Origin of the sequence: Paenibacillus faecalis (assembly GCF_900289175.1) — a bacterium.
GTDB lineage: Bacteria > Bacillota > Bacilli > Paenibacillales > Paenibacillaceae > Paenibacillus_AQ > Paenibacillus_AQ faecalis.
In genome coordinates this window covers 4,256,276-4,313,946 of sequence record NZ_LT985747.1, presented here as the reverse complement: position 1 = coordinate 4,313,946, position 57,671 = coordinate 4,256,276, and the positions used below count along the sequence as shown (strand labels likewise).

Annotated in this window: 46 protein-coding genes and 2 pseudogenes (2 of these 48 running past the window's edge); 34 read left to right on the top strand and 14 right to left on the bottom strand. The window is 43.5% G+C overall.

The window, feature by feature from the left end; translation table 11 throughout:
* A protein-coding gene (locus C8268_RS20135) for an MFS transporter (RefSeq protein ID WP_234032917.1) crosses the window boundary here: on the bottom strand, positions 1 to 295 show its start. 893 nt of this gene lie to the left of the window's left edge; 295 of the gene's 1,188 nt are visible here — the first part of the coding sequence; its start codon is at positions 293 to 295; the stop codon falls past the left edge of the window.
* Positions 296 to 801: 506 nt separating this feature from the next.
* Positions 802 to 1,128: an SPASM domain-containing protein gene (locus C8268_RS23580; RefSeq protein ID WP_420094255.1), complete on the bottom strand. Its 327-nt coding sequence runs from the start codon at positions 1,126 to 1,128 to the stop codon at positions 802 to 804.
* Between the two features lie 50 nt (positions 1,129 to 1,178).
* Here C8268_RS23580 and C8268_RS20130 point away from each other — a divergent pair, with 50 nt between their 5' ends.
* The 9 genes from C8268_RS20130 to C8268_RS20090 all read left to right on the top strand — a co-directional run bounded on the left by C8268_RS20130 (position 1,179) and on the right by C8268_RS20090 (position 8,665).
* Positions 1,179 to 2,495 (top strand): BaiN/RdsA family NAD(P)/FAD-dependent oxidoreductase, encoded by a 1,317-nt coding sequence (locus C8268_RS20130; protein ID WP_106769320.1) that lies wholly within the window; start codon positions 1,179 to 1,181, stop codon positions 2,493 to 2,495.
* Between the two features lie 419 nt (positions 2,496 to 2,914).
* Positions 2,915 to 3,358, top strand: coding sequence for a GNAT family N-acetyltransferase (locus C8268_RS20125; protein WP_106769319.1), 444 nt, complete (start codon positions 2,915 to 2,917; stop codon positions 3,356 to 3,358).
* A gap of 5 nt (positions 3,359 to 3,363) precedes the next feature.
* Positions 3,364 to 4,284 (top strand): ribonucleoside hydrolase RihC, encoded by a 921-nt coding sequence (gene rihC / locus C8268_RS20120; protein WP_106769318.1) that lies wholly within the window; start codon positions 3,364 to 3,366, stop codon positions 4,282 to 4,284.
* Between the two features lie 31 nt (positions 4,285 to 4,315).
* The gene (gene dcuC, locus C8268_RS20115) at positions 4,316 to 5,731 is read left to right on the top strand and encodes a C4-dicarboxylate transporter DcuC (RefSeq protein WP_106769317.1); all 1,416 of its coding nucleotides are present in this window, start codon (positions 4,316 to 4,318) and stop codon (positions 5,729 to 5,731) included.
* A 338-nt stretch (positions 5,732 to 6,069) separates the two neighbouring features.
* Complete coding sequence (locus C8268_RS20110; protein WP_106769316.1) at positions 6,070 to 6,378, top strand: hypothetical protein; 309 nt, start codon at positions 6,070 to 6,072, stop codon at positions 6,376 to 6,378.
* A 201-nt stretch (positions 6,379 to 6,579) separates the two neighbouring features.
* Positions 6,580 to 6,855, top strand: coding sequence for an ATP-binding cassette domain-containing protein (locus C8268_RS20105; protein WP_106769315.1), 276 nt, complete (start codon positions 6,580 to 6,582; stop codon positions 6,853 to 6,855).
* Between the two features lie 260 nt (positions 6,856 to 7,115).
* A complete protein-coding gene (locus tag C8268_RS20100) occupies positions 7,116 to 7,757 on the top strand; it encodes a 2OG-Fe(II) oxygenase (protein WP_106769314.1) in 642 nt (213 codons plus the stop codon).
* Positions 7,758 to 7,959: 202 nt separating this feature from the next.
* Entirely contained in the window at positions 7,960 to 8,250 is a 291-nt protein-coding gene (locus C8268_RS20095; RefSeq protein WP_106769313.1) for an AbrB/MazE/SpoVT family DNA-binding domain-containing protein, read from the top strand.
* A 4-nt stretch (positions 8,251 to 8,254) separates the two neighbouring features.
* Positions 8,255 to 8,665 carry a type II toxin-antitoxin system death-on-curing family toxin gene (locus C8268_RS20090; protein ID WP_106769312.1) on the top strand — a complete coding sequence of 137 codons (411 nt, stop codon included), beginning with the start codon at positions 8,255 to 8,257 and terminating at the stop codon, positions 8,663 to 8,665.
* 92 nt (positions 8,666 to 8,757) lie between these two features.
* On the opposite strand, the gene C8268_RS23015 is transcribed toward C8268_RS20090, so the two are convergent.
* Entirely contained in the window at positions 8,758 to 8,934 is a 177-nt protein-coding gene (locus C8268_RS23015; RefSeq protein ID WP_199794876.1) for a hypothetical protein, read from the bottom strand.
* A 345-nt stretch (positions 8,935 to 9,279) separates the two neighbouring features.
* Between C8268_RS23015 and C8268_RS20085 the strand changes: the two genes are divergently transcribed.
* On the top strand, positions 9,280 to 9,768 hold the full coding sequence (locus C8268_RS20085) for a YcxB family protein (protein WP_106769311.1): 489 nt from the start codon (positions 9,280 to 9,282) through the stop codon (positions 9,766 to 9,768).
* A 61-nt stretch (positions 9,769 to 9,829) separates the two neighbouring features.
* Positions 9,830 to 10,942, top strand: coding sequence for a class A beta-lactamase (gene bla / locus C8268_RS20080; RefSeq protein WP_234032916.1), 1,113 nt, complete (start codon positions 9,830 to 9,832; stop codon positions 10,940 to 10,942).
* Positions 10,943 to 11,190: 248 nt separating this feature from the next.
* On the opposite strand, the gene C8268_RS20075 is transcribed toward bla, so the two are convergent.
* Complete coding sequence (locus C8268_RS20075) at positions 11,191 to 11,373, bottom strand: Spo0E family sporulation regulatory protein-aspartic acid phosphatase (protein WP_106769310.1); 183 nt, start codon at positions 11,371 to 11,373, stop codon at positions 11,191 to 11,193.
* Positions 11,374 to 11,791: 418 nt separating this feature from the next.
* Positions 11,792 to 13,159 (bottom strand): helix-turn-helix domain-containing protein, encoded by a 1,368-nt coding sequence (locus C8268_RS20070; protein WP_158702792.1) that lies wholly within the window; start codon positions 13,157 to 13,159, stop codon positions 11,792 to 11,794.
* A gap of 320 nt (positions 13,160 to 13,479) precedes the next feature.
* Between C8268_RS20070 and C8268_RS20065 the strand changes: the two genes are divergently transcribed.
* The 3 genes from C8268_RS20065 to C8268_RS20055 all read left to right on the top strand — a co-directional run bounded on the left by C8268_RS20065 (position 13,480) and on the right by C8268_RS20055 (position 17,111).
* Complete coding sequence (locus C8268_RS20065; RefSeq protein ID WP_106769308.1) at positions 13,480 to 13,689, top strand: helix-turn-helix transcriptional regulator; 210 nt, start codon at positions 13,480 to 13,482, stop codon at positions 13,687 to 13,689.
* A 200-nt stretch (positions 13,690 to 13,889) separates the two neighbouring features.
* Complete coding sequence (locus C8268_RS20060) at positions 13,890 to 14,108, top strand: hypothetical protein (protein ID WP_234032914.1); 219 nt, start codon at positions 13,890 to 13,892, stop codon at positions 14,106 to 14,108.
* Between the two features lie 216 nt (positions 14,109 to 14,324).
* Positions 14,325 to 17,111, top strand: coding sequence for a glycoside hydrolase family 3 C-terminal domain-containing protein (locus tag C8268_RS20055; RefSeq protein ID WP_106769306.1), 2,787 nt, complete (start codon positions 14,325 to 14,327; stop codon positions 17,109 to 17,111).
* A gap of 202 nt (positions 17,112 to 17,313) precedes the next feature.
* Here the strand turns inward: C8268_RS20055 and C8268_RS20050 are convergent.
* Positions 17,314 to 18,107: pseudogene (locus tag C8268_RS20050) on the bottom strand (IS3 family transposase); the annotation flags it as partial.
* Between the two features lie 21 nt (positions 18,108 to 18,128).
* Here C8268_RS20050 and C8268_RS20045 point away from each other — a divergent pair.
* From C8268_RS20045 to C8268_RS20035, 3 genes are all read left to right on the top strand, one after another.
* The gene (locus C8268_RS20045; protein WP_106769305.1) at positions 18,129 to 18,398 is read left to right on the top strand and encodes a hypothetical protein; all 270 of its coding nucleotides are present in this window, start codon (positions 18,129 to 18,131) and stop codon (positions 18,396 to 18,398) included.
* Between the two features lie 720 nt (positions 18,399 to 19,118).
* Positions 19,119 to 20,507, top strand: a complete 1,389-nt coding sequence (locus C8268_RS20040) for an N-acetylmuramoyl-L-alanine amidase family protein (RefSeq protein WP_199794875.1) — start codon at positions 19,119 to 19,121, stop codon at positions 20,505 to 20,507.
* 31 nt (positions 20,508 to 20,538) lie between these two features.
* Complete coding sequence (locus tag C8268_RS20035) at positions 20,539 to 21,075, top strand: GerMN domain-containing protein (RefSeq protein WP_106769304.1); 537 nt, start codon at positions 20,539 to 20,541, stop codon at positions 21,073 to 21,075.
* Between the two features lie 53 nt (positions 21,076 to 21,128).
* On the opposite strand, the gene C8268_RS23575 is transcribed toward C8268_RS20035, so the two are convergent.
* The 3 genes and pseudogenes from C8268_RS23575 to C8268_RS20020 all read right to left on the bottom strand — a co-directional run bounded on the left by C8268_RS23575 (position 21,129) and on the right by C8268_RS20020 (position 23,603).
* Positions 21,129 to 21,266 (bottom strand): IS3 family transposase, encoded by a 138-nt coding sequence (locus C8268_RS23575; RefSeq protein WP_106769303.1) that lies wholly within the window; start codon positions 21,264 to 21,266, stop codon positions 21,129 to 21,131.
* Between the two features lie 122 nt (positions 21,267 to 21,388).
* A pseudogene (locus C8268_RS20025) lies at positions 21,389 to 21,824 on the bottom strand (DUF4261 domain-containing protein); the annotation flags it as partial.
* 147 nt (positions 21,825 to 21,971) lie between these two features.
* The gene (locus C8268_RS20020; protein WP_106769302.1) at positions 21,972 to 23,603 is read right to left on the bottom strand and encodes an amidase family protein; all 1,632 of its coding nucleotides are present in this window, start codon (positions 23,601 to 23,603) and stop codon (positions 21,972 to 21,974) included.
* Between the two features lie 222 nt (positions 23,604 to 23,825).
* Here C8268_RS20020 and C8268_RS20015 point away from each other — a divergent pair, with 222 nt between their 5' ends.
* From C8268_RS20015 to C8268_RS19965, 11 genes are all read left to right on the top strand, one after another.
* Positions 23,826 to 25,913 (top strand): methyl-accepting chemotaxis protein, encoded by a 2,088-nt coding sequence (locus C8268_RS20015; protein ID WP_106769301.1) that lies wholly within the window; start codon positions 23,826 to 23,828, stop codon positions 25,911 to 25,913.
* 226 nt (positions 25,914 to 26,139) lie between these two features.
* Positions 26,140 to 26,334: a hypothetical protein gene (locus tag C8268_RS20010; RefSeq protein WP_106769300.1), complete on the top strand. Its 195-nt coding sequence runs from the start codon at positions 26,140 to 26,142 to the stop codon at positions 26,332 to 26,334.
* 168 nt (positions 26,335 to 26,502) lie between these two features.
* Positions 26,503 to 27,186, top strand: coding sequence for a PspA/IM30 family protein (locus tag C8268_RS20005; RefSeq protein WP_106769299.1), 684 nt, complete (start codon positions 26,503 to 26,505; stop codon positions 27,184 to 27,186).
* Positions 27,187 to 27,216: 30 nt separating this feature from the next.
* Complete coding sequence (locus C8268_RS20000; protein ID WP_106769298.1) at positions 27,217 to 28,251, top strand: TFIIB-type zinc ribbon-containing protein; 1,035 nt, start codon at positions 27,217 to 27,219, stop codon at positions 28,249 to 28,251.
* A complete protein-coding gene (locus C8268_RS19995; RefSeq protein WP_106769297.1) occupies positions 28,248 to 29,054 on the top strand; it encodes a TPM domain-containing protein in 807 nt (268 codons plus the stop codon). The genes C8268_RS20000 and C8268_RS19995 overlap by 4 nt, the downstream gene beginning before the upstream one ends.
* 69 nt (positions 29,055 to 29,123) lie before the next feature.
* Positions 29,124 to 30,110, top strand: coding sequence for an SPFH domain-containing protein (locus C8268_RS19990; RefSeq protein ID WP_106769296.1), 987 nt, complete (start codon positions 29,124 to 29,126; stop codon positions 30,108 to 30,110).
* A 308-nt stretch (positions 30,111 to 30,418) separates the two neighbouring features.
* Positions 30,419 to 31,528: a BMP family lipoprotein gene (locus tag C8268_RS19985; RefSeq protein WP_106769295.1), complete on the top strand. Its 1,110-nt coding sequence runs from the start codon at positions 30,419 to 30,421 to the stop codon at positions 31,526 to 31,528.
* Between the two features lie 164 nt (positions 31,529 to 31,692).
* Entirely contained in the window at positions 31,693 to 33,222 is a 1,530-nt protein-coding gene (locus C8268_RS19980) for an ABC transporter ATP-binding protein (protein WP_106769294.1), read from the top strand.
* Entirely contained in the window at positions 33,219 to 34,295 is a 1,077-nt protein-coding gene (locus C8268_RS19975; protein ID WP_106769293.1) for an ABC transporter permease, read from the top strand. Before C8268_RS19980 ends, C8268_RS19975 begins: the two co-directional genes overlap by 4 nt.
* Positions 34,279 to 35,232: an ABC transporter permease gene (locus C8268_RS19970; RefSeq protein WP_106769292.1), complete on the top strand. Its 954-nt coding sequence runs from the start codon at positions 34,279 to 34,281 to the stop codon at positions 35,230 to 35,232. The genes C8268_RS19975 and C8268_RS19970 overlap by 17 nt, the downstream gene beginning before the upstream one ends.
* 199 nt (positions 35,233 to 35,431) lie before the next feature.
* Positions 35,432 to 40,414 carry a 5'-nucleotidase C-terminal domain-containing protein gene (locus C8268_RS19965; RefSeq protein ID WP_106769291.1) on the top strand — a complete coding sequence of 1,661 codons (4,983 nt, stop codon included), beginning with the start codon at positions 35,432 to 35,434 and terminating at the stop codon, positions 40,412 to 40,414.
* Between the two features lie 69 nt (positions 40,415 to 40,483).
* On the opposite strand, the gene C8268_RS19960 is transcribed toward C8268_RS19965, so the two are convergent.
* Positions 40,484 to 42,400 (bottom strand): beta-N-acetylhexosaminidase, encoded by a 1,917-nt coding sequence (locus C8268_RS19960; protein ID WP_106769290.1) that lies wholly within the window; start codon positions 42,398 to 42,400, stop codon positions 40,484 to 40,486.
* A gap of 552 nt (positions 42,401 to 42,952) precedes the next feature.
* On the opposite strand from C8268_RS19960, the gene C8268_RS23570 reads away from it, so the two are divergent.
* The 4 genes from C8268_RS23570 to C8268_RS19940 all read left to right on the top strand — a co-directional run bounded on the left by C8268_RS23570 (position 42,953) and on the right by C8268_RS19940 (position 48,942).
* Positions 42,953 to 43,186, top strand: a complete 234-nt coding sequence (locus C8268_RS23570; protein ID WP_106769289.1) for a heterocycloanthracin/sonorensin family bacteriocin — start codon at positions 42,953 to 42,955, stop codon at positions 43,184 to 43,186.
* 231 nt (positions 43,187 to 43,417) lie between these two features.
* Positions 43,418 to 45,385, top strand: a complete 1,968-nt coding sequence (locus C8268_RS19950) for a putative thiazole-containing bacteriocin maturation protein (RefSeq protein WP_106769288.1) — start codon at positions 43,418 to 43,420, stop codon at positions 45,383 to 45,385.
* Positions 45,382 to 47,325 (top strand): TOMM precursor leader peptide-binding protein, encoded by a 1,944-nt coding sequence (locus C8268_RS19945; RefSeq protein ID WP_106769287.1) that lies wholly within the window; start codon positions 45,382 to 45,384, stop codon positions 47,323 to 47,325. The genes C8268_RS19950 and C8268_RS19945 overlap by 4 nt, the downstream gene beginning before the upstream one ends.
* Before the next feature lie 27 nt (positions 47,326 to 47,352).
* Complete coding sequence (locus tag C8268_RS19940; protein ID WP_106769286.1) at positions 47,353 to 48,942, top strand: SagB family peptide dehydrogenase; 1,590 nt, start codon at positions 47,353 to 47,355, stop codon at positions 48,940 to 48,942.
* 125 nt (positions 48,943 to 49,067) lie between these two features.
* On the opposite strand, the gene C8268_RS19930 is transcribed toward C8268_RS19940, so the two are convergent.
* The 4 genes from C8268_RS19930 to C8268_RS19915 form a co-directional block, all read right to left on the bottom strand.
* Entirely contained in the window at positions 49,068 to 50,672 is a 1,605-nt protein-coding gene (locus C8268_RS19930) for a helix-turn-helix domain-containing protein (RefSeq protein ID WP_106769285.1), read from the bottom strand.
* Between the two features lies 1 nt (position 50,673).
* Positions 50,674 to 52,449, bottom strand: coding sequence for a sensor histidine kinase (locus C8268_RS19925; protein WP_106769284.1), 1,776 nt, complete (start codon positions 52,447 to 52,449; stop codon positions 50,674 to 50,676).
* Positions 52,450 to 52,582: 133 nt separating this feature from the next.
* A complete protein-coding gene (locus C8268_RS19920) occupies positions 52,583 to 53,941 on the bottom strand; it encodes an ABC transporter substrate-binding protein (protein ID WP_158702790.1) in 1,359 nt (452 codons plus the stop codon).
* A 229-nt stretch (positions 53,942 to 54,170) separates the two neighbouring features.
* Positions 54,171 to 56,147 (bottom strand): beta-galactosidase trimerization domain-containing protein, encoded by a 1,977-nt coding sequence (locus tag C8268_RS19915; RefSeq protein ID WP_106769282.1) that lies wholly within the window; start codon positions 56,145 to 56,147, stop codon positions 54,171 to 54,173.
* A gap of 118 nt (positions 56,148 to 56,265) precedes the next feature.
* Here C8268_RS19915 and C8268_RS19910 point away from each other — a divergent pair, with 118 nt between their 5' ends.
* Both C8268_RS19910 and C8268_RS19905 read left to right on the top strand, forming a co-directional pair.
* The gene (locus tag C8268_RS19910) at positions 56,266 to 57,159 is read left to right on the top strand and encodes a helix-turn-helix transcriptional regulator (RefSeq protein ID WP_158702789.1); all 894 of its coding nucleotides are present in this window, start codon (positions 56,266 to 56,268) and stop codon (positions 57,157 to 57,159) included.
* Between the two features lie 282 nt (positions 57,160 to 57,441).
* Positions 57,442 to 57,671 carry the start of a carbohydrate ABC transporter permease gene (locus tag C8268_RS19905; protein WP_106769280.1) on the top strand. The gene runs 706 nt beyond the window's last position, so 230 of the gene's 936 nt are visible here — the first part of the coding sequence; the start codon lies at positions 57,442 to 57,444; its stop codon lies beyond the right edge, outside the window.

The following is a 57,671-nucleotide window of genomic DNA, read 5'->3' as shown; positions in this document are numbered from 1 at the left end:
GGGCAATTATCAATAAAGATAGGTCTTTAGTCAGTACGAATAATAATAAATAGATAAAATAGCATATATACCCTAATATAACAGAGAGTTTTCTTCCAAAACGATCAGCAATAACTCCAGTTGGAATTTCTAATAATAAAATACTTATAAACAAAACAATCAAGAGGTTGTTTGCTGATTGAAGTGAATATCCTTTACTCAAAATATAAAGAATTAATGTTGTTCCTGTTATTTCTAACATAAAAAATTGAATAAAGGTTATCAAATAAAATAGTTTATGAGCTTTCATGTTCATTTGATAAACCCCCATTGTTAAATTTAAACTGTCTATCACAGCTACATTGGGTTAAAGCGCATGAAAGCCCGGATGTTGGTAGACCTAACTCCGATCATCTTCTAACTTAGTAGATTCAGCATCATTTCTTCTCGTAGATTGGTGAATAATTGGTGTATGTATTGTCCCATAATAGTGAGGATGCAATATATTGACGGTCATTCATATGCACATAGTGTAGTTTTAATGGCAAAATAGTTGGTAGCAAGGCACTCTGTTGATCAGAAAGTTACTTGCTGTCAGCAGGTAGGCCCCTGATATATCAGTTGAAACGTACTGGTGGACATTTTTTGAATCTGTACGCTATGTGCTGAAAAACCAACGGTATTTTAAAGCTCTTGAAACGAAAAAGTCGGCTGTATCTTTACATAGGAGAAACAAAATTCTAAAATAAATAGTCGTAATTGTCAAAACTAAAACAGTTACGACTAAATACGATAGGTTAAGAATGTGCATTTTTCATACCATCATTCATTGTTTAGCGAGGTTAATTCTGCAAAATTCTCTCGTGTTTCTCTTGAAAAAAGTGGTGAAATATGTTTTTCGAATAAAGGTAAAACTTCGCAATTTAATGGATCCTTTCTATAAATGTCACCAAACGATTCAAATGCGTTAGCTCTACAACCAGTCCCACATATTTTTAGGTATTTACAATTCGCACACAGAATGTTTTTTTGATCCAAGTCATTCAGAAAGATAAAAGAAAGTTGAAGGGGACAAGTTGGCCTAGCGGTAGGTATTTTTATTTTGTAAGCTATTAGGTAAATGTTAGGTAAGTGGGCTTTATTACGCACTTAGTGCTATAATTATAATTCTATAATGCGAATTAGGGTGAACTATCATCATGAAGAAATTTCAAACGAGCACCCACCACAAGCTGTTTATTATTGGTGCAGGCGCTGCGGGTTTAATGGCTGCTATTACTGCGAGTGATTTTGGTATTGATGCAGCCATTTTAGAGGGCAACGACCGGATTGGAAAGAAAATATTGACGACAGGCAACGGTCGATGCAACATAACGAACAAATCTACTACGACGGGGTTAGACAAGTCGGCTGATTTATTGTGCAAGTATCACAGTAATCAGCCTGACTTTCCATTGCCTGCTTTGAAGCAATTTGGTATCCAACAAACGATTGACTTTTTCAGCATGCTCGGGCTTCCGCTGACAAGCTTGGAGGATGGACGGATGTATCCGATGTCGCTGCAAGCTGGCTCCGTGCTGGATATTTTCCGGCTTGCCTTGGAGGAACGGAATGTTCCGGTGTATTTTAATCATAAGGTGCTGGATGTTACCGTTTCTGATGATCATCCGCGTTTTAGAATTCTTTGCAAGACGGAAACGGAGGAAGAGGTCACCGTAACCAGCGATTACCTTCTTTTATGTACGGGTGGACTTACCGCACCGAAAACGGGAACGGACGGTTCTGGCTATACCCTTGCTCAGCATTTAGGGCACACCCTTATTGAACCCTTGCCGGCCATTGTACAGTTGAAGCTGGAATATCCTTATCTAAAAGCCTTGTCGGGTGTCAAGTTCGAAGGAATGGCTCATATCATTGCAGATGGTGAAACGATCCGTAGCGAATATGGCGAAATTCTTTTCACCGATTATGGCATCTCCGGCCCACCCATTCTCCAGCTTAGTCGGGCAGCCTCTTATAATTTAGCTCAAGGAAAGTCTGTTGTCATATCGGTTGATTTAATGCCGGATCGGAGTAGGGAAGAGGTCGTTGATTTTCTGGAAATGCACTGGGGTACATTTGGACACCGCACCGTTACGGAATCTTTCATCGGTGTTATCAACAAGAAGTTGATACCCGTACTGATGAAAGAAGCAGGCATCAATCAACAGCCTAATCTGCTCTGTCAGGACTTAACGTGGAAAACGAAAAAGATCTTTCATCGAATCATGAAACGTTGGGAATTTAAAGTGACAGGCACTAACAGTTTTACGTATGCACAAACGACAGCCGGAGGTATCGACACGACGAAAATCAACAAAGGAACATTGGAATCCAACCTTGTTCCGGGACTATATTTTGCCGGTGAGGTTATCGATGTAGATGGAGATTGCGGTGGATATAACCTGCAGTGGGCCTGGAGTTCCGGCTTTGCCGCAGCGAAGGCGCTAGCTGACCATATTGCCCGCAACAATTAAAGATTATTTCGGTTTTTAAAGAACTTGCTTCTTTTCGAAAAGGAGCGAGTTCTTTTTTTATTTGTTCCGACGGATGGGGATTTACGAAGGTTTGATTACGTTTGTGATCTAAGGCTTGTCTAATGTCGTTAATATTTAACGGGATGAATTAGGGATGCTGTTAATAATAGCGATGTAACTCACTACAAAAGGTAAGAAAGGTATTGTTTATCGCAAGAATGGGAATGTTATTTTCATCAAAGCGCCCAACACGCAAGTGGAGATACTTTTAGATGACGCATTCAATATGGTGCTTGTTATCTTGCGACTTTTGCGGCGAGTCGGTTTGTAACAAAACTAGGTGCGCAAGACGGCATGTCTTTACGACAATAAATTGAAGAGTTTTATAATCTGATGTTATCAAGGTGGGCGATTGTTAAATGCTGAGTGAAAAGACGAATGCATTAACCCCCGAGATTTATACTGAGCTTCGTCGAAAAGTGGGTTTTCAAGAATATCCTATGGAAGATGTCGCGATGGCATTAGAAAAAACGCTATTCTCTGTTGTTATACATGATGATGACAAACCGGTAGGTATCGGTCGGATTGTGGGAGATGACAGGATTGTGTTCTTCATTAAAGATGTAGTGGTTGACCCTGATTATCAGAAAAAAACGATAGGTTATACGATCATGCAAACTTTATTGAAGTACATTGAGGGAAAAGCCTGCAAAAACGCCTATGTAGGTTTAATGTCTACACCGCATAATGAAGATTTCTATAAGAAACTTGGATTTATACAACGTCCTACGACTCATTTTGGACATGGGATGGTTAAATTCGTAAATACAACATGTGAAATGGATAACTTAAAAAGGGGCTGAAATGCATGTTGAAAAGACCAATTATAATCGATACAGATCCTGGAATTGATGATGCTGTAGCATTAGCGATTGCTTTGTACAGTGAAGAACTAGATGTGAAATTAATCACCACGATAGCTGGTAACGTTGGGATTGATAAAGTGACCTTCAATGCTTTAAAACTGCTGAATTATTTCAAAAAGGAAGTTCCGGTCGCAATGGGAGCAGCTGCTCCATTAATTAGACCGTTGGAAGATGCAAGCAATGTGCATGGTGTTAGTGGAATGGAAGGTTTTGATTTTGAAGAACCGACGGAAGATTTACTTCTGGAAGAGAATGCGGTCAATGCAATGTATAGAGTAATCCAAGAAAGCGAGGCGAAAATCACACTCGTGCCGATTGGGCCGCTAACGAATATTGCATTACTGTTCAAAGTTTATCCGGAAGTGAAAAACAACATTCAGGAAATCGTTCTAATGGGAGGTTCCGTTACCAGAGGGAATAAAGGTGTTATGTCTGAGTTTAATATTCATATTGACCCTGAAGCTGCAAAAATTGTTTTTGACAGTGGACTTCCAATTGTAATGGCGAGTTTGGATGTTGGATGGAAAGCTCTTGTATTACCAGAAGATAGCGCTCAGCTAGAAACAATGAATGATGTAGGTAAAATGCTTTATAGCCTTTTTAAGCGATACCGTGGTGGCAGTATGAAGACGGGATTAAAAATGTATGATAGCTGTGCTATTGGATATTTGTTAAAGCCAGAAATGTTTGAAACGGTGGATACTTACGTAGATATAGAGCTGAACGGCAGTATGACAACAGGAGCAACCATTGTTGATTTGAAAGGATATTTGAATAAACCGAACAATGCCAAAGTATGTGTTGATGTTGACCAGCAATTATTTCGAGACTGGTTGCTAGATAGCTTAAGAAAGTGCAACTAACTAACTAACGATAACGAAAGGAATGCTCGCGATGGATATCATTATGTATGGTTCAGCGATTTTGGCGATTCTGATTATTGTATATATGCTAATCAAACAGATGGATATTAAAATCACATTGTTCTTTATCGGGATCGTTCTGATGCTCATTGCGATATTGATGGGTTATGGGATTAGTGTTGAAGAATTTGAGTCAACGGGTGCCGTATGGTTGGACCCACTGTTAGCGATTGCCGATCAGTTTAAATCCACACTGACTTCAGCAGGCTTCATCATTCTTATTCTTGGTGGATATACAGCATATATGTCCTATATTAATGCGAATGATGTGACCGTTAATGTATTAACAAAGCCACTGGGCAAAATTAAATCGGTATATTTTCTTGTACCTGTTGTTTTCTTGTTAGGAAACTTATTGTCTCTGGTTATACCCAGCGCTTCGAATCTGGCTATAATTTTGCTTGCCACGCTATTTCCTGTATTGAAAAGAGCGGGAATGACATCTTTGACCGCAGCAGCGATCATTGCAACATCAGCAACGATCATGCCAACTCCAATAGGAGGGGATAATGTTGCAGTGGCAGCGGAGCTAGCGAAGTATCCTGCTTTCTCGAATTTGACGGTAACCGATTATGTATTCCGCTATCATGCGGTAGTTTCTATTCCTACGCTGCTGGTTATAGCGATTGTCCATTATTTCTGGCAAAAATACATGGATAAGAAATTGGGGATTGATACCGAGGATGCAGAAGTAGAGCTGAAAGATGTAAAGTTGGTAAAGGGCGGAAGGTTGTTTACAGCTGTTTATGCCTTGTTGCCTGTACTTCCGATTTTGTTTCTGATCGTCGTATTTTTCCTTCAGTCTGTATCCAATATGACAATCAATGTAAGTGTTGAGGTAGTAACCTTGTTATCTTTCACGATTGCGATTATTTGTGAATTGGTTCGTAAAAAGAAAGCGAAAAGCGTACTTGATGGTACAGAGCACTTTTTTAAAGGCATGGGTAACGCAATGCCTATTGTTGTTCTGCTCGTTGCAGCTTCTGTGTTCGTTACGGGTTTAAAATCCATTGGGATTATCGATTCGTTGGAATCGGCAATGGCAGGCGTTCAAGGCTCTAACCTAGGGTTTATCCTTCCGCTCATTCTTGTTGGTCTGACAGCGTTGATCGTTATTTTAAGCGGAAGCGGTACGGCGCTCTTCTACTCCATGATTCCTCTGATGGTTCCCCTTGCAGAAGCGGCTGCCATTAATCCGATTGTGGTTACGGTTCCAATGGGCCTTGCTGGCAACTTGTTCAGAGCCGTTTCTCCAGTAGCGGCTGTTGTCCTTATTGTAGCCGGATCGGTCAAAAAGAGTCCGATCGAAATTGTAAAACGAACATCTGTACCAATGATTGTTGGTGTGGTATTTATGTTCATCCTTTCCATGATCGTATTTTTGTAATTAGGAAAAACGGCAGCGGATCGTGGTATTGTACAGCCACGGTTCGCTTCCATCATCATGAAAAACACCATCCGAATGAGGATGGTGTTTTTGTTTTGCAGACATTGGGTAAACATCAACTTTGTATCCTTTTAGGTTTATTGAAGTTTAATAGGCTCAATCTTAAATGTTGATTCATAAGAAATTTGGGGACAACAGCGATCGTAAGAGTGATCCATACACGTAGCGGCTTCATTGCTTATTGCAAGCACTGATTTTGGTTTTGAGCCGTTTAATAGACAAAAATTCATCTATATCGTATACAATAGATAACGTATTAAAGATGGTGGGGGTACTGGATGAATACTAGATATCGAATTACGAGAAATGCTGATGGTAATCACCCTGATAAAGTCATGTCTCTTGATGAATGTAAAAGCTATTTTGCAACTCAAACGGATTTTGTATATGCAGAGGAGTATTCCTTTCGGTCAGCTGATACGACAATGACGATTCCGGGAGATTTTTTTCTTTGGCAAATAGGAGAGGTGACCATTCCATTCCGATATTATGAGGGAGACCTGTATGTAGCAGTATCGCATGAGATTATTTTTCGGAAAATGCTAGAAGTGGTTGAGCATTTAAATGCGCAATATATAGAAGGTTAATGAGAGAGCACCTAATAGGGTGCTCTTTTTAATGCAGTATCGTATCACTTTTTTGTCCGCATTGACCTTGAACTCCATTTTGGCTGACTGCTTAACATAACAAACAAGCCTTTGATCATATAAATGGTAAATGTATTAATAATATGGCCGAAATAGCTGATCAAATATTATGTATCGAAACTTTGGGAACGGGGTAACGAGATGACCGATTCCTCCGAATCGCCAGCCGTCCGTTTCGAGAACGTTTCATTTCGATATCCAGAGCAAAGTGAATGGATCATAAAGGATATTAATTTCAGCATTACTTCGGATGAATGGGTAACCATCGTGGGAGGAAACGGTTCGGGGAAATCGACTTTAATTAAATTAATGAACGGCTTGTTGAAACCAAGTTCGGGAAATGTGCATGTCTTCGGTGAACATATCGAGACGGCGAATCTACTTCAGATTCGCAAGTGGGTTGGGGTTATTTTTTAAAACCCTGATGAACAGATTGTGGGAATTACCGTCGAAGAGGATATTGCATTCGGTTTGCAAAACCTGATGTTCCAGCGGGATGGGTGCACGACAAGTATGCCTGCAATCGCAACCAACTGCTTCAGCATATTTGGTATCTATCATATGAATATTATCAGGTAAAAAAGGTCCCTTTTTTTGAAGTTTAATAGAGTAGTTTTATCCATTTTATGGTACATTATTTTGTGATGGTATGTCATATATATGGGGGCTGCTCAAGGATGATAAGTAATGACAGGAAGAAGGAACGAACGATATTTGATCATGTCGGAAATACGATCAGGACAGAGGATCGAGAGATTCGAATTCTCGTCAAGGTTGAGGAGCCGTTGATTGTCGTACTAGGAAATGTGCTTAGTGATGAGGAATGCGATGAGTTGATTGACATTTCCAAGGGACAATTGCAACGCTCAAAAATAGGCGAAGATCGTAAAGTGAATCAAATTAGAACGAGCAGCGGGGTATTCATTGAGGTGAACGAGACGATTACAAAAATCGAGAGGAGAATTTCACAAATTATGAATATTCCTATCGAGCATGGTGATGGTTTACAAGTTCTGCTATACACCCCTGGTCAAGAGTACCAACCTCATTATGACTTTTTTGCAGAAACGAGCCGTTCAAGTACCAATAATCGAATTAGTACGCTCGTAATGTATTTGAATGATGTGGAGGAAGGCGGAGAAACGTCGTTCCCCAGGCTGAATGTATCTGTTTTTCCTAACAAAGGTATGGCGGTTTACTTCGAGTATTTTTACAGTAATCATGAATTAAACGAGCTCACCCTTCATGCAGGTACACCTGTGATCAACGGGGAAAAGTGGATTGCAACGATGTGGATGAGAAGACAAGCTTTTCGGTAAGCCTGGTCAAAACGACCCCAAGAGGTAGGGGTGTTCAATAACCAATGTATTCCATTAGAAAAGCGACCGGATTAGGTCGCTTTTTGCTTTTTCATTTAAAATTGTAGAGAAAATTGATAAAATGTACATACGTTATAATTGTTATTACGTTATAAGGTATAACTTGTTGAGTGAAGATCATACTATAGGAGGAAAAGATCAAATGAATGGGGATGCCAAATTGAAGAGTGATAAACCGACTGTGATTCGTTATTCTCGTAAAGTCGGACGAATGGGCAATAGTCTGGGAGTAAGCTTGCCTAAAAGTCTAGCTGCAAAGCTGAATCTTTCGCAAGGGGATGAAATTGAATTCACTGAAAATGATCGTGGTGAAGTGGTATTGAAAAAAGCTCGGCAAGGCAAACTTCCCGATAACGTGAGATCAGAAGTGCTTGAGGCGTTCTTTGATGTATTTGAAGAAGATACAGGTATTTTTGAGGACTTAAGGGATTGATAATATGATTCAATTTCTAACCAAAGAAGAGGTAATTTCCGCACACTATTTCATGATGAAAAGAATGAACGACGCAGAGCAAGCGGGTGTTAAGGATCACGGCCTGCTGGAATCTGCGGTACATAGGCCACAGCAAAGTGGTGTTTTTGAAGAGGATGCTTATTCAACTTTATTTGACAAGGCCGCTGCTTTACTGAAATCTCTGGTAAAAAACCATTGCTTTCACAATGGCAATAAGCGTACAGCCTATTTGGTTACAAAATCATTTTTAATGTTGAATGGATACCATCTGCGAATGAAACGTGAATATGCAGTTGAGTTTATAGTAGATATAGCGATGGGTTTTCATTCATTGGAGAAGATTGCTCATATTTTGAAAAAATATTCTGAGGAAAGAGAAAAGCGACCGGATTAGGTCGCTTTTTACTTTTTCATATTCGGATATTACATAGAAAACGCATGTAGCATTTAAACGTTATTAGGCGATGCATCAAAGCTACATATGTTTTAGTGATAGTTGCCAGATTCACTTTCATTGTATTTGCCATTGCTGTCATGCAGCGCTTCTTTCCGGCGATCATTGCGCTTCTGCTGCTGTTGTTGAGCCTCATGGCTAGTTGTGGGGACCGAATCCAGATCTTTCACCGTGTTGGTCAGGTTTTTGTCCGGTTGGTTTGTGTTCAATGGAAAAGCTCCTCCTCGTATACGGGTTATGAAGTCTATTATGCACTGGCTTCCATGTGACTATTCATGATGAAGAGTCAGTATGGTCATATTTACAAAGAGTGTTTTGGCAACAGTTGTTGAATGAATTGGTGATGTGTAGTTGCAATTTCTTTTCTTACAACCCAGTTTGTAACTATTTCAGAAAAAAATGCGTTTATTATAATGAAGGGGGTGAAGATTATTTTCATCAAAAGATACAATGATGAACCGATTTTAAGACGGTTACATTAAATTAAACTAGTCGCAAATACAATGAAAAAGGGTCTCTTGCGCCACATGCAGCAGAGGGAAAGGATGAATTGAGTGGAGTTACACTTTAAGATCAGTTTTGAAGATATAGTGGAACTACATAAAAATATAATAGCAAATTCTAATCATCATAAGAAATTGAGATGGATGATTTTTGTAGTTTTTACTTTATATTTAATGTATATATTGGAAAGCATTTCTGTTTTCAGTGTAATTGTGACCTTGGTATGGCTAATTTTTTATTCTTCTATATTTAATTATCTTGCCCTTATTGCAACAAAAAGAATATTAAAAAAACAATATAATGCCTTATTGATTGGTGAACACAAATTAAATATTAATGAGGATGGAATCACACGAAAAACAGAAACTACAAATACTGTTTTTAAGTGGAGTCAATTTGTAAACGTAAGGCAAGATAGTTCTAATTATTATTTATATGTTTCTGACTTACAAGCTCTTTTGGTCCCCAAAGAGGCTTTCTTAGATAAAGAAGCAGAGCAAGATTTTAATCGTTATCTTAAAAATATGACAGGGAATTAAAATGGAAACGTTCAGCTCGTTCAAGAAGAAGGATAGACAGTAGCATTAGGTAGCTCGTGAAATGGGTTTGTATGAGAATACAATTTACAGAGGTTTGCCGAATTTAAACAAGATGGCAGCCAAGCTTTCCCCGGTCATTTATATTATAATACGAACGATATTGCAGGTGATGTTATTGAGAAGGGACGAGGTTAGACAGTTAAAAGATCCAATTAAATTCATCAAAAAATTAAATCAACAGTTCATTTTATACTGCGTTGTCCTCATTACACTAACCAGTTGTTCCACAAATGGTAATTCAGCCGCTACCCCTTCAGAGACTTCAGCCGAAATGGATGAAAAAATCGCAATACCTTCAGAATATCCGGAAGAAGCGGATGAACAATCAGCAATAGAAAGTTCGTTCGTGCAATTGGAGGAGGAATATGGAGCCAAGCTCGGAGTTTTTGCAATAGACACTGGAACAGGGCGTTCAATTGCTTATCGTCCCGACGAACGTTTCGCGTATGCTTCCACATATAAAGCTTTAGCTGCAGGTCTCATTCTTATGAATAGCTCGGCGGATGAACTTGATCAAGTGATTACCTATACAAAAGACGATTTGGTCTCATATTCGCCTGTAACAGAAAAGCACGTAAAAACCGGTATGACGATTAGGGACATATGCGAGGCGGCAGTAAGGTATAGTGACAATACAGCAGGTAATGTTTTATTAAAAAAATTGGGAGGTCCGGAAGGTTACGAAAAGGCACTGAAGCAAATTGGTGACCAAGTGACCCAAGCCGATCGCTACGAACCTGAACTGAATGAGGCGGTTCCTGGTGATACAAGAGATACAAGTACGCCTAGATCTTTAGCCACCACACTCTCCTCTTTCATCGTCGGAAATGTACTTACGGACGATAAGCGTTCAATTCTGATAGATTGGATGTCTGGAAACGCCACAGGCGATGAATTGATCCGTGCTGGCGCACCTAAGGACTGGAAGGTCGCCGACAAGTCCGGTGCCGGCAATTTCGGAACGCGCAACGACATAGCCATTGTTTGGCCGCCGAACGGCTCTCCCATTATCGTTGCAATTATGTCTAACCGTGATGTGCAAGACGCTGATTATGACAACGCTCTTATCGCTCAGGCTGCAAAGGTAGCACTGGACTCACTAACTGTCGAGTGACCAAAACATAGTAATATTCAAAGTCGCTTAAATTGCGGCTTTTTTGTTTTATGTTATCAAGTATTACATTTAGTAATATTCGGTTGTTGATTGGCTGGACGGGTCTAATGTTATGTCTGAAGATAGTACATGGCGGCGTTGTTAAGGAACCGTTATATCGGAAAACTATGTGTGAACCTATATATCGATTATCTACTAAAATAATATGGTGAGGGAACCCTGCAAAGTTTCTTGCCCAAGTCGATTATTTAGGCAGTAGGCTTTTCAACCTTCTTTTTATCCAGTTTAATATATTGATTGATTAGGTCATCTAGTACCATAGATTGCTGGATCACTTTTGGATGGCCCAATGCACCATATTCTTGTGTTAGAAAATGTAATTTATGCCGTTCCCGTTCTATACTGTCTTGAATTACTCTGGAATTACTCATAGATTTCAACCTCCCTTTTTGCAATATTTTAGGTCTTTATGTCAAATAATTGCATTATAAGTAGAAGGTAAATAAACTATATATTGGGGATGGATGATGGTTCTGGATAGAATATATGTTAAACTAACTTATTGGAAGGCCCGTTACTCAACCTTCAGAAGAGGTTAAAACATGATCTTAATTTAGGGGCTATAACCGCTAAGCTCGGTTATAGCCCATTTTACGTACTTGTTCATATTAGCCTAAGTAACAAACGGTAACATCAGCCCGTATTTCATGGATTTGTTATTAAAAATAAAAAGACTTTCCCGAAAGAAAGTCTTTTCAAGAAAAGATTAAACCATAGGAACCCCAACCAGCACCATGCCCAGTGCCGAAACCACCGCTACCAAGGTGGTTGCAACAGAACTAAATGTAACTAAAAATAAAGTTGTTTTTTTATCGCATCGATCTTTACCTCACTTGTTAAATTTTTAAACGTAGCCTTTTGTTCCGGAGTGACCCACTCCCGATACTGCTCAAACAAAGTCATGTGTGCTAGAATATTCTGTATACTATTTATTTTAATAGAAATTCCAAAACCGTCTAATAAAATATTTATTTCAGTTTTTAAATTTTGTTTGGCCCTGTAAATCGCCAGATCATATAAAAACTGAGCGTACTTTTCCTTTAAAATCGTAGAATCATAACTTCCATGTGCATTCTTTTTCTCTTGGAATCGAAACGGAAGAAATGCCGCAAAACGGTCCAATATATCATCAATATCAAAATCAAATTGATTGGCCGCTTGAACAATATTGGTTAAGCCAATAAAAACTTCGTCCGGATGATCATCCAAAAACCGGGCATACTCATGTAGCGCATCGATCGTACCAGACCATAAACGATAAAGATACGTATTGGCCGTAGCCCACTCTTTAAATTGATTTACATACCATTTCGCATCCTCATCCTCTTCCCTAATCCATGTCTCTCCACTAGCATAAAGCGCAACATACTCCAAGGCACTATCATAATCCCTGTTTTCTTCACAAACTGTTCCCTTGATGAGCCAGGCGTATAAAATATAAAAGTATAACGGACGCTCTGGTTTATGTTGAAAGGAAGGCTCTAGATCATACTGAATGGTAGCGATCCGCAGCATTTCATCGGCCAGCTCGTCTACCCTAGACCAATTATGTACCGTCATCATGACATTTATGAGCTGCTTTAAAGCATCCAATTGATTGGCTACATCTAAACGGTCTACATAATCCTCAAATACTATGGCTGCCTTTAGATTAGCTTCTATATCCGTTCCTAAAGAGCACAAAAATAGTCGGTAACGACAAAGAGCCAGCCGCTCCGAATGCTGATACCTTTCTGCCACACTTACTCTGGCATAAATAATTGCTGCAGCTTTGAAATGCTTTTCTGCAAACAATTCCTCCGCAAGATTAAATAAGTGTTCAACCAACATATTATTTTCCAACAAACCAAAAACAACCCGATCAATGCATTCAAGCCGCCCCATCTTTGCACAACTCCAAATAAATGGCCGTGTTCTACGTATAGACAATTTTTTTAAACATTCTTCAACAAATGCATCAAAAAAATAGTCTTCCGGTAAGTTCATACTTTCCGTAATCTTCTGCAACTGACTAAAAGAAATAAGCACACGCCCTTTGAGAATACGGCTAAGAGTACCTGTATTTAGTCCAGCATGATTTCCGTATATATGTAGACTCATGTTGTTGTCGCGTAGATATCTTCTTAAAGAATCTCGAATTAAATCTGCCGACTCCAAAACAAACACCGTCCTTAAAAACCATATTTTAGTTATTGTTAATATATAATTGTAAAACTAGAATTAAACAGCGGTCAACTAGAAACTGTACTTTTGCAAGGAAAGATAAGCCCCACCAGAAATGAAGGGAACTTAGCCTATGTTTTTCCTAGAAAAGTTGTTTTAAGATAGTCGCCCCATCTTTTCCCATTATACATCAACGAATAAAAATTCGCTAATAATCATGCGTGAATAATTTTTCCGGAAGTAACAAACGTTATAACTTCATGATAAATCCTATACAATTTTACCTATACCAATAGATAGGGGAGTTACACTGGGTGAAATTAAGAGATGCACGCGAAGCAGCAGGATACACGCAAGAATCTCTCGTTCTGAAAATTAATGCATATACGAAGTGTACATTACGACATTATCAAAATATAGAATATGGTCTTACAATACCAAATATCGTGCTTGGCCTACTCATTGCCAAATTGTGTGGAATTGATGCAAACGATATTGACGAATGGAAAATTAGAGATACTTAGTATACTTAAAGTAATTAAAACGTACTAAAACCACCGGATCAGGACTTCTAATCCACCGCCGGTGGTTTTAGTTTGTTAGAATCATTTACAGCAAACGTTTATCGAACGCTATGGTTCAGGCAAAGACTCCTGGATCGTGGCATACCACTCTTGGGTTTTCACCTGTGGAGCTGAACTAATAACAAGGAGGCATGAGAACGTTGACAGTCATTCGTGAAATTGTGGAGCAAGATTATATGATTGAAAAGGTACAGCAGTTATTTCACTGCACAGTATTATGGTGTGAAGGGCGTGCATGCTTGGAGTACGACAGCAAAGAAGAACTGGACAAAATTTCAGACTACATACGGTCCAACTTTGATAAAGATCTGTTGGATGTGTTTTTTACAGCCGTTGAAAGTGTTCCAGAGGATGCATAAAGCCAATATCATTAGCTTCTAATAAAAAAATCTAAAAGAGGTTATGTATTTTTATTATGAATTTTTGTTACTATGATACTAGGTAAACGTCTTGCTAACCTTTGCGCTTTAACTTGATAAACTGAACCAGAGGAAGGGGCAAGATGTGAGTGATCACTTGTTGAGAACAGGCGTTTACTTTTTTCATATGACAAATAGGGAGTAGGAGGGAGTAAATTGAGCAAACAGAAACTTGGAGCTCCATTAGAAGGCTTTGCTGAGTTTAGCAGGAAAGTAGCCGCAGAGGGAGCCGTTCTGTTAAAAAATGAAGGACAGGTTCTTCCCATTCGACAAAAAGAAAGCGTTTCAGTGTTTGGCAGAACCCAGATTAACTACTATCGCAGCGGTACAGGATCAGGGGGAAGTGTTCATGTTTCCCATACCACCAATCTGCTGGATGGCCTACGAAATAAAAAGAACATCGCGGTCAATGAAGAACTGGCGGACATCTATGAAAAATGGATTGAGAAAAATCCATTTGATAATGGCGGCGGCGGTTGGGCGGCTGAGCCGTGGCATCAGAAGGAAATGCCTTTAACCGATGAGATCGTGTCAGCGGCAAGAAAGAAAACCGATAAAGCGATCATTGTCATCGGACGCACAGCCGGGGAAGACAAGGATAATGCCAATGAGCCGGGCAGCTATCAATTAACGACGGAAGAGAAAGAGATGCTGAAGCAGGTGACGGCATATTTTGAACAAACGGTCGTCGTGTTGAATGTATCCAATATTATCGATATGAGCTGGATGCACGAAGAAAGCTATGTACACCCGATTCCATGTGTTATTTATGCTTGGCAAGGAGGTATGGAAGGGGGCAATGCGATTGCTGACGTGCTGGTCGGCGATGTGACACCTAGCGGTAAGTTGACCGATACGATAGCATTTTCGATTGACGATTATCCATCAACCCGCAATTATGGCAATGAACATAAAAATGTGTATCAGGAAGATATTTATGTAGGCTACCGTTTTTTCGAAACGTTTCGATTGGACCGAGTTCAGTTTGAATTTGGTTATGGATTGTCTTATACTTCATTCCAATTGAAGCCTGAAGAAGCTAAGTTGACTCTTAAGGACGGGAAACAATACGTTGAAATCGGTGTAACTGTAAAAAATATCGGAACCACCTATGCAGGTAAAGAGGTTGTACAAGTTTATTATGAAGCGCCGCAAGGAAAACTGGGTAAACCTGCTAAAGCTTTGGCGGCGTTTGCGAAAACAAAGGAGCTTCAAACAGGTGAATCGCAGCATATTACCGTGAGTTTTCCTGTGCATGTCATGGCTTCTTATGATGATGCGGGTGTAACAGGATATCCTTCTGCTTATGTTTTAGAAGCAGGGACGTATCGTTTGTATGTGGGAACCAGTGTGAGAAATGTGGAGGAAATCAGCTTTGAAGGCCAAAACGGTTATGTTGTAGAAAGTCTTCAAGTCGTAGAGCAGCTGCAGGAGGCCATGGCGCCTACAGAAAGCTTTACGAGAATGATGCCAGGCGCCCGCAAAGAGGATGGCTCATATGAACTGACCTTTGTAGAGGTGCCGAAGCGCAAGATTTCCATGGCAGAACGGATTGAACAAAATCTGCCGCAAACGCTGGAGCAAACCGGGAATCAAGGCTATAAATTAAGAGACGTGTATGATGGAAAAGTTACCATGGAAACTTTTATTGCTCAGCTTAGCGATCAGGATCTAGCGGTAATCATCAGAGGAGAAGGTATGAGCAGTCCGCTTGTTACACCGGGCACGGCTTCCGCTTTCGGAGGATTAAGCGACAGCTTGCTCGACTACGGAATACCGATTGCTTGTACCGCAGATGGCCCGTCCGGGATTCGGATGGATAGCGGTCAACAAGCAACGCAGGTTGCGATCGGCACTTTGCTTGCAGCGACCTGGAACACAGAATTGGTTGAGCAGCTTTATGTTATGGAAGGGAAAGAACTGTTAAGCTACAACATAGATACCTTACTTGGACCAGGACTGAATATCCGGCGCAGCCCGTTGAATGGCCGGAATTTTGAATATTTCTCGGAAGATCCGCTGATCTCCGGAATGTTTGCTGCTGCATGCACGCGCGGGATTATGAAAGGCGGCTCCAACGCTACGCTGAAACATTTTGCTTGCAATAACCAAGAAAAACATCGCAGCAAAGTGGATGCCGTTGTGTCAGAGCGTGCTCTTCGGGAAATATATCTGAAAGGCTTCGAAATCGCGGTGAAGCAGGGTGGAGGAAATTCGGTTATGACCTCCTACAATCCAATCAATGGACATTGGGCAGCTTCCAACTATGATCTAAACACTACCATTCTTCGCGGGGAGTGGGGATTTGAAGGCATCGTGATGACGGACTGGTGGGCCATTATGAATGATGTGGTTCATGGGGGACCGGCAGATCGAAAATATACGAACTGGATGGTTCGCGCCCAAAACGATCTCTATATGGTGGTTATGAACTACGGCGCGGAGATCAACGCGTGGGACGACAACACGTTAGCCTCTTTGGAAAATGGTACTCTGACCCGTGGGGAACTACAGCGTTGTGCCATGAATATTTGCAGGTTCTTGATGCATGCTCCGGTGTTCTCCAGAAAGCAGGCCGTTGAAGAAGCGGTGGGGACTTTCCAGGCTAATCCGTCTCTTTCATCAGAACAAGCTCAGGCCCTATCTGAGATCTCACAGGTGAAACCTGCTGAAGCGGGATCGACTTTCGTGAAGGTGGATCAACCCGGCGAATACCGGATGATTGTCCGCATCATGTCTCCTGAATCGGAATTGTCACAAAGTGCTTGCAACGTGACGCTGAACAATCAATCAGTGACGACCATTCAAACGAATGGAACAGACGGAAGATGGATTAGACAAAAGCTTGTAAAAGTGAAACTGGAGGCAGGGCTTTATGAAATGAAACTGGATTTCGTCAAGCCAGGCTTGCAGATCGATTGGATTGAGTTTAAACGACTGTAGTGACCAGAAGACGGAGGTGAACTGTGGACTTGTTTCTCCATAGTTCGCCTTCATACATAAATAGTAAAAACGATGGAAATAGCAAACAAAATGAACGCAATAACATAGTATAGAAATAAATCAAAAGCGTGCATCAGGACCTCCTAAATATTTTAGAGATGTCTTAGATCATCACTCATTAAATTGTTGTTCCTGATTGTTCCTATTGTGGTATATGGGCATGAGTTCGGTACTGTACCGGACTCATGCCTTTTAGTTTCGACTTAATTCGCTTTTGATTATAATAATCGATGAATCTTGATAGCTCTTGTTTAAAATGCGCGATATTTTCAAATTCATTTACATAGAGAAATTCAGATTTCATAATGCCAAAGAAGCTTTCAATGACGGCGTTGTCGTAGCAGTTACCTTTGCGGGACATACTTTGTTTGATGCCACGTTTTTCAAGGGCATGACGATACTGTTTCATCTGATAGTGCAGGCCTTGGTCAGAATGAATCAAGAGCTTATCTTTATCCGTTAGATGCTTGAATGCTTGATCTAACATCTTGGAAACAAGGGAATAGACAGGTCTTGAACCAATTGTATACGTAATAATTTCGCCATTATATTCTCGAATACGACGATAGCCGTAGCGCCCTTGGTGCTCCTTGTAAATCGCTTGAATAACGTCTTTTAACTCAGCATCTTTGTCAGGCATACTGAACGTTTTTACCATGTAATAATACGTGCTTCGAGGGATATCCGCTAACTGTAGGAGTGCTTTCACCGAGAATTCGTTCCTTAGTTCATAGACGACTTGGGCTTTGTCTTTTTTGGTGATTTTTCCTTGTTTTGAACTAAGGCATTCAACTTTTTTAAATACGCATTCTCCATACGCAAACGCTCTACCTCTGCTTGTAAAGTCTCAACGGACCCTTCTGCTAAGGTTTGATTCTTCTGTTCTTTTGAATCCTTTTTCATGGAGGGACGCCCCTTTTCCTTTGGTTGTAGGGATGGACAAGGAGTGTTGTGAAGGTGTTGAAAAAATTTATTGCTGTATTACTAGTGTCCGCAACAGCGCTGCTCCCTGCGACAGGTGCATTTGCATCGGAAGGAATAAACGATCGAGTCGCGCCTTCTAGCCCGGATGTCCAAATTACTGAACAACCCGGATCTGATGTTGTTACAATTATGTCGACAACATGGCAGGTTAATGCATCTTCCAATTTTAGAAAAACACCTTCCCCTATTGGTGAGTATATCGGCTCTCTCTACGCTGGTGACTTAATGAAACACGTGTTGTGAACGGTGCTACTTGGGTCAATGTGTACAGCTACAAATTTCAACAATGGGGTTGGATCCAAGCTTCCTACCTGGTGGAATGCGGTTGATTGATTTTAGGTTCTAATTTTTTCTAGTTGGATTAACATTAACAACATTAATGAAACAGGAAAACTCAAACAACGTGTTTTAACACAAAATTCACCCTCCTAAAACTCCGTAATCAATCTTCCTTCCTTTATCCCCTATCTTTTTACAACATTCTCATCTACTAGCGTTTTATAAAGATGTCTTTCGCTAAACGACCCGTAATATGTATAATTTTGTATCAAACCCATTTTATACGCAACTTTTATATTAGTTATAGCGTTCTTATTAGTGAACAGGATGTTATTGTAAATTTTGTTTTTTCAGAATACGTCTTTAGTCATCTATAAACTACCCTTACAAATTGGGATAATTACATATTTTTCGAAAATTTTGCACGGATTCACAGGATGAATATGTATAATTGTAGAATGATGTCATAATTTAGTAGTTAGTATTTTCAGATCTTGAACTAACTTGCGGGTCATAGGAGGTTATTGGTTATCCCCAAATTTATAGTTTGAAGACACGCTCTAGTTTAAGTAAATAGGTTATTTGCTTGTGATTCCTTTTCATAAAAAATAGATGAAAGTCGATTGTAACCCTGTTATTCAGCTAGGAGTTTAGTAATACGTTAAATTAAAACCGAGGTGTAAAATGAAGAAATCTATAATCATGTTACTGTTTAGTGCGCTGCTACTCTTTCTGATTCCCATGTATACTCATGCAGCGACAAATCAAACCAAAATTATTTTAGATGGCCAGGAGCTAATTTTACCTAATGATGTTGAAGTCGTTAATGTACGAAGCAATATCATGATTCCAATCCGCGTAGTCGCTGAGAATCTTAAATTCAATGTGAACTGGGACCAAAAAACACAAAATGTGCATATCCAACAAGGTTCTAATGCAATTTCATTGACTGTTGGAAAAGATGAGGCTTTAGTCGAAAACAACACCGTGAAGCTTAACATTGCTCCGCAAATGATCAAGAATACGGTTTTTGTTCCCATACGTTTTGTTAGTGAAGAAATGGGTCTGAGAGTTAGCTGGAATAACAAAGACAAGATTGTTACTCTAACTAGCAATACCCTCCCATCCCCACCTTCTAATGGTAATGGAAATGAAGCTGCCACCAACCTGGTTCATGAAATAAACTATGCCAATAATCAACTTGTTGTCCAATTAGACCATGAAGTTACTCCAATCATAACAACACTTAAAAATCCTGAACGGATCGTCGTGGATTTCCCATCTACAGACTTCGGTAATATGGTACAAGTACCCTCTACAGGATCCATGGGAAGGCTGGATACTAGCGAATTCCCAAATGTTACTGAGATACGCTATTCTCTTTTCAAAAACGATCCTGCTCAAGTTCGAATCGTGATTGAATTAAACAACGTAAGTTCGGTTAATTATAATCAACAAACCAACGCCGGCAAATTCATCCTTGATCTGAGTATGGAAAACGATCCTGCACCTACAACCCCTGTCAACAGTGGCAAAAAGATAGTCGTTATTGATCCGGGTCACGGAGGAAGTGATCCAGGTACAACAAGTTTTACAAAAAAACATGAGAAGCATTTTGCCCTTGCTTTAAGCCTTAAGGTTCAGGCTCTCTTGCAACAAGAATCTGATATAGAAGTGATTATGACTCGTGAAACGGATATCTACCCTACACGATCGGAACGAGTTAAACTTGCCAATGATCTTAAGGCAGATGTGTTTGTATCTATACATGGGAACAGCGTACCCTCTGCCCCCCAAGTAACGGGAACCGAGACGTTTTATTACCAACGTGCAAGTAGTAAAGAGCTAGCAAAGCTCATTCATAAAAATTTGATCAAGGCCATAGGGCTTTATGATCGTGGCGTTAAAAATGGCAATTTTCAGGTCATACGAGAAACCAAAATGCCTGCCGTTCTCTTGGAAGTCGGATTCTTAAGTAACAAGTCTGATGAGGAGGCTATGATGTCAGAAACCTTTCAAAATAAAGCGGCGCAAGCCATTGTAGATGGGATAAAAGAGTATCTGAAGCTATAAAACATCGAATAATTCAAGAGGATGTGCTTCTATGAAAAAAGGAATCTATCTTGCTATCGCAATTTGCGCCATAAGCTTACTAGCAGTAGGTTGTGGTAGCAAGTCTACTTCTTCTGGTCCAGTGCAGGGTTCTAATCCTGCAAGTACTGCACCAGCTAATCAGGACAAGAAGAATGAGGAATCTCAAGAAATTGAGGTTTTTTACTCGGACGATCAACTATTACAACTAGAACAAAGTATGAAGGAAATTATATTCGAAGATGGCTCCGACAAATACATTAAGACGTACGCAGCCCTTCAAAGCAGCGATCAAACCGAACTGATTCCTTTATGGAATAATATTGATTTACTTTCAGCTACTTTTGATGAAGGAAAATTGACACTAGATGTGCATATTCCTGATGAAGCTAGATTAGGAGCTGGAGGAGAGGTTTTGGCTCTCGATGCCCTGAGAGAAACATTTTTTCAGTTTGATGAAGTAACCAGTATTGATCTGCTTGTTGACGGAAATGCAACTGAAAGTTTAATGGGCCATACGGAATTAGAACATCCACTAACCCGTGAATAGATCCATAAAAAACAGCCAAATCTCTATTAGATGGCTGTTTTTTCACTCAAGAATTAGAAAATTGCAGCTTGTTTTCGATACTCGTTAGGAGACAAGCCATTTAAACGCTCTGTATAGCGGTCATTGTTGTAGTATCGGATATAATTTCTCACGTCTTTGAGGTGAAATGCACCCCAATTGTTAGACACCATCTAACATTGGAGGTGCAGTTCAGGCGTCTCAACCTAATCCCGGTGGTTTTTCTTGTTTTGCCGTCATTTTTAGGATATTTATTGTTCTCATTTTACTCTAGTGTTACAGTAACGTATCGCATCTAGAACTCAATTTTCAAGCTGTTTTCTTCAACATAAATGCCTTCTGAGCGGGTAATGGGCAATCTTTGTTCTGCTGAAAAGCCGATCGTTTCTCCATCTCGTAAAGTAATGTTTTGCTCTACGATATAACCGGAAATATCAATGAGGAAGTCACGCAGCTCGGCAGGGTTGACCTGACTGTTCAGCACTTCGATTTCATCTTTGCCAAAAGACTTCAGCCCGCAAGTGAAATCCGCTTATCCCTGTTTCACTTCTGACCAAACCAAAATGAATCAGGTTTAGCAAGGGCAAAGTGTTGTCAGCTTTCATAATATCAGCCATCTCTATAAAAAGCTGAGGTTGAAATACGGTACCGGACGTATAAAGCCCTATGGCATTAGGAAGCTTCAAACAGCTTGCCGCCAGTTTCGTATAAAGCCTGCCGCTGTCCAGCGGCTCGGATAAATCCTATTATTTGAATTGTATCTGAAGGAAAGAGCAGATATTCAATCACTTCGCATCTAGCGAAGTGATTGGACATCCAACTTGTTGTATTATCTGTTCAGCCGGATCAGGCTGCGTGATAAAAGGGAGAGAAACCGACTATTGCGTTAGATTAGGTGTATATGTTGGGATGGTTCTGGCTTTGGTAGCCTGCTCGAAAGAGTAGGCGAGGTCAAGCAGTTTTTGCTCGGTGTATGGGGTACCCAGGAATGAGATGCCAACCGGTACTCCTGCTTCTGCAGTTCCCGCAGGGACGGTTACTTCAGGGAAGCCTGTAGCAGATGCTACATAGCTTGCTGCATAAGTATCATATGCTGTGCAGACGTAGGTAGGGTCCTCTTTGTCATAGCGGTTTGAAGCCGGACAGGACATCGTCGGGAAAACGATGGCATCCAGATCGTTGTTCTTCATGATGGTCGCAACTTCATTACGGGTAGCAGGAACTTCTTTGTTGATGATGTCCTTATACTCTTTCGAATACAAAGTATCCGCTTGTGCCAATGCTGTTTTCAAGCCATCCAGACGTGCAGGGTTAACAGGTGTTTCTGAATTTAGAACCTCAGGAGACTCGCTGATTTCGATCACTTTTTGCAATGTTTTCGGTACGCCGAAAGGCAGCGTGCTTAAATATTGCTCAAACTGTTTTTTGAATTCTGCATCTCCGATTGGACCAAGAATCGGGGTCCAAAGGTACTGGGTTTGCTCAGAGAAGGTTACGGGCACAACAGCCGTCCCCATGCTTTGCATTTTGGCAATCGCTTGTTTTGTAATGGCATCGACTTCGGCATTGTCACCGAAAAAGTCAACTGCTACGCCGATACGTGCTTGCTTCAGTGCGGAAGCGTCCAGCGCCTCAGCATAGTTTTGAACATGGTTGTTTGCATATTTCGTAGCTTTATCTTCTTTGTCTGTTCCAGCCATCGCACTAAGCACGATGCTTGCGTCCTTGACACTGCGTGCCATCGGGCCTGTCACGTCTAGAGACAGCGAGGAAGGAACCACACCGCTGCGGCTAGTTAGTCCCATAGTGGGCCGGATGCCCACCAGGCCGGTCACATTAGCCGGACCTCTAACGGAACCGGAAGTATCTGTGCCAAGCCCGAACACGGCAAAGTTGGCAGCTACAGCAGCTGCACTGCCACTGCTGGAACCGGAAGCATCACGGTTCAGGTTGTAAGGATTGATCGTTAATCCGCCCATGGAGCTGTATCCCAGTCTGCCGTAAGAAGCGGCGAGCTCGGACATGTTTGTTTTGGCGATGACGATCGCTCCGGCATCAATAAGCTTCTGAACGGTGAATGAATTCTTGGTTGGATAAGCATCCTTCAGAGCGACAGATCCAGCTGTAGTCGGCATACCGACCACATCAAAGTTATCTTTGACAACAAAAGGGATGCCATGCAGCTGGCTTCTTGGTCCTTTAGCTTTGCGCTCGGCGTCGAGCGCTTTTGCTGTTTCAAGAGCATTGCTGTTGATCGTAATAATAGAGTTTATCGTAGGGCCTTGTTGATCAAAGGCTTCGATACGTTTCAGATAGTAGTTTACCAACTCTTCCGATGTAATTTCGTTTGTGTTCAAAGCATTGGCGATTTCATCAACGCTTTTCTCGAACGGATCAAATGTAGTATTCGTTGGATTGACTGCTTCGGCATTTGCATCATTCCACGGAAAGATCGTGATAACGAGCAAAACAGCTAATAATGTTTTGAAGCTTAAAATTTTTCTGATCATAGACCTTATGTCTACCTCCTGATGTCTTTTGTAGTTCCTAAATCCTAATGTATTTCTCTCCCCTTAATATATATCGTTATTTTCCCGGAAAAAATAAATAGAATCCGACAAAGTTACTGTTTTTTCTACAAATTATTCGACAATATTTAACAAAAAATGATTTTCTGCCGATAGTATCTAGAGAGAATATTTCAACGTTAAGAAAAATGGAGGAGAGAAAACTTGAGAAAGAAACTGCAATGGAATCTGAAACTTCAACTACTGGTGACGATGGTCATCTTGGTACTGCTTTCGACAGTACCGCTGGCCCTCACGATCAACCAGAGGGTGAAGGAGGATTTGGAGGAGAACTTCTATGAAGCAACCATAAAAGAAATCAAACAGGTTAATAGCGCGATTAACATGTACTTTAATAATGTGAATGAAACGGTTCAGTATTTTGCCAATAATCCCTTGGTCAAGCAGATCGACAGTTCTATTACTTCCTACGTAGATGCTGAAGGACCGGATGGAATCATTCAGATGAGTCCGTCAAAGAAAAAAGGTATGGAATCAGAGATATATAACTTCTTTCTGAATTATGCCAAAACGCATCCGAGCATTGCCTATATTTATTTGGGAACTGAGGATGGTGGGTATATCCAATGGCCGGAAGGTGATTCCACTGACAAATTTGACCCGAGAATCAGACCTTGGTACACTCAGGCGACCGAAAATCCTGACCAAGTTATGCGCACAGGGGCGTATGCTTCTTTTACCAAAAAGGCTGATAAAGATGTGCCTATAGTCAGCTCTTCCGTAACGATTAAGGACAGTGCAGGAAACGTCGTTGGTGTTCAGGGGGTCGACGTAAGTCTGGAGGCGCTAACTCAAACAATCGAAGACATTAAAATCGGTGAGAGCGGCTATGTTATACTTGTCGACCAAAACGGCACGATTCTGGCCAATCCGAAGAATCCAGAAACGAATTTTATGACGATGGAGGAACTGGGTGTAAAGGACCTCGATCAAAAGGTGAAACAAAACATCGATGTTCCGGTAGATAATAAAATGTATACTGCGAGAATCTTTGTTTCACCGGAAACCCAATGGAAATATATCGCCATGATGGACAAAAGTGAAATAGCGAAGTCTGTTAACGCGATTGAAAATATTATCTTTCTCGTTATGGCTATTATTGCAGTCGTGGCTATCGGAGCTTCCTTGATTTTGTCTAGTGCTATTACGAAGCCGATAAACTCTGCTGTGAAGTATTTGCAGCAAATCGGCAACGGTAATCTAACGATCGATATTCCGCAGTCCTTGTTGAAAAAACGAGGTGAGGTAGGGATGATGGTCCGGGCTATTAACGACATGAAACAGGATATTCACAAAATCATCGGCGGGATCTCCAGCTCAGCGCAGGTTGTCTCTCAATCTGCGGCCAGCCTGAAAGACAGCATGGACCAGACACAGATGGCTTCTTCGCAAATTACCGAATCCATTATCCAGCTTTCAAGTGCTACAAGCGATGAAGCCAACACCGTGATGGAGGGCTCTGGAAAAGTTGAAGAACTCGGCGTAGCGATCGATCAGGTGACGGACTCTACTCGAGAAATACTAGAACTGGCTCGCCGTACAGGTGAACTTAATCAGCGGGGCATTGTGATTGTACAAGAGCTGGTAGGGAAATTTAACAGCACGCTGCAATCTTCCGAGGAAACGGCACAAGCTGTAAATCAAGTGAGTGAAAGTGCCGGTGAAATCAGCAGCATACTTGCCACCATTCTTGAAATTTCCAATCAGACGAATCTGCTGGCCTTGAATGCATCGATTGAAGCTTCAAGGGCAGGGGAGCATGGGCGAGGTTTCGCTGTAGTAGCTGCCGAAATTCGCAAGCTTGCCGAGCAATCTGCTTATGCAGCGAATAATATCAGCCATATTATTTCAAACGTAAACAGCCAGGTAGGAGCTGCTGTTCAGGCTATTGGCACATCCCGCGAGTTGTTTACGGAGCAGGAAACGGCGGTTCGAGAAACCGAATCGATCTTTAACGACATTATGGTATCGGTTGATAGTCAAGTGGATATGACCAGCCATGTGGACGGTAATATTCGCGTAATGGTCGATAAGCGATACGAAATTACAGACGTCTTCACCAATATCTCCGCCATAACGGAAGAGAATGCAGCCATTACCCAAGACGTGTCCGCAGCAGCTGAAGAACAGCTGGCGACGGTTGAAGATGTCGCAGGCTATCTGTCCCAGCTGGAGGAACTATCCAAGGATCTGGAAGAAAATATTCAGAAATTCACGATACACGAGAAGTAAATGATTTCTTACGTTCATGAGGCTAATGCTCAGAACCATCTAATCAGCCCGGAAAAAGGTACAGCCTTCTTCCGGGCTGGTTTTTCTGATACATATTTACCCGAACCGATGAGGTGAGAGAAAAATATAAACGCTTTCTTTTTCATGTTATAATAGCAATTAGCAGTTCAATTCTTAGAGAGTTTCAGGTTTTACAGTGAGAAACGGGGTCGGGAGTGTTGCATGGATGAGGAGATATAACGTATGGCGGCCGGTGATGATTTTGGGGTCTGCGTTGGTTACGTACAGCTTGGTTACGAATCTTTCCATTATGTTTGGCATGGCGCTTGAGTCGGCGAAAAATGTCGGATTTATTGCCATGATGGTTGTCGCACTGATCGTGTATAACCGGGTGACCAAGAACAAGCGCAAACGCAGATAAAATATGTCATGTTATCAAATTATGAACGATCATCTGAAAAGCACCTGTTTCAGGTGTTTTCTTTTTTTAGAGATGTAATTTTATGCAAGGATCTCAGGAATTGAAACCTTTTTCTGAATCTCATGTATTACTTAAGCATAGGATGGAATCTTGGTGAGGAGGTTTGGCATGGGAATCTTGTCGAGATTTAAGGATATCATGGAGAGCAATGTTAACGTCTTGTTGGATAAGATGGAAGAGCCGGAGAAGGTGATTGATGAATATATACAAAGACTCCATCAAGATCTGGGGAAAGTGAAAGCAGAAACCGCTTCAGTGTTTGCAGATGAGAGACGGGCAAAGCGGGCTCTGGACGAATGCAAAACCGAGATCAAGAAGCTCCACCGTTATGTTGAAAAAGCGGTCAAGGCGGGACATGAAGAGAACGCGTTAAAGTTTCTGGAGAGGAAGGCGATGCAGTCAGAGAAGCTTGGTGAATTACAAGGCGTTTATGACCTGGCTTCTTCAAAGGCAGAAAGCATGAAACAAATGCAGGATAAGCTCATATCAGATATAGGCCAGCTGGAAGCACGGCATACCGAGCTGAAAGGAAAGATGGCGGCTACAAAGATCCAGGAGAATGTGAATTCCGAACGTTCTTCTTTAAGCAAGGTTCATTTTGCAGTTAAGGAAATGGAGGAGAAGGCAAATTTCGCCTTGGATGAAGCGATGGCTTTAGCCGAGCTTAGAGCTGAAGCGAAGAAGGATGATCTGGATGACCTGATCGCACAATTGGAGCAGGATGCTGTTGTGAATGCTCATGCCGAGGATGAGCTGAATGCAATGAAAGCAAAAATGAAAACAAAAGAATAATTTTTTTCTTTTGGCTAATGAGGTGAAAAGATGCCGGTTATTGAATACAAGTGTCCAAACTGCGGCAGCGGCATGGTCTTTGATAGTGAGACGGGAGCCTTATCCTGCCTCAGCTGCGGCAGAAAAGACAATATTGAGCAACTTTCTGACCCACTGACACAGCATGTTTTTTTGGAAGGGGATCAGGCCAGGGAGTACCATTGTAACAGCTGCGGCGCTGTCATTATGACGGAAGCGGAGACCAGTGCAACGACATGCACTTTCTGCGGCTCTGCTGTTGTTCTCGGAGATCGGCTGACCGGTGAGCTGGCCCCTGTAAAGATCATACCCTTTTCAATAAGCAAGGAAGAAGCGATGAAAGCTTTCCGAAAATGGTGCAGAAACGGACTTCTAACGCCAAACGGGTTTATGACCGCAGATCGTATTAAGGGAATAACCGGGATGTATGTTCCCTTCTGGCTGTATGATCTTAACAATAAAATTGAGGTCCAAGGTCTTGGTACAAAAGTGAAAAAATACACAAGTGGTGAATATGAGTATACGGAAACCCAGCATTTCGACATATACCGACAACTTCGGTTGAATTTCATAAGATTGCCGATTGATGCTTCAGAAAAAATGAAGGATGAGCTGATGGATAAACTGGAGCCTTTTCCATACGATCAGCTGAAAGACTTTAAAACTCCGTATCTCGCCGGATACATAGCAGAGAAATACAGCTACAACGACGAGGAGCTTTTTCCCCGGGCGAAGGAAAAAATAAGGGAATACATAGATTCTTATATTTCATCCACGGTGTCAGGATATACTAGCGTGAATTATACGAACAAACACATCGACACCACTTTAAAAAAGGCAGATTATACGCTGTTTCCGGTATGGATCGTACATTATGACTACGACAAATCAGAATATATGTTTGCGATGAACGGGCAGACGGGCAAGGTGGTTGGCAAGCCGCCGATCAGCAAAGCGAAAGCGGCGATGTGGTTTGCGGGGATTTTTGGCGTTTCCTTCGTGTCATTAAAGTTGATCTCCTGGATGATGGGAGGAGGGTTTCTATGAAAAGATGGGGTGCAGTGCTCGTTGTTCTAATCTTCTTCGCTGTATATATTGCCACTCCCGCTCAGATGACGTCAGCGATGCAGGCAACAAAGCAATTGATCTATGACGAAGCGAACCTGCTCAGCCAGGAAGAGTATGACGAGTTGAACACGCTGGCTAATGAATACAGTGCCGAAAGAGAAACCGATATGATAATTTTTACTTCAAATAACACCGAAAATGTAGATGTGGAAGTGATGACGCAGCGTTTTTATGATGAACGTGCGCCGGGATACGATAAACCTCATGGCAATGCCGTTATTTTGACACTGGATATGTACGAATCAGAGGATAAGGACAGAGCACTGTATCTGGCCGGATTTAAGAAAGCGGAGGAATATCTTGATAACGACAGGCTTGATAAAATACGTAATAAGATTACATCAGATTTATCCGACGGAGACTATAAACAGGCATTTGAAAAATACATTGTAACGGCGCATAAATATATGGGCTTTGAGCCTGAGATGAACCCTGATAACATGTTGTTTAATATCTGGTTTCAGCTCGGAACAGCTGCAGCCATCGGGGTTATAGCCGTCAGCCTCATGGCCTACCGCTCCGGCGGACGGGTGACGGTCAGTCGGCGGACTTACGAGGATACAAGCACTTCGGGAATACTGGAGCGTGAGGACCGGTACATTCGAACGACAACGACAAAACGGAAGATTGAGCAGAGCACGAGCAGCGGTTCGGGCGGCGGAGGCGGAGGCGGCGTCACCGGCGGCGGTCATTCGCATAGTGGAAGTAGAGGTTCATTTTAGTTAACAAACGATGTCCTGAGTGAAGCTAAAACTGCTTTATCGTTCAAAGGGAAAGGAAGGGGAATAACAATGGGCTTTTTCAGAAATCAATTTTCAAACGTTGTGGAATGGGAAGAGTTTAGAGATGATATGATTTTTTGGAAATGGAGCAATCAGGAAATTAAAAAAGGAAGCAAGCTGATTATTCGAGCCGGTCAGGACGCTATTTTCATCAATAATGGTAAGATCGAGGGGATTTTTCAGGATGAAGGGGCATATAACATTGATTCAGAGATCATTCCTTTTTTATCTACTTTAAAAGGATTCAAGTTCGGCTTTAACAGCGGGATGCGGGTGGAAGTTCTGTTCGTCAACACGAAGGAATTTACCGTTAGATGGGGAACACAAAATCCCGTTCTGATCCGGGTGCCTCAGCTCCCGGGCGGCATGCCTGTTCGCGCGAACGGCACGTTTCATTTTAAAGTGAATGATTACGTTATGCTGATCGATAAGATTGCCGGGGTGAAAGACAGTTATTTGGTCGAGGATGTCAAAATCCGGATCACTTCGGTACTCGATCAGTTGTTAATGAAATGGATCAGCAGAGAAGGGAAAGACATGTTTAATCTGCAAGCGAATGCTTATGATATTGCTAATGGTATTCGCGAAGATCTTGATATGGAAATGATGGACAGCGGTATCACGATTACAGGTTTTCAAGTGATGAGTTTCAATTACCCTAAAGAGATTCAGGATATGATTACGAAGACGGCTTCCCATGAAATGATCGGTAATCTGCAAAGATATCAGCAGGTTACGATGACAGACGGTATTGCATCTGGTCATGTGAAAGGCGGCGGTGCTGCATCCGATATGACGGGCATGATGATGGGAATGAACATCGCCAATGAGATGATGAAAAATCTAAACCAAAATCAGCAGCCTCCGGCTGAAAATCGGCCTACTGCTGCAACCCCTTCAAAGGAAGGGAATAAAAAACCTAATTTTTGCCCAAACTGCGGTACGAAAAACGAAGGAGCCAACTTCTGTCCAAATTGTGGCCAAAAGCTGGGCTGATTTTTAAACTATAATCCTTCATAAAGCGCGAAATATAATTGATATGAGAACCGGTAGGGGTTGTCCTAAAAGCGGCTTGTTCTGCTTTAGGATAGGCCCTTTTTTGGCTTGGGATATCCTGACTTTTATTGATCATTTTCGGAGCAAATGAGCTGAAAACCAAACTGCAAAAGGCTTGATCCTTTCACCGCGTTACAGTTGCAATTGACCCATATATTCCAAAAAATATGTTGAAAACGCTCTATTTTCTTAATATATTGTAAGTAGCACGAATATTTGTGCATATAAATCTGGGAGGGTTATCCTAAATGAAAAAAGGGGTCATATCATTCATTAGTTTGTTGTTATCTGTCACCATGCTGGTGGGTTGCGGCGAGAAATCGGCTTCAGAGTCAAGCTCCGGTACTGGCGATAGCGCGGCTAAACCGAACTTTAAAGTGGGCATGGTCACGGATACGGGATCTATTGATGACAAGTCCTTCAACCAAGGTTCTTATGAAGGGATCTTAAAGGCTAACAAAGAATTCAACATGGACTATAAATACTTGAAGCCGGCTGGAGAAACAGAAGCTGATTATTTGAAGGAAATCGGGAACCTGTACGACGCCGGATTTAAATTTATCGTAGCACCAGGGTTTAAATTTGAGACAGCTATTTTTAAGGCACAGGATAAATACACGGATGCGAAATTTGTCATCATCGATGGCGCACCACGCTCTACACCTGATGCCGAAGCGGAATTAAAGGATAATAGCGTTGCGATTTATTTCGCCGAGCATGAAGCGGGCTTTCTTGCTGGTGTTGCCTCTGCCCTTCACATGAAGGAAGGTCAAGCGGGCTTCATCGGGGGCATGAAAATTCCTCCTGTACAGAAGTTTAATTGGGGCTTCCAGCAAGGTGTGGACTATGCCAACAAGAACCTGGGTACGAATGTGACCATTAATAAAGAAAATGTGGTGTATCAGGGAACTTTTAAAGACGTAGCGGCAGGCGGACAGCTGGCAGCGCAGATGTTTGATCGCGGGGTCAATGTTATTTTTGCAGCTGCGGGCGGGGTTGGTGTCGGTGCGATTAACGAAGCCAAGAACCGTGTGAAGAACGGGGACGATGTATGGATTGTCGGTGTTGACGTAGACCAGCACAAGGACGGTATTTATGAGGGGGATAAATCGGTTGTCCTGACTTCGGCTGTGAAGAAGATTGATCAGGCTGCTTATGACATGATCAAGGCTGAAACAGAAGGCAAGTTTCCAGGCGGGGAGACGGTCATACTGGATGCCAAGAATAACGGTGTCGGCTTGCCGGAAAGTAATCCAAACTTGAGTGAAGATGTGCTGAAGCAAGTGGACGATGTATTTAACAAAATCAAAGCCGGGGAAATTGAAGTAGCCGAAGAACAAGGGGAATGGATTGAATAAATCAAGCTGTGAACATCGATTGATATATTGATCAGGCAGCAATACCGCTTTAAAAAGACGGATTCTTCCGTCTTTTTTTAAAAATATGAAAAGTAGGAAGTACTTAATTAAAGATTCGCAGACACAGATGGTTTCTACAAAATAGAAAGTGAGGACCCTAAACCATGGACTATGTTGTCGAGATGGTGGGCATCCGCAAGGAATTTCCAGGAGTCGTGGCTAATGACGACATTACGCTCAGACTGAAAAAGGGCGAAATCCATGCCCTTCTTGGCGAAAACGGGGCAGGTAAGTCAACCCTGATGAGTATCCTGTTCGGTATGTATCAGCCCGATCGCGGGACGATCCGGGTAAACGGCAAGGAAGTTCGGATCACCAATCCGAACGTAGCGAACAAGCTTGGAATCGGAATGGTACACCAGCATTTTAAATTGGTTGAGCCGTTTACGGTCACTGAGAATATCATTCTTGGTAGCGAGACGCGCAAATGGCTCTTCGGACTAGATGTGAAAACCGCTGCTAAACAAGTGGAATCCTTGTCCAAAAGATATGGGTTAAATGTCGATCCTTATTCCAAAGTAGAGGATATTTCAGTTGGCATGCAGCAGCGGGTAGAGATTCTGAAGATGCTCTACCGCAACGCAGAGGTTCTCATATTTGACGAGCCGACCGCTGTATTAACACCACAGGAAATTGAAGATTTGCAGGCCATTATGAGGAATCTTGTCAAAGAAGGAAAGTCGATTATTTTGATTACGCATAAATTGAAAGAAATTAAAGCGGTAGCGGACCGATGCACCGTCATTCGCCGGGGAAAAACGATCGGAACAGTCAATGTGGAGGAAACGAGCCGTGAGACTATGGCTGAGATGATGGTGGGGCGGAGCGTTTCTTTTAAGGTGGATAAACAGGAAAGTCAGCCAGGCAGAACGGTTCTTGAAATTCAATCGCTTACCGTTAAGAACAATAAAAAAGTCGACGCGCTTAAAAACTTCACCCTTGATCTGCATGCTGGCGAAATTTTAGGTATTGCGGGTGTGGACGGAAATGGTCAATCCGAATTGGTGGAAGCGATTACAGGTCTTCGCCAGGCGGAAAGCGGCACCGTGAACTTGAATGGAAAAGCATTGAATGGATTATCCGTTCGTGAGCGGAATGAGAGCGGGATCGGTCATATTCCAGAAGATCGGCAAAAAAGAGGGCTTGTGCTGGATTACACGGTTGAGGAAAACTTGATTCTTGAAGTATATAACCGTCCTCCCTTTTCCAAAAAAGGGCTGCTTCAGCCGGAGGCGATTCGCAAACATGCCGATCATATTATCGAGAGCTTTGATGTTCGGGCAGGATCAGGGCCTCGTTCTATTGTGCGCTCGATGTCCGGAGGTAACCAACAGAAGGCGATTATCGGCCGGGAGGTGGAGCGTGACCCGGATTTGCTCATTGCCGTTCAGCCGACACGGGGGTTGGATGTTGGCTCCATCGAATACATCCATAAGCGTCTGATTGAACAGCGGGACAAGGGAAAAGCCGTCCTTCTGGTGTCTTTGGAGCTGGAAGAAGTGTTGAACCTGTCGGACCGTATTGCCGTTATCAATAACGGGGAGCTGGTCGGTGTTGTTAATACCTCCGAAACGAATGAGAGAGAGCTCGGATTGATGATGGCCGGGTATCAAAAAGAGGAGGGCACAACATGAATAACAGTGTGAAATCGCTGCTTGCCGTCCTGTTCGGACTCATCGCTGGAGCACTGCTTATGATGCTGACCGGTCATAACCCGGTAGAGGGCTATATGTACCTTTTTCAAGGGGCTCTGAAAAATCCGGAGCGGATCGGGAATACATTAGCAACAGCAACCCCGCTGGTTTTGACTGGCTTGTCGGTTGCATTCGCATTCCGAACGGGATTGTTTAACATCGGGGCAGCTGGACAGATGCTGTTTGGCGGCTTTTGTGCGACGGCCGTCGGGCTGACGTTTGATCTTCCGCGTGGAATACTGCTCCCTACTATCGTACTGGCCGGGTTTATCGGCGGTGCGTTATGGGCGGTTATTCCGGGACTTTTGAAAGCACGTTACAATGTGCATGAAGTCGTTTCCACCATCATGATGAACTGGATCGCCTTTTGGACGGTTTATTATGTAGTTCCTGCTTATTTCAAAGGAGAGAACCTGGAGACGGAATCACGGCAGCTCGCGCCAGAAGCGACGCTGCATGAGAGCTGGCTCAGTAACTTGTTCCAAGGTTCTTATATTAATTTAGGCTTCTTTATCGCTATTGCAACCGCTTTGATCGTAGCTTTCCTGATTAACAAAACGACACTTGGTTACGAGCTGAAGGCGGTCGGTTTTAACCGCCACTCTGCAGAATATGCAGGCATTGCGGTGAAACGCAGCATTGTTCTGTCAATGTTTATTTCCGGCGGGATCGCGGGTCTGGCAGGTGCGGCCCAGTACACAGGTAACGCGTCCAGTCTTCAGATCGGTATTTTGCCGACACAAGGTTTTGACGGCATTGCTGTTGCGCTTCTCGGTGCTAACGCGCCTTTAGGTGTATTTCTGTCGGCACTGTTTTTTGGAATTTTATATTCCGGCAGAGGATTTATGAACGCCATGACGGAAATTCCGCCGGAGATTGCTGATACGATCATTGCGATTATTATTTATTTTGCAGCAACAAGCATCCTGATTGAACGTCTTATTCGGAAATTGAAGGTGCGCCGTGCGGCAAATAAAAAGCAGGAGGAACGAGAACATGTGGACAACGCTTGAGCAAATATTTCCGTATGCCATCGTCTTCACGATCCCGCTTTTAATTACCGCCTTGGGTGCTCTGTTCAGTGAACGAAGCGGGGTCGTGAATATAGGTTTGGAAGGGATGATGATTGTCGGTTCTTTTATTGGAGCCTTTGTCGTCTCCAAGTTACAAGAACATTATATGGGCTCTCAATGGGTGCTGTGGGTCGGGCTTCTAGCTGCGGCTGCTGCAAGTGCACTGTTCTCCCTTCTGCATGCTTTTGCAAGCATTAATCTTAGTGCCAATCAGATTATTAGCGGAACGGCGATTAACATGATTGCAGGCGCTTTGACAGTTTTCCTGGCTCGCAATATGACAGGCAGCGGCAATATACGGGTTACTTCGGGATTTTCATCGTTTGATGTACCTTGGTTATCATCGATACCGATTATCGGCGAACTGTTTTTTACCAAGACGTATATTACAACGTGGTTTATTCTGCTCGTGTTATTGGTCAGTACGCTGTTGCTATACAAAACGCCGTTTGGTTTGCGTCTTCGGTCCTGCGGGGAGCATCCACATGCCGCAGAGGCTGCCGGTATCCGGGTGAGGTTGATGCGCTATGTTGGGGTTATGGTCTCAGGTGCATTTGCCGGGCTTGGAGGAGCAATCATTCTTCTTACCTATTCTGGAGAGTTTACCGGTAATGTTGCTGGTTTGGGCTTTCTTGCTCTTGCCTCTCTGATATTTGGTCAGTGGAAACCGATGGGAATTCTGGCTGCTACATTTTTCTTCGGATTTGCCAGCACTGTAGCGAATGTGTCTCAGGTGATTCCTTCGCTTGCCGTGTTTCCACCGGTTATTCTTAAGGTATTCCCTTATGTGGTCACTCTGATTGCATTAGTTATTTTCTCCAAGTCCTCGAAAGCGCCTAAAGCGGTAGGGGAGCCGTTTGACTCAGGCCAACGGTGATGAAATGAGCTGGATGAACTATAAATGATCTGATAACAGCATGAAATCAAGAACCTCCGATTGACTTTTCAGATTTACACTGGGTCTATCGGAGGTTTTTTACAATTATCTCATATAATAATAGAATTCCCAAAACATTTCAGGTATATATTTATATAAGACTTACTAAAAAAATAGAATAAAGGAGTGAAAGCTTAAAATGCGTATTCGACGACATAAGCGCAGAAAGCAGCTGAGCATATTACTGACTATCGTTATGCTCATGAGTATCATCGTTCCTTTTAGCTCTGTCACAGCTGCATCGCCGCAAGATTTGACCACTGGTCAAATGGTGGAATCAGAAAATAGGGCTGTTGATGCTGCGAATCCTGTGTCTGATCCTTCTGATATGATCGGAAGTGATGGTTCAGGGGAAAAAACAGGGGACGGTTCGGATCAGGAAACAGCAAGTCCGGACCCTGACGGGCTGCAGGATGAAACGCAAGATATGTTGAACCCTTCTGGTGAAAGCGCTTCCCAAACCTTGCCCGAAGAAGAATCTACTGTAACTGATACTCCGGAAGCGGTAGAGCTGCTGCAAATTGCCGATATTCAAGGTGAGGCACATCGTTCACCATTTCAAGGGCAGACGGTTAGGGATGTCGAAGGTGTTGTAACGCAGTACGGATATACGTTTTCAAGCGGAAATATCAAAGGATTTTATATCCAGGACCCGAGTCCTGACTCCAATCCGAATACTTCGGACGCTATCTTTGTTTTTTCTCAAAAATCCAATGTATCTCTGCCGAACGTGGGCGATCTTGTAACGGTATCCGGGAAAGTTGCTGAATATAACGAAGGAAACCGCAGAAATTTGACTTCTACCCAAATTGAACTTCATGCTTACGAAAATAAGGGAAGTGCCGGGCAAATGCCAGAACCGGTGACGCTAGGCAAGGGCGGGCTTCCTATTCCTGCAACGATCATCGATAATGACGGATTAACCGAATTTGATCCGAATGAAGATGCCATTGATTTCTACGAGTCTTTGGAAGGAATGCTGGTTAGACTTCCACAGCCAACGATTATTAGTCCGTACTGGAAGAGCGGCGGCACGTTTAACATTCCTACTCGTGTTGAGAATGACACTGACGCCGATGTGATTACTCCTGCAGGCGGCCTCGTATTGAAGGAGCAAGGGAATTTTAATCCCCAGCGACTTCTGATCGCCTATGGAGATCCCGGTAAAGAAGTGAGCACAGGGGATGCTTTTGCAGATGATGTAATAGGTGTGATCGGCTATAACAGCGGAAACTTCAAGGTGATTCCTGCTTGGGATGATCTTCCTGAAATTGAGAGTGGCTCGTTTGAACAAGAGGTGTCGACCATTGAAGTGAATGCTGATCAGCTGAGCATCGCGACTTACAATATTGAGAACTTTTATCCTGGTGTGCAGTCTAACAAAATCAACAAGCTGGCTGAATCGATTGTTCATCATATTCAGTCTCCGGATATCATTGCTCTGGTGGAAGTACAGGATAATAACGGCCGGCAGGATAACGGCATCACGGCGGCAGACCAAAGTTACCAGGTGCTTATTGATGCCATCCAAGAGGCAGGCGGGCCCATCTACCGTTTTACCGATATTGATCCGGTGAATAACGAAGACGGAGGAGCGCCAGGTGCCAATATCCGGGTGGGGTTCCTCTATAACGAGAAGCGAGTACAATTATCTGAAAGCGTAAACGGTGAGAAGGGCTCTTCTACTGAAGCGGTTGCCTATGATGCTGATAAGGATCAGCTTACATACAATCCTGGGCGAATTGATCCGACCAACTCGGTATTTGATGCATCCCGTAAGCCTCTTGCAGCGCAGTTTGACTTTCAGGGTGAGAAGGTCATTGTCGTTGCCAACCATTTTAACTCGAAATCCGGGGACCAGGGTCCCTTTGGAAACGCACAGCCGCCTGTTTTTGAAAGCGAGGCTCAGCGTCATCAGATCGCAGCTGTAGTTAACAGGTTTGTTAAAGATATTGTGACCCAAAACCCTGAGGCTAACGTTGTCGTTCTGGGTGACCTGAATGATTTTCAATTTTCAGAAACAGCACAGATATTAAAAGGAAATGAATTAGACAACCTGATTGAGACTTTGCCGCAGCATGAGCAATATACGTACACGTACGACGGAAATTCGCAGGTACTAGATCATATTTTGGTCAGCAAAAATCTGACAGCATCTGCAGAAGCGGATATCGTACATCTCAACGCCGATTTCTCTCCGTCCAAAGGACGTGTTTCAGATCATGACCCGGTCGTTGCACAGATTAGTCTACAGCCAGAAGCTGTAGACGGGTTCCCGCTTACCATACTGCATACCAATGATACGCATGCTAACCTGGATACCGTGAGCGGACCGGATAACATTGCGCGTCGTGTGACTGCCATTAAAGAGGAGAGAGCGAAAAGTGTAAATCCTTTGCTTCTGGATGCAGGAGATGTCTTCTCAGGTTCGCTTTATTTTAACGAATACTTGGGCCAGGCCGATCTTGAATTTATGAATCTGGTTCAATATGATGCAATGACCTTCGGAAATCATGAATTCGACAAAGGTTCTGAGGTTCTGAATGCGTTTATTGAAAATGCTGAATTTCCGTTTGTCTCTTCAAATGTGAATTTCTCTGAGGATGCTTTACTTCGTGACAAATTTAAAGAGGGTGTGACCCGTAATCCTGAAGATGCAACCATATATCCGGCAATCATTATGGAGGTGGACGGTGAGCAGGTGGGCTTGATCGGCCTGACAACAGAGGACACCGCGAATATTGCTTCTCCGGGAGCTGTTACTTTTGATAATGCAGTGCAAAAGACTAAAGATACTGTATCCATGTTGGAGCAAGAGGGAATCAACAAGATCATTGTCGTGTCCCACCTTGGTTATGATGTAGAATTGAATCTTGCCAAGGAAGTGGAAGGGATTGACATCATTGTCGGCGGCCACAGCCATACCAAACTGGATCAGGCGGTTGTGGATCGATCAGACAGCGAACCGAAGCTTATCGTTCAGGCAGGGGAAAAAGGCCAGTTTCTGGGCAAACTTGAAGTGGTCTTTGACGAGGCAGGAACCTTGCAAGATTGGGACAGCTCCTTAATATCTGTTGATGAGAAAGATAGCAATGGTGAATACGTGATCCAACCGGATCAAGAAGCATTGGAGATTCTCAATACAAAATATAAGCCGGGCGTTCAGAAGCTCCAGGAAACGAAAGTCGGCACGACGGAAGTCAAGCTGAATGGAGTTCGCGATGATGTACGCACGAAAGAGACAAATCTCGGTAACCTGATTGCGGACGGTATGCTGGAGGCGGCACAAGCTGCCGGAACGAATGCAGTCATTGCCTTGCAGAACGGAGGCGGAATTCGGGCTTCGATCGAGGCTGGTACAGTTACGATGGGGGATATCATGACCGTACTGCCGTTTAATAACGATCTGGTTACGATTACGCTGACGGGCGCTGAAATTAAAGATGCGATGGAAAACGGAGTATCCAAAATTCCGGCTGCGGACGGACGATTCCCGCATATCGCAGGCATGAGATTTTTCTATGATTCTACCAAACCGGCAGGAGAGCGCGTACTGCGAATGGATGTAAAAGGGAAGAACGGATATGAGCCTATCGATCTGAATCAATCTTATGAGGTAGCTACAAATGCTTTCACGGCCAAGGGTGGTGACTTCTATGCTTCGCTGGAGAAAGCCTATCTCGAAGGTCGGGTGAACTTGTTGTATTTGCCGGACTATGAAGTTTTCTCTGATTATGTCAAGAAGATAGGGACGATCACGTCGAAAACTTCTGCGGTTGAAGGGCGGATTACCGATCTGAAAGGAGCGCCGCTTCCGGAAGGCCCGAATCCTGAAATACCTGGAGAGCCTGAAGAACCAGGAACACCAGAAACGCCAAACACACCGGGATCTCCGAGTTCGGTAACGCCTCCGGAAAAACCTTCGAATCCGGGAACAACAAAGCCTGTAGAGCCGGGAAAAATAAAGGTTCAGGTTAAGACAGCTAATGGTACAGCTGCCGGCAAGGTAACCGGTCAAGCGATGAAGGAGGCCTTGAAGCAGCCATCAGATGGAAAAATAACGATAGAGATTTCGAGTACAGAGCCGTTTCAGTCCTCATCCATTACGATCGAAAGTGAGGCATTAACAGCATGGCTGAATCAGACGAATGCTCCTACGTTGGTCGTTAATACACCGTACGGAATTTATGAACTTTCACAGGATCAGATCGATCTGAAAGCTTTGGCTGATGAACTTGGGTCCGATCTTGCCAAAATTGAGCTGGTCATCAATCTGGCTGTCAATACGAATGCTCTTGAAGTAGCGGCATCCAAAGGATATACTGCGCTTCAAGCGGTAGAGTATACCGTTACAGCACAATCCGGCGGTAAGACGACTAGGCCGGATCGATATGATTCATATGTGAAGCATTCTATAAACATTGGCAAAGATACTCGTTTAACCGATATCGCCGTTATACGTCTTATGGGAACAGAATATATCCCTGTACCGTTTAAAGTTAGTGGCAATCGGATCGATATGTATAGTCAAACGAGTGGGACCTATCTGGTTATCCAACATCCGGTTACATTCCAGGACACTGCATTTCACTGGTCAAAAGCAGACGTTGAATCGCTAGCAGCTAAAATGATCGTAACGGGACGAACAGAGCAGTCTTATGCGCCGGATGCTCCGGTAACACGGGCTGAGTTTGCTTCGTTGTTAATCCGGGCATTAGGTCTTTCGGGCTTTGCTAACGATCAAGCCAGCTCCTTCAAGGATATCAAGCCTTCAGACTGGTATATGAATCCGGTTTATGCAGCAGTAAATGCAGGGATCGTCAAAGGGTATGCAGACGGCACTTTTAGACCCAATCAGTTGATTACCCGTGAAGAGATGGCAGTCATGGCTTACAAGGCATTAGAATATGCCGGGTATAAACAAAGCAGTAGATCACAAGAGAGCTTTGCCGATGCATCTAAGATTGGTAGATGGGCGGAAGAAGCGGTCGATGTTTTAAATGGTCTGGGCATTTTACACGGAGATCGCAAGCAGCGCTTTAGCCCTAAATCGAATGCAACTCGTGGTGAGAGCGCGGCTGTGATCCATCGAATGATGGAGAACCTGACCTTTGTAAAGTGAGCAGTTGAGTTTAAAAAAAGACAGAGGTGGACTCCATCTCTGTCTTTTTCTTTGAAGAAAGATACCTTTTCAAAAAGGGTTCAACACATGATAGAACGCATTGGGGGAAGCCATTCGGAAATAATAGCTGCACCAGCCGACACCCTTGTGGTTGAAGCGATTGGTAGAGCTGTATACTAATCGTTCCTGCTCCAGCTCTTCAATCCTTGAAATCCGTCCTTCTACATAGTCTAAAATTCGGAATGATGCAGTATCCAGGCGGTTGATGACACCACCATAGCGAATGTCGATGACCTCCCAGCCGAAAGGTTTGAACATCCGGTGCCACTGTGTTCGATGTGCAGCACGGAGTTCATGGACTGCTTTGGCTATGGCTGGCAGCACGTTCGCAGCGATATGTTTTAGTGTATCGTGATCCTTGGCGTCATAGGATCGCTTCAGTACGATACCGATTTCACTTTTTCGTTTTAGCACAGCGCTCAGCTTCTCCGGCATTTCAAACAGATAATCCAGCTCCGCATCTTTATTCCGTTGGTTATGGATTCGGTGCTCCAGCTCTGCATAGTGGTTCGCCAGATCCAAACCTTCGATCTGCTTGTCGAACAATCCAAGAAGCACATCCTGATACAGCAAAAACTTGGAAGGGTTGCTCTGCTTGGCATTGTTTCGCTCCTGTCCGGGAATCTCATCGAGATCCTTCAGGAGAAGGAAAGTGTCCATCTCAATTCCCGTGCAGAATTTGACTCGCTCTTTCAGCTGGTCTTGCGTCGGTTTTTGTTCCGAATAAGCGTGCTCGGCATAAAGCTGTAAACCAAGCAGGGCTGCAAAAGGATTCCCTTCATTGCCGTCATCTCCCCACATCGTCGCATATACCTCACGAATGCCTTCCTGTTTACACACTTGCAGTGCGACATCTGAAGCGTTCAGAGATAGCCCGTAGTTCACACCAAATGTGTTGAAAATCCACACGGCTCCTGCGAATACCAAATTGCAGCCGAGCGGCCGATGATTGGCAATCACTTTTTCATAATCTTCCGGCTCCATATGGACGTAGTCCCAGTACACCATATCCACGTCTTTCGGTATTTGACGAGCCATTTCCTCTGGAATGGATGTTTCTTTATCGTAATATGCTGCATCGCCGCCACCGCCGGAGGCAAGCTTGAGGAACATATCGCTCCACATCATCGGTTTCAGGCCGCGCTGACGAACGGCTGCCAGGACCTTGTTCAGATGGGAGACCATAATGTTGAAACGGTTCTCGTATCCGTTCAGGTCAAGATACTTGCCCCGTCCCAGTTCTTCCGCCTCGTCCATCCCGATATGGATCTTCTTGCTGCGGAACGGTGCGCTTGCGGCTTCGATCATTCGCTCAATCAGTGAATCGGTCTGTTCGCTGCCGACCAGAAGGGCGCCTTTCGTATCGCGATAGTGATTAACTGGCTCCCACTTCAGAAACTCCTCCAGATGGGCGAGGGTTTGGATGCTTGGAAAAGCTTCAATACCGAATTGGTGGGCATAATCGTCTATTTCTTTCAGTTCGTCTTGGCTGTAGCGGCCCCTCATGTATCCGAAGTAGGGCTCTCCTTCGATCTTGTATGTATCCTCCATGTATAACATAACGGTGTTCATGCCCATTAAAGCCAATTTATTGAGCATGACTTTAAAGCTGTCCACCGTGAGAACCGCGTTGCGGGACAGATCAAACATCGGCCCGACCTGGTCAAATTGCTGTTTTTCGTGAATATGAAAGGTCTCGCCTTTACGGCTATGCTGAATGAGAAGTCCGAATCCTCGGAAAAACTGATGCTTTTGTCCATACCGAATATAGGCGTGAGAAGGCTCGCGGCCGACTTCAAGATCGCCTTCCGACAACTCTACCCGAAGCGGGACTCCATCCTCTCCTAATTCCACCCCTAGTTCAGGCAGCAGCAGCCGGACACCGGGCATCAAATCCGATACATCACCTTCGAAACGAAATTTCATAAGAAGCCCCTCCTGCATGGTTGATATTTTATAAGCTAGAACATCATAACATTATAATGTTTAATCTTATGCCATCACTACTGGGAAAGCAATGATTACTTTCTCTTGACTTAGAGGAGATAGAGGATCATATCAGGGGGAGAAATATGTTTTTTTAGCGGGGGTTAATTCCTACGCGCGTCCGGGTGTTTGTATCCGCCGAATTCGAGCCGGTATATCCGGTCCGAATTGCTTCACTTGCTGCGGCCAGACATCCTGAAGGCGTCAGCCTGTTCGGATGCGGATTTGGCAACTATGATTAGGACATTAAAGTCATTGAGCTTATTCCCTCCAGCTCCCGGGTGTGCAATGTTTCAGAAGAAATTTTGATCATGTTTTTTTATGATGAACTTTTTGTGAAGAAAAATTATATATAGGTATTTTCATTAGTAACAAGAGCTGAGTCCCCTTCATATGTTGTCATGTGTATTGAATTGAGGATCTCACAGGGGCAGCCCGTACCAACGAATGCTGCCAAGCAACGCGAATTGATAATAAGCGGAGGTAAAGCGTATGAACGAGTTCAAAAATGATTTGCAAAATTTGAATGTTTCTCATTTTAAGTCAAGTGAGGTGACTCCTTGGAACGCTCAAAATGAGCAGTCGGCTCGACTGTGTGTTTTTACTTGCTTCAATTGCTTTAATTGTTTCAATTGCCACAACTGTCATAACTGTTTCAATTGTCACAACTGCTTTAACTGCCATCATTGCCATCATTGCCATAACTGCCATCATTGTCATCGTTGAGGAAGATAATCTGGCTTTTATCGGCAAGGAAGATTTACGAAATTTATATATTTCTATAATGAAGTGTAATTATAGAAAACATGAACAGGCTGACGACGCCGGCTTTAGCACCGTTCGTCAGCTTGTTTTTCTAAAAGTATAAGACATGAGGGACAAATAGCTGTACATAAGATTACTTGTGAAGCGTAAGGCAGGGTGGCGAAGCAGCTTACAAAAAGAAGGAGGAGTAGAATGACAGTTTTGAGCCCTTCAATGCGCCTAAAGGTAAAACGTGATACATTTTTTTTACCTGATTCTAACGGCGTATATTTTCGAAACCATGTAAGTTCGTTCCGCATGGAAGGTGAGGGGATTGATCAGTGGATTGAAACATTGATACCGATATTTAATGGGGAGCATAGATTGGATGATCTGACAGAAGGATTGCCGGATCAACACCGGGACCAGGTATATAAAATTGCAGGAGTGCTGTATCGTAATGGCTTTGCTCGGGATGTGAGCCAGGATACTCCACATGAACTGTCCAGTGAGGTTCTTCAAAGGTATGCTTCCCAAATTGAGTTTTTGGATCATTTCGGTGATTCAGGTGCCTATCGGTTTCAGATGTATCGTCAGTCCAGAGTGTTGGTGGTCGGTTCCGGCTCCTTTTTGGTCTCGGCGGTTTCTGCACTGCTTGATTCCGGATTGCCCAAGCTGTATGTACAGGTTTTCGGTTCGGAGCCGACGAATTGGAGGCGGATTGAGGAACTGGTCGTACATGCCCGGAAGTTGGACTCTGAGGTGTCCGTCGAGAAGGTTGTTCTGCAAAAGGATGAAGGGAGTTGTTGGCGGGAGGCTGTGAGGCCGTTTGATTTCATTTTATATGTATCGCGGGAGGATGATATCGAGGAGCTTCGGGCTCTTCATGCGGCTTGCAAGGGTGAGAAGAAGGTGTTTTTACCTGCTGTTTGCATGCAGCAAGCGGGTATGGCGGGACCTCTGTTTCATCCAGATCAGGAAGGATGCTGGGAGTCGGCTTGGCGCCGTGTACACCAATCCGCGATTTCTAAAGATCCGGAATTACACACTTTTTCTTCAACAGCGGGAGCAATGCTTGCCAATGTGACTGTGTTTGAATTATTTAAAAAGATTACGGGAGCGATTGATGCGGAACAGAGCAATCGATTCTTTCTGCTTAATCTGGAGACTTTGGAAGGAAAGTGGCATTCATTTCTGCCACATCCGCTTGTAACCGGACTTAGGAAACCTGAATGGATTCAAAACTTTCAAGACTATACTTTTCATCACGATCAGAGGTTAGACACAAGTGACGATGGATTGATTCCTTACTTCAGCCGACTGACATCGTCGGAATCGGGAATTTTTCATGTTTGGGAGGAAGGGGAGTTACAGCATCTGCCGCTTTCACAGTGCCGAGTTCAGGTCGTCGATCCGTTATCGGAAGGCCCGTCCGGACTGCTGCCGGACACGATCTGTAACGATCTCACACATGAGGAGGCGCGGCGGGAAGCAGGGCTTATCGGGATTGAAGCATATGTGTCGCGATTGGGCAGTCTGTTTGTTCCGATGCTGCTCTCCCCTCAAGGAGTAGAGGAAAGCAGGATACAATCATACGAATTTATTGGCATCGGAGCAGGAGAGATGGCGGCAGAAGGCATTTGTCGAGGACTACAAAGATGTCTGGAGGAAGAGTTCGATAAGCAGCAGGCGTATCAGATTCCTATGGTTTCTCGGGTACAGCTGCGAGCTGTAGAAGATAAGCACTGTCTTTTTTATTTGCAGGCATTAACGGCGATGAAGGGAGCGCCGAGGATTGCCTTGGGAGAAGAAGTGTCCGGATTTCCTGTGGTATGGGTTGGTGTGGATGATCACTGGTATGGCAACGTGGGCTTAAATATGACGCTAGCTTTGCGTAAAGCATTACGTAAGGCTCTGTTGGTGGCCCAAAATGAACCTGATGGCCTTAATCTGCAAGTGTCGTCTTTTTCGTCTGTACGCTTGAAAGAACAGCAGCCATTAAATCTAGAGATCGTTTCATATCAAGCAGCGACGCATCCGGAGGTTTTGCAATCCGCCGTACAAGTTCTAAATCAGAACAATAAGAGGCTCCTGGTCCTTGATCTGGCGGTAGAACCGTTTATGAAGGAGGAATTGGCAGGAGTATTTGGCGTGGTGCTGCGAGAGGAGCGAGTCCAGTGAACGCTAATATTGTGATTGTTGGAGAAGGTATTCTGGCGGACTGTGTTTATAGAGAACTGTCAGCCGAGTTTAAGGTGGCTCGTCTGATCGATTTTGAGGCAGAAGTGCCGGAAATGGCGGATTTCGTTCTTGTGCTGCACGATGCTTGGTGTCCATACGTTCATATCAAGGCAGAAGAAGTGCTACGACCAGCTGGTATCCCATGGCTTCGAGGCTTCGTTTCATTTGGTGAGGGCGTAATTGGACCGCTGGTTCGTCCGGGTACGGAAGGATGTTCTCAATGCGGAGACACGCGGCGGGTCATGGCCGGACGTGAACGTAAGGAGATGCGGAGGTTGCAGCAAAAGCTCATGACTCATAAAGGAATGCCTAGTGATCCATGGGCGTCACGTACAGGACTTTTGCAGATGGCTCAATTGCTGATCGTGGAGACACGAAGGGCATTACAAGGCGAAACGGTTCAAACGGCAGAAGGGTTGTTTTTGATCAATCTGAGAACGCTAGAAAGCACACTGCACCGTATTTTGCCTGATCCGTTGTGTCCTGTTTGCAGCCAAGTGTTTGACGATTCATCAGACGCAGCTCATATTTCGCTTCAGCCGAGTCCGAAGATCAGTGCAGACAGCTACCGCTGCCGCCGGGTGGATGAGATGAAAACAGTGCTAACCAAAGATTATTTGGATCACCGGACCGGATTTTTGAATGGGAAAATGCTTAACCTGAAGTCGATATTCGCCGATGTGAGTGTAAATCTGCCGTTGATTGCTGAGGATGTGGGAACAGCAGGGCGTACCCATTCCTATGCGTTGAGTGAGCTGACTGCCATATTGGAAGGGCTGGAACGATATTGCGGTCTGGCCCCCCGAAGCAAGCGGACGGTAGTCCATGAAAGCTTTAATAATGTGAAGGATCATGCGCTTGACCCCGTTAAAGTAGGGGGGCACACAAAGGAACAGTATAATCAGCCGGATGCTCCTTACACAGCATTTAATCCGGATCAACCCATGAATTGGGTGTGGGGGTATTCGTTTTTGCAAGAGCGTCCGATTCTGGTTCCTGAGCAGCTCGCCTATTACAGCATGGGATGCGGGCATCACTTTGTGTTCGAAACCTCCAATGGATGTGCGTTAGGCGGAAGTTTGGAGGAGGCTATTTTTTACGGGATATTGGAAGTGGTGGAGCGGGATTCGTTTCTGATGACTTGGTATGCGCAGCTCCCTCTCCCACGCCTTGACCTTAATTCTGTAGACGACCAGGAGCTGCAATTGATGATTCATCGTTTGCAGACGCTGACGGGATTCGATGTACATTTCTTTAACTCGACGATGGAAAATGGAATTCCAAGCGTTTGGGGGGTGGCGAAGAACAGGAAACAAACAGGGATGAATCTCGTTTGTACGGCCGGAACTCATCCGGACCCGATACGGGCCGTGAAAGGTGCGGTTCACGAGTTAGCCGGCATGATACAGATGCTGGAGGAGAAATTTGAAGGAAACCGGGAGACATATATGCGAATGTTGCATGATTCATCTCTGGTGCAGGAGATGGAGGATCATTCCCTGCTGTACGGATTGCCTGAAGCAGAGGAACGACTGCAATTTCTGCTGGATGAGAGCCGTCCGCGGCGAACGTTTGATGAGGAATTCAAGCAAGGGGCAAGGCATACCGATTTAACGGATGATCTGAAGGACATTCTTGCCCAGTTTCAACGCCTGAATCTCGATGTGATCGTGGTGGATGTAACAGCACCAGAGATTCGTCGGAATGGACTGTACTGCGTAAAGGTGCTGATCCCGGGGATGCTGCCGATGACATTCGGGCATCAATTTACCCGCTTGGCTGGATTGGATCGGGTGCTCCGGGTACCAGTAGAGCTTGGATACGCGAAAAAGCCGCTGAAAATGGAGGATCTCAATCCATACCCGCATCCGTTTCCGTAAGGCCCGTTTATATAAGGAGGGACAGGGATGAGTTTGGAAACATTTTTGCACAATCTGCATTATGACATAGACAAGACCAAACCGCCGAACTTGGTTGTGGATTGGGAGGACGGACCGCTTGCATATAAGCTCTATCGCCGTTTGCCTGCGGTTCCGTTATGTCCGGAAGCACCGCTGACGCTCGAAGGCTGTGAAGCAAAGATGCAGCCGAATCTTCGTCAGATCGGTCACTTTCTCTGGCACGCATTCGGGCTCACTCAATTGTCTCAATCCATCCTTGCCTCCAACTTTATGGTTCCAACAACGAATTTACTACAGATGTACCGGCGGTTTGCTCCCTCCGGGGGAGCGCTATATCCGAATGAATTATATGTATATTTGAAGATCGAGGATCTACCTGCGGGAGTATACCATTATGATGTGGCACATCACCGTTTGGTGCTGCTGCGTGAAGGTCACTTTGATTCTTATTTAGCCAGAGCTCTCGGTGATCGTTATGATACGCCGGCTTGTTTTGGTACGGTTTTTGTGACGACGATGTTTTGGAAAAACTTTTTTAAATACAATAACTTTTCCTATCGCCTGCAAGGACTTGATGCCGGTACGCTGATCGGGCAGCTGTTGGAAGTGGCTAAACGGTTTGGTTTTACGTCGGGGGTATTTTTTCAATATCTTGATCGAGCTGTCAATCATCTTCTCGGGATAACTGAGCAAGAGGAAAGCGTATATGCGGTGATTCCGCTGTCGGTGGAGCCTGCGCTTTCTTGGTTTGCCCATAGAAATTGGAGGGAGGAAGGTGTCACTCCTATCACTGCGACTAACTTATGCCGGGAGCTGCCAAGGCTCCAGCATGATCATTACGTGAAATCCCGAAGAGTCAAGGATTTTCCGATGCTCACCCAAATGAATGAGGCATCCCTTTTGGAATCATTTTTGCCGGTAGCGCGAATTAGGGAACAGCCAGCACTTCACAGCGAGGATCCGGTGGTGTATTTGCCTAATGTGGATCGGTTGTCGTATGATCTGGCACCAGTAAGTCGAAAGCGGTATTCACCGAATAGTGATTTTATGTTGGGTAAGGTGAGTCAAGAGCAGTTGGCTCTACTGCTGGTGGAGGCAACGGCTTCTTATAGATATTTGAATGATTTGGACGAAGCCCATGAGACCTTTGATCCTCGTGTTTCACTGTACGTCTGTTTGTATAACGTGGAGGGGATTCCGGAAGGCGCATACCAATATGATAGCAAAGCTCATGTGCTCCGAGCATTACGCCATGGGGATCATCGGCTCAAGCTCCAGCTGGGGATGCCTTCGGATAATGTGAATCTGTTACAAGTACCGCTATGCTTTCATATCGTTGGGGATAAGGAACATCTCACAACTGAGATGGGGTACAGAGGATACCGGATTCAACAGATGGAAGCGGGGATGCTTGTACAGCGCTTGCTGTTAGCGGCATCGGCTATCGGGTTCGGGGGTCATCCGCTTCTCGGTTTTGATGTCGGATTGAGCGATGAGATTTACAAGATAACTACGAAAGAGTTAACCAGTCTGATTCAAGTCCCGGTAGGACCCTATCGTCATGGTCCTCGATTGACGGGAGGGCTGCATGGTTAGAAGAGCAGGGGGAAGCTTCACTGAAACATGAACAACGCCCTTCCCACTTCCTACTGGGAAGTGAAAGGGCTGGAAAGTTTGTTTTCTCGTTATCTATAGGTCGGGGTGACAAACAAAGGGGAGATTCATATGCTTTGACGATGACAGGACAGGATACTTTTTTTGTATTGTATGGGCGGGATTCCGGCCACTTTGCGAAATACGCGGCTAAAATAGTATTCGTTCTCATATCCAACGGCTCTGCCGATTTCAAACATTTTTTTATCTGTATCTTTTAGCAGCTGCTTGGCATGATCAATTCTTACTTTGGTCAAGTACTCCACGAATGTATTCCCTGTTTCCCGCTTAAACAAATTACTCAAATAATTGGGCGACAAATGAAAGTGTTCCGAAATGATCTCTAGCGTAATATTGTGCTGATAGTTACGGTCAATATACTGCTTCATGCGCAATACCAGATTGGACGCTTCGGGCATAGCGGATAGGGAGGAATGGATCGCCTGCTCGACATTTTTCAGCCAATGATGAAAATCGAGCGAAGTGATACAGTTCTCAATATCGCGGAACAGCGTTTCGCTATCGGCCGTCTCCAGTATCGATTTCACTTGAAACAGTAATAGAAAGCAAAACCCTTTAGCCATTTCTCTTGTCGGCCAACGGAACTCTTCGAAGAGTTGATATAGCTGTTCAAACCCTTGCTTGATCATATCAATATTGCCGGATTGGATCGCTTGAATGGTCTTTTGAATCGTTTGATCATCTTCCAAAGCTTCTTTTTTGAGCAATTTGTCATGATGCTGGCTAAACATAATCGTACAGCCCCGAGGATGAAAAAAGCATGCCTGCACCGCTTGCACTGCTTCTAAATAGGCGGTTTCGATACTCAAGTACCCTTGATGGATATTGCTGATCCCTGCCGATACCGAGAGATTCAGGTATGTTTTAAGAGCTGTTTTCATTTGATTGCTTATTTTATCGATAAAATCATTCTGACCGGATTCGGATTCACAGGAAAATATAATGATATACTGAGTGGGGTTGAGGGACAGGGCGCTCCCGGTTTTGAAATGCTCAAGAATTTCCTCAATAATGTTCAATGCAGCATAATCCAGAATTTTTCGGTCTTTCTCGGCATATCCGTTATACACATCCAAATTATCGATCTGCAGTACCATACAAACAATACCCTCTGCATTTAAATGAATATGAACATCTTTCAACCGCTCTTCAGCTTCAGTATCTTCAAAAATCCAGCCGAACAGCAAGCTTTTCAGAAGCTGATCCTTCATGAGTTTGTTGTTGGTTTCATACATTTTTTGCTGCTTTAAATATCGTTTGTTTTCCTCGCGTTCTGCCTCAATCTTGTCAGCAGCCTGACGTAATATTTCAATGAGAGCATGAGGCTGCATCTCTAATTTAATAATATAATCTTCTGCGCCCATCTTCATGGAATCCTTTACGATGTCGAAATCGTCATATGAGCTTAATACGATAAACTTGGCTTCTCCACCAAGGGCTTTATACTGTTTCATAAAAGAGATTCCATCCATAATCGGCATTTTAATATCGGTCAGAATGATATCTGGAGATAGCTTTTGAGCCATCTCCAGGCCTTTACGTCCGTTTTCCGCCTCACCGATGACATGAAACCCATGTTCTTCCCAAGGGATCATCGACTTGATCCCAACGCGGGCCAACATTTCGTCATCCACAATCATGACTGTATACATATCAATCACCTCGAATGATTGGAATCTTGATGGTTACACAAGTAAACCCAGGCTCTTGACTGCTTACAATTTGCACACCGTATGTTTTGCCATAGGATAATTGAATCCGTTCATTTACGTTGTATAAGCCAATCCCTCGCTCTTTCTTCGAATGTTCGCCATGCAAGAGAGCATCTAGCTGCTGTTCTGACATCCCGATCCCGTCGTCCATCACCTCAAAAATCAAATGCTGCTCTATTTGCCTAAGTCGGATGGTGATGGTTCCCTGTCCCTCTTTCGGCTCAATGCCGTGAAATATCGCATTTTCCACGATGGGCTGAAGCATGAATTTCAAACAGTAATAGGAAAGACATTGCTCTTCAAGATCAAAAATGAGTTCAAATTTATCATTGTATCTTAATTTTTGGATATAAATATAGTCCTGAATGAGCTGGATTTCATCCTGGATCACAATTTGCGACTCCGGTGATTTGAATGTGTTCTTCAGCAATCGGCCCATGACTTCAACCACTTCTTTGATGCTGTCATTTTTCTGAATAATCGCCATCCAACGGATCGTATTTAAAGTGTTATATAAAAAATGTGGATTGATCTGTGCTTGCAGCGCCTTGTATTCCGCATCTTTTTTTCGAGTTTGCTCCTCCAGCAGATTGTGGATCAGTTCGTTGATTTTATCGATCATATAATTGTATTTTTCACTTAACTGACCTACTTCATCTACGCTGGTGACATCTACTTTCTTTAAAGAATGGATATCATCCACTTCATTCATTACTTGGGTTAAAGCTTTGATCGGCCGGACGAGGTTGGACAGAATCACATACCAGATAACACCCGTAATAAGAAGCGAGAGCATAAATATACCTGCCGTGGTCATTAAAATCAAAGTTTTATCCTGGAACAATGTGTTTAAAGGTAGAGATTCGACGATCCACCAGTTATATTTCTCCACGAAGCTATAGGTATAAAGTTTCTTTATTCCGTTATCGGATTTAACAAAATAATTTTTGGTAGACGATTCCCCGATTTCTTCAACTATCGAATATTCCGTATTGATTAAGGACGGATCGGTATGAAATACGAGTTTTTTATGTTGATCGGCAATTAAAAAAGTGGTCTGCTTTCCCGTATTTGCGAAATAGTCCGAGAAGAAGTCGACATCAATATAGATGAGCATCGTTCCGATGTTCTTCGCATATTTTAAATCCTTGATCACTCTGCTCATGGAAATGACATATTTTTGCGAAGTAGGCAGTATAACATCTTTCTTCTGAATCCCGTGCCATATAATTTGACCGTTTGATTGTTTAAGTGCATCATCAAAGCGAAATGGCATAATGGATGCTTCGTTAATACGGCCTGCATCCGGTCCATATATAAAGGGACTGCTCCACTCTCCATTGACGATAATTAAAGAGACATACGGGGACAAGTCGGTGTTAATCAGATAGTTTTCCAGAATTTCATCGATTTTTAGCGAGTCCATGTAAAACTCTGAATCATTTTCATAACTTTTCGTTAGAATTCTGCGAATATCATAATTCGTGTATACATAATCCGCTAACGCCTCGATTTTACCCAATTTCCCCTGAATATCGTTTGCAATGTATTTTAAATTGTTCGATACGGATTCACTGACTTTTTCATTTAAAATATGTCTGAATACATAGTAGTTTCCTAAACTGACGGCTAATGTTGTGAAAACCATAACAACAATAAATGAGACAAATATTTTGGCGCGAATGCTTTTTCGGAAAATATCTTTTATATTTTTCATTCCATCCTCCAGTTGAGACAACGGTCATAAAAAAGAGCGGTAATGAAAAATTCCGGTGTGTATGTAAAATAGGAGAGAGCGCCTTCCCTATAGCATAACATGCTTAGAAGGCGCTTTCATTTATGATGTGTGTCTATTGCAGGTTTTTCTCTTTATTAATCGCTTCGTCTGCACGTTTCTTGATCGCTTGCACAGCTTCGTCCAGAGAGTGTTGCCCGATTAAATATTTTTCGCTTTCTTCAAGGATAATGTTGCCGTACTCGGTTGCTGCGGGTCCGATAATTTTTTCCTGTACAAAGCCCAGGTTGTTGTCGATCAATGCTGTTTTCAAATCTTCAACGGTCACATCACCGTCTGTACTGTCTGAGATCGTTTTAAACATTTTGTCGTATTCTTCTTGACTTAAGTCTACTCGGGCCGGGAACTGATTCTTATATTTGTATCTGTTTTCTGCAACGAATTTAATGTATTCATAGGCTTCTTTCGGGTGCTCCGAGTTTTTGGAAATTCCGTACCCTGAGCTGATCCCCAAGTTGTTATTGCCTTTTCCGTCGGTCGGAATTTGCGTGATGCCCCATTTCCATTCGAGAGGATAGTTCGCTTTATCGGTGAAAACGCCGAGATACCAATCCCCGATAAAGTGCATTCCGTAATTTCCGGTTGTAAAACCGTCCCAAGCTAATTTCCTTGTTTTAAACTCAAGCCAGCTCGGTTGAATTTTATGCGTGTTGCCCAGATCGCCAAAAAACTTCAAGCTTTCTTTGTATGCCGGATCGTCATAATTTGAAGTTCCGTCCTCTTTATAGCCTGGCACATCGTTTTGTCTGGCAAGCATGTACATATACACATCGTAGTCGAGCATGTAGGAACCATAAATTCCTTTATCTTTATCGGTTAATTTTTTGGCAGTTTCGATATATTCGTCCCAGGTCCATTCTCCTTTCGGATATGGTACACCGGCCTCATCGAAAATTTGCTTGTTGTAGAAAACGGTCCACTGTGATGCCAGAACAGGCAGGCTGTAAACTTTGTCGTTATAACGTGAGAGATATTTACCGTAAATTTTGTCCACGTCATAATTTTCACTTGCGATCATTTCATCCATCGGAAGAAGCCAGCCGCTTTCGGCATATTTTTGCTCAATCAATTTGTTGCTCAGATTGATAATATCGGTTTTGTCTCCGCTTGTGACGGAAATATCAATTTTTTTGAAAATTTCGGGACCTTCGCCAGGGACGATCACCGGTTCAATTTTAATTCCGGTCTTTGCTGTGAAATCATCGTTCAATCTTTTGGTGTCTGGATTATCGGCTTCTTTGGCCTCCATAAACATTGTAAGTGTAACCGGTTCAGACTTCTCTTCTTGTGCGGAATTTTCTGAAACGGCAGATGGTTCCGTACTCTCTTTCGAACCGCAGCCTGCCAACAACGAGATCAGCATAACGGCTGCCAGCGCTGTCATGAGCAGCTGGTGTTGTTTCCATGTTCTCAATTTCATTTCCCCCTCCGTAATTGGTGAATTACAACTCCATTATAGTGAGTTTCTCAAGGGGAAATTAATTGCTATATTACGTTTTCGTTTATACTTCTTAATGTTTATTCTTCTGTCAAATAACGACTTTAACATAGGATTGCATCAGATCATTCACGGGATTTATCTTTTTTACAGAATTATTGCATTTATCGATGATTGAACATCAAGAACCGTCACGAAACGGTTACTAATATTCTAATACAACCATTTGATGGCACTCTACTTTCGGAAGTGTATAGACAATGGTTCCGCCTGTTTGCTGAAACGGGATTTCCTGCTGCTGTGGCGCCAAATATACTCGTTTGATTGGTTCCGGCAGTCGCAAGGTGACCTGAATATCATACACGGGAATGATATCTTCAATAATTTCTACTTGTTCTCCTCGCTTTACCGGGGAAGCATACAGCACATGGTTCACATACCGATGTTCCGCTTGCTGCTGTTGGAGGGTCACAACGCCCTGGGCAGGCAGGTCGGTCTCTAGCGTTTTTCGATCCGTCAGCAGATGATTCAGTGCATAAAGAATACTTTCTTTCAGCGATAAGCTGCCCTTTGTGGCATATTCATCAAACACGCTCCAGGCCATATAAATACCGCCAGTTCCTTCGACCATACCCGGGCCGCCGTAGGTTCCTCTGTTAGGGGAGTGTTGGTGTGAACAGAAGGTGAAGATATCCCGGTTGAAATACGGATCTTCACGCTGTCCCAGCTCAGTTCCGCCGGCAAGCTCGACCTTTTGACCTTGTGAATATTGAATGAAGCTGGCGTTGCCAAGGCTTTTTAATGGGAAATGCGGCTTGAAATAATCCGGCCGATATGGATTTTCCTCCACCCATCGTACGCCCAGATCGATTGCAAACTCTGTGTGGTTTTCTTGCAGGCCGGATTGCCCGGTCGCCAAAATTTTACCGCCATTTTGAATATAGGCATTTAATTTGTGCTTAAGCGGTTGATCGATGAACACTTTGTCAGGCAGAATAATGACCTTGTAACGGTCAAAGTCGCTTTCCAGATCAATGACATCAAACAGGATATGTCCCTCAAGCAGTATGCGAGCGGCGCCCGCATCGGATTTAGACGTTCTGGCAGCCTGTTCTTCACCGCTGTGATGTTTACCTACCGCTTCCAGAGTGAGTAACGCAACATCCGCGATGTTATTTGTATTTGTGCACCATGGTTCTTTTTCAGCTACTTCACGATAGGCAGCTCCGATCAGCTCATAAGTCGCAGGGTCCATCCAGCCTTCTGGATGAAGCTGATCGCCTACTGAGCAGCGAGCGCCATTGGCAATGCTTAGTGCTGTTTCGTACCGAAGTGCATTCGGGTGTTTGTATCCGCCGAACTCGCCCCAGGTGGTGTGGAATTTTCCGGTCATGCCGAGAAAATCCATTCCCAGCTGCTGCGCGTAGCGTGCCGAGAGTGGAAAGTGATCGTATCCCCATCCGCCAGTAGGCAATGACTCCAATTCCAGATGGGTATTCATAAAAGCCAGATCGCGTCTTCCGCGAGTAATATGTCCTCCGTTATGAAAGATAGGGAGTCCTGGTTTCAGCGCATGTGCTGCGCCATTTATACGCTTGGTATAATTGGAATACGTCCTTTCCCAGAGCGCTTCCATAGCTTCTATATCTCGGGGATCATGGCCTTCCTGAAGGATCGCATTTACACAGTTGTGGCAATAGCATGATTTCTTACCGGCAATATCGAGGAAAAGTCCGTCTACCGGATAACGGGTTACAACCTCCTCGACTTGTTTGACAAGTATATCAAGGTACGGGGAATTCATGCATAACTCATGGTATCCGGGAACCATAAAGCCTTTGGCCCAGGTGGTCTGATCGTTCTTGTCACGGAATAGCCAATCCGGATGGTGCCGAGCGAGCTTCTCATCCAGACCGGCAGATAGATACACCGGCGTTTTGACACCGATTTCATGAGCTGCCTCGATCATGGCTCCCAGCAGGTCAAAGTGGAGATGAGGATGGATTTCATTGGCTTCCGACGGGTGATAGGCCCAGCCATGGTGGCATTTCGAAAAGACGGTAATCGAATCGACATGGCCGAGCTGAAGCATTTCCTGAAATTGGGCTTTGTCAAACTTGGTTCCAATGTCCATGATGTGTTCCGAAGTGTGAAAATCAAGATGAACTTGTCGAAAACGCATACGAATTCTCCTTTATAATAAAAGTATTCGGTTTTAATATAGTCATAGGCGCTTGATTATGAAAGATGCTAAAACGACTACTTATAGCACAATATCGACTTTCAAGGAGAGCTGCTGTATGGAATGTTTAGAAATTCAGATCCCGCCGCTGCCCCAATTCATAACGGTAGGACACGCTTACTGGTCGAAAGGAATGAAGCATTTTAAACGTAGGTTTGGCATTTACGATGTCGTGTTCGTTAAAGAGGGCGGACTCTATATTCAGGAGGAAGAAAAAGAATATCAATTAACCGCAGGGCATGTTCTCGTGCTGGAACCCAATAAAACACACTGGGGCTATCGTGCAACGGATGAGCAAAGCGAGGTGTATTGGGTGCATTTCATGCTTCAAGAAGCAGAGAGACTATTGCCACGCACCGATATTCCATGGTCGTATAAACTTCGGAGAGGGACAGATGTTGATCTGGAGCCGGCCAAGCAGTTTATGTACATACCTAAGTTCGGTCCATTGAATTTAAACCCGATTTTCCCGGTTCTTGATCGTATGCTTGAGCTGCATCAAATGTTTTCAACAGAGAATGCTCTGGCTTTACAGGTTACATTGGCCGATTTACTGATGAAAATGCAGGATGCGCTGCGGGTGAGCGATATGCCAAGCTCGGCACATTTGGCGGAGGCTGTTATTGAATATTTGAATCTTCATATCGGTGCTTCGTTTCAATCGAAGCATATGGAACAAGCGCTGCATTTTCATTATGATTATTTGTCCCGCTGTTTAAAGAAACATACCGGAATGACCCCGGTTGCTTATTTGAATCACATTCGTCTTTTAAATGCTAAATCACAGCTTGAGCATTCGGATTTGTCCGTACAGGAGATCGCTGAAAGGAACGGCTTTAGCAGTTCCAACTACTTTATTCGGTTATTTCGAAAAAACTTTGACATGACCCCTAAGCAATATCGGGACGCTAATGCAAGCATGGCAAATATGGAAAATCGCCCGCCAGAATGATGTTGATCATCGTTCTGGCGTTTTTTCGTTCGATGACATCGAAACGGCAGACGACGAAACCGTGAACGCTTGTGAAATAGTGCAAAGAAAATGTAAAAAAGATATGGACTGGACCTTGTGAAGGTTTTACATGACATCAGATGTCATCGGCATTTCTTAAAAGATGCAGAAAAGACAAATGAATCTGAAGAATATGAATTCATCGCCTTTCTACGGTTTCTTATACTTTGTATGTAATGTTCAAGCCGCAAAATACAATCAAAGATAAGGGAGTGGTTATCATTGACGACCCGAGCGAAGAGGTTGTTATCTCTCAACAAGTCCCGAACAACATTTAATTTGAAGAAACAGGAAGAACGTGCGGCAGTTATGATGATTATGCCGTTTATGATCGGCTTCATTATTTTTGCTCTTATTCCTGTCGTATACGCTATCGTTCTTAGCTTTTTAAACTATAACTCTCTTATGGATTTGAAGGATGTTAAATGGATCGGTCTAAGCAACTACATCCA

What these genes read in the sequence shown, in the direction of transcription:
- C8268_RS20095 (WP_106769313.1), top strand. Translation starts at nt 7,960, where the DNA reads ATGAATGGGGATGCCAAATTGAAGAGTGATAAACCGACTGTGATTCGT.
- C8268_RS19975 (WP_106769293.1), top strand. Translation starts at nt 33,219, where the DNA reads ATGAATAACAGTGTGAAATCGCTGCTTGCCGTCCTGTTCGGACTCATC.
- C8268_RS23570 (WP_106769289.1), top strand. Translation starts at nt 42,953, where the DNA reads ATGAACGAGTTCAAAAATGATTTGCAAAATTTGAATGTTTCTCATTTT.
- C8268_RS19915 (WP_106769282.1), bottom strand. Translation starts at nt 56,147, where the DNA reads ATGCGTTTTCGACAAGTTCATCTTGATTTTCACACTTCGGAACACATC.
- bla (WP_234032916.1), top strand. Translation starts at nt 9,830, where the DNA reads ATGGGTTTGTATGAGAATACAATTTACAGAGGTTTGCCGAATTTAAAC.
- C8268_RS19925 (WP_106769284.1), bottom strand. Translation starts at nt 52,449, where the DNA reads ATGAAAAATATAAAAGATATTTTCCGAAAAAGCATTCGCGCCAAAATA.
- C8268_RS20005 (WP_106769299.1), top strand. Translation starts at nt 26,503, where the DNA reads ATGGGAATCTTGTCGAGATTTAAGGATATCATGGAGAGCAATGTTAAC.
- C8268_RS20090 (WP_106769312.1), top strand. Translation starts at nt 8,255, where the DNA reads ATGATTCAATTTCTAACCAAAGAAGAGGTAATTTCCGCACACTATTTC.
- C8268_RS20130 (WP_106769320.1), top strand. Translation starts at nt 1,179, where the DNA reads ATGAAGAAATTTCAAACGAGCACCCACCACAAGCTGTTTATTATTGGT.
- C8268_RS20125 (WP_106769319.1), top strand. Translation starts at nt 2,915, where the DNA reads ATGCTGAGTGAAAAGACGAATGCATTAACCCCCGAGATTTATACTGAG.
- C8268_RS20040 (WP_199794875.1), top strand. Translation starts at nt 19,119, where the DNA reads ATGAAGAAATCTATAATCATGTTACTGTTTAGTGCGCTGCTACTCTTT.
- C8268_RS19970 (WP_106769292.1), top strand. Translation starts at nt 34,279, where the DNA reads ATGTGGACAACGCTTGAGCAAATATTTCCGTATGCCATCGTCTTCACG.
- C8268_RS20100 (WP_106769314.1), top strand. Translation starts at nt 7,116, where the DNA reads ATGATAAGTAATGACAGGAAGAAGGAACGAACGATATTTGATCATGTC.
- C8268_RS20010 (WP_106769300.1), top strand. Translation starts at nt 26,140, where the DNA reads ATGAGGAGATATAACGTATGGCGGCCGGTGATGATTTTGGGGTCTGCG.
- C8268_RS19940 (WP_106769286.1), top strand. Translation starts at nt 47,353, where the DNA reads ATGAGTTTGGAAACATTTTTGCACAATCTGCATTATGACATAGACAAG.
- C8268_RS20110 (WP_106769316.1), top strand. Translation starts at nt 6,070, where the DNA reads ATGAATACTAGATATCGAATTACGAGAAATGCTGATGGTAATCACCCT.
- C8268_RS20075 (WP_106769310.1), bottom strand. Translation starts at nt 11,373, where the DNA reads ATGAGTAATTCCAGAGTAATTCAAGACAGTATAGAACGGGAACGGCAT.
- C8268_RS20105 (WP_106769315.1), top strand. Translation starts at nt 6,580, where the DNA reads ATGACCGATTCCTCCGAATCGCCAGCCGTCCGTTTCGAGAACGTTTCA.
- dcuC (WP_106769317.1), top strand. Translation starts at nt 4,316, where the DNA reads ATGGATATCATTATGTATGGTTCAGCGATTTTGGCGATTCTGATTATT.
- C8268_RS19910 (WP_158702789.1), top strand. Translation starts at nt 56,266, where the DNA reads ATGGAATGTTTAGAAATTCAGATCCCGCCGCTGCCCCAATTCATAACG.
- C8268_RS20020 (WP_106769302.1), bottom strand. Translation starts at nt 23,603, where the DNA reads ATGATCAGAAAAATTTTAAGCTTCAAAACATTATTAGCTGTTTTGCTC.
- rihC (WP_106769318.1), top strand. Translation starts at nt 3,364, where the DNA reads ATGTTGAAAAGACCAATTATAATCGATACAGATCCTGGAATTGATGAT.
- C8268_RS23575 (WP_106769303.1), bottom strand. Translation starts at nt 21,266, where the DNA reads ATGGTGTCTAACAATTGGGGTGCATTTCACCTCAAAGACGTGAGAAAT.
- C8268_RS19985 (WP_106769295.1), top strand. Translation starts at nt 30,419, where the DNA reads ATGAAAAAAGGGGTCATATCATTCATTAGTTTGTTGTTATCTGTCACC.
- C8268_RS19995 (WP_106769297.1), top strand. Translation starts at nt 28,248, where the DNA reads ATGAAAAGATGGGGTGCAGTGCTCGTTGTTCTAATCTTCTTCGCTGTA.
- C8268_RS20000 (WP_106769298.1), top strand. Translation starts at nt 27,217, where the DNA reads ATGCCGGTTATTGAATACAAGTGTCCAAACTGCGGCAGCGGCATGGTC.
- C8268_RS20035 (WP_106769304.1), top strand. Translation starts at nt 20,539, where the DNA reads ATGAAAAAAGGAATCTATCTTGCTATCGCAATTTGCGCCATAAGCTTA.
- C8268_RS19960 (WP_106769290.1), bottom strand. Translation starts at nt 42,400, where the DNA reads ATGAAATTTCGTTTCGAAGGTGATGTATCGGATTTGATGCCCGGTGTC.
- C8268_RS19950 (WP_106769288.1), top strand. Translation starts at nt 43,418, where the DNA reads ATGACAGTTTTGAGCCCTTCAATGCGCCTAAAGGTAAAACGTGATACA.
- C8268_RS19980 (WP_106769294.1), top strand. Translation starts at nt 31,693, where the DNA reads ATGGACTATGTTGTCGAGATGGTGGGCATCCGCAAGGAATTTCCAGGA.
- C8268_RS19990 (WP_106769296.1), top strand. Translation starts at nt 29,124, where the DNA reads ATGGGCTTTTTCAGAAATCAATTTTCAAACGTTGTGGAATGGGAAGAG.
- C8268_RS19930 (WP_106769285.1), bottom strand. Translation starts at nt 50,672, where the DNA reads ATGTATACAGTCATGATTGTGGATGACGAAATGTTGGCCCGCGTTGGG.
- C8268_RS19965 (WP_106769291.1), top strand. Translation starts at nt 35,432, where the DNA reads ATGCGTATTCGACGACATAAGCGCAGAAAGCAGCTGAGCATATTACTG.